Raw genomic sequence first — 57,671 nt, 5'->3', positions numbered from 1 at the left:
TAATGCATACAAGTGGGCTAAAGTTTGATAAGATTTCAATATGTTTCACCTTCAATTTAACTGTATAGTGGTATTGCATTCATTTTGGAAATAATCACGCTTAGTAATAAATATAATAAGCTGCCCAAACGGACAGCTTATTTGCATTAAAAACACTATACATGAACTTTTGCTTTTTTTCGACGCACAAGCCACCAAACTAAAGATAGCAGTACTAGGGGAAACGGAAATACCTGAATAAAGAAAAATACTTCCCAAAAATCGTGCATCGTACTACCAGGGGAATCTGTTGCCATCCCGCCAATAAAAAAAGACAATGGAATGACAAGTATATTTATACCTAAACTAATCATTAGGAATGATAGATTATTCTTCCAGATTACTGGTAATGCAGCCGCGATTAATAAAACCAATGCAGTACCCAGTATAAGAAACAGTGCTCCAAATAAAAATACAAAGTATAAAATAGCATTGATTAAAGGTTCCACAATAGCCCTCCTAAGGATTCATTCTATAGAAACACTCATGTTATTTAGAAAGTCAGGATGCTATACCTCTTAGTTGTCTTTCAATTTCTTCATCGCTATAGTCTTCATTTATCTGCTTAGAATACTTAATCTACTTGCTTATATTCTGGACTGCGTTAGGACATATGTTTCTATTGTACAACCAGCTAGCAAGAAACCCACACTTATCCCTGCTAATACGGTACCTTTAAAGGCTCTGTTCATATTCATTTGCCCCTTTTATCTTTTCGTATTTTTTCTCTATCCATAGACAGTCCATTATGAACGTTTTCATTATAAGTATTGTCTGCTGTTACTGTTTTACTTTCCTTACTATCTGTTTCGGCACTGCTTCTTCTCGTTTACCGTTTCAGTATTACGCTTCAATTCGCATTATCATCACATAAAAAGGACATACCTATTCATATATACCCCTTTATTATTTTATATTGAAATAAATAATGGTTCAAAGTTATTTTGTGAAAATCATACAAAAATTAATAATTCATCGATTACCCAACAATAGATAATATGGATAAAGAAAAAATACTAGAGAATATCACATTGTAGTAGTCTCTAGTATTTTTTCATAGTATTTTAGCGGCTATGCAATACGGAGGGAGAAAAAAGGACCTCTTACGGAAAGATAAGAGGTCATCAAGAAAATAAAAATGTTGTATTTGAAACACGCGAGTTTCTAATTCACATCATAACACAATATATCCATATATTCAATATATACATTTAAGATAAGGAATATTACATCATTAAAGATTACGGTGAACCAGGAGATAGTGCTGAAAATGAACCTACTTTGCGCAACATTTTCCCGAAAAAGCATGCGGATGTCGCACCTGCTAAGACATTTTGAATAATCTTTGCAGCTGCTACATCAACGGGTAATTTACTGTATTTCCAATCTAGAGAATCAATTGTCCAATCCCATACTTTTAAAACTAGTGCAATAGATCTTTTTAATTACATACTTAATTTATTTTTTAATGTCCAATATCTTTCTCCATTAGCTTCAAAAGAGAATTCTACCCATCCATTTGGATCTTCACGATAAATAAAGATGGTTGTTCCAGGGGTTACTGTACCAACTTTATTCTCCTCGACAGCTACATCTGGTCTACTTTTAATTTTTAAATTAAATGGATAAGGTACCTGGTAGTAAGCAGCTGATGATACAACATTTGAGCTTGAACCGTCTGCATACATTTTATATGGAATTTCATTCGATAACGCGTCGACATCTAATGTTTCAGGATTCTTTGGTAATTTTTTTGCATATGTATAGTCTTCTACATGAAACGGTTTAATACGTTCCATAATACCCGCAATTTTCTTAGCCCAGCCTTTATCTGATGCATATTTCACATTCATGCCAGTTAATGTTGGGCCGTTATAATACATACCACTTTCTTCTAAATATCTTTCTCGTACATAATTAGCGTTATAAGCAACGCTATCCCCGTAGCTTGGTAAATATTTTGCATATTTAAACGGATCTCCATCATATGCACGTAGACCGAATAGATTATGTTTTTGATATGCGATTTCTGATTTTCCGTATCCAGATTCTAAAATCGCATGCGCTGCTAAATAATGAGCACTCACGCCATATTGATTTTGCGCATTGATAAAATCTTGCCCATGTCCAACTAAAGGACTATCTGAGTGATATTTCGCAATAAACCTATCAATCTCTTGAGCTGTAATTTTCGAAGCCACTGTTAAATTTAAATCTTCATATGAGGTAGCAGTAATAACCTCTTTTTCATCGTTTAAATTTTGTTGTAACATATCTGTTTTTGCAGTAAGTTGAGCAGCTTCAGCACGTGTTATAAATCTATTTGGTTGCCAACCGTTCTCGGTACCATTAGAGATTTTTAAATCTATTAAAATATTGGCATATTTTTCTCCCCAATGCCCTTTTAAATCTTCAAATCTAACCTGATCATTATGATTTGGTGTGCTTTGTAGTTTATATGCATTTACTAGCATCGTAGCCATAGCAGCGCGAGTTACTTTTCCGGATGGATTGAAGATTCCATTACCTTCACCTTTAACAATCCCAGCTTTTTCAGCAGCAGCAATATAAGGAGTAGCCCAGTGGTTTTGTGAATCTGTAAAAGATGGTTTTGCATTAGGATCAATTTGTATACCTAAAACTTTTGTCATAATTTTTGTAGCCGAAGCTCTGTCTAATGAGTCATTTGAACCAAAAGTTCCATCTGGATAACCATTTAATACCTGTTTATCAACTAAATAATTAACGGATTTATCAGCCCATGTAGGAACATCAGGAAATTTATGAGTATCTGCTAAAATATTAGAAGAATAGGATAATATAGCTCCTGCAAGGATACCTGTTGCAATTAATTTGTGCTTCATTAAAATAAACACCTCTACCATTGTATTTATCAAATTGAAATTTTCTATTTTTATATTTACATGTTTGTAATAATAATAAAATCGTATTATCACGCATTCAATTTGATGTAACGAGTATAGTTACTTATATACACAAGTGTCAATGAATTTCTTTTACAAAAATGCATAATTTTTACATTATTTTGCAATTGAATTATGTATAAATTTTGTAAAGGACCTTTTGATAGATTTTACCTGAATAAATCTCTTTAGTTGTTAATTTGCCAATCTTTCTTGTTTACTATTAATCAATTAAAAAAAGAATTTTTTTGTTTAAGAGCTACTTTAAAATCTTAAGTTGATGGATGTGTGAACGTACCGCTACTAAAATTCTTGCTTTTAAATCATTATTACTGTATTATATTTACGTATCAATATAAGGATTATATTATATAAAAAGGAATGAAATCTATAAGTAAGATTTAAATCCTTTTCGAAATCAAAAAGACTTTGTCAAAATCTAATATAATTTATGCTTGTCTTTTTAATAGGTATCTAGTAAAAACATATTTTTTATCCATAGAATTCTGTTTTCAATGATAGGAATTAGTGTTCTAAACAAGAAACCGTACAAAGTGATCTGAAAAACCTGAGAGATATTGTATGTAGTTTGCTCATCTCCAGGTACTACAATAAAAGAGCCTTACCTTTCTAGGCAAGACTCTACTAGTTTAGTTGTATACTATTTACATGATAACTAAGAAACAGAAAACATATAACACCAAATAACAGCACCCTATTACTCCTCCTACAGCTAATACCTGTTTAACCCAACTCTTAAATTTTTGATTACTGTAAATCGCTTGCACTCTTTCCATATTTCCTCCTATTAAGCAGAACCCTTAAAGACTCTCACCTCGCTATAGTACCATTAAAAAATGAATAATAGAGATCTAATGTATAAATATGCAATATTGCATACGAAAATATATTGTTATAATTGTAAGCGCTTACTATAATAAGGTTATAAAGATTTATTACATCTTAATACGAAAAAGAGGAGAGAATAATATGGAAATCGCAATGGCAGTTTTAAAATTTATAGGTGGAGCAATCCCATTAATTCAAGAACTACTAAAAGCATTTATGTAAATTCAATATTTAGCAATTATTTATAAAAATTATCATACAAATGATCTGTATATAAAAAATGAATTGGTTTACAGATCATTTGCGTGATCAAGGTCCCTTTAACATGACTAAGGGGCCTTTTTAAAATTTTTAAATAATTAAGGTTACGTCACATCACGATCAAGTTAGCAAAATAAAATGAAACTTTAACTTGATGGTGATGGGGTAACAGTTGTGATTTAGAGATAAGATCAGATTATACAAAGTTTTGCACGTCAGCGATACTGAAAATAAACTTCGCCTTTAGTAGCAAGAATCCCCAATAAAGATAGTCAACTTGCCTATTTAGGAATAAGAGTGTCAATTTAAATGATGCATTCTGAAACACTACTCTTCTTCTAAAATAGCGTAATAATATTCATCCCACCATTCATTCCCATGTGGTATACACTTCCTGAAATAGCCTTCTCTTCTCATTCCAATCTTCTCCATTACTCGATATGATGGGGTATTTTGTGGCTGACATGTAGCTATAATCCTATGTAATTTCATTTCCTTAAAGCCATATTTCAATGTAGCTTGTGCTGCTTCAGAAGCATATCCTTTATTGAAATATTTAGGATTGAACACCCAACCAATCTCATATGTATGCTCACCAAAATATTTATGAAAAACTATATGACCAATCAGGATATCTTTATCAATTAATACTACAGGAAAGTTCTTAGCGTTTTCACCAATGTTTTCATTCACAAAGTTTCTTGTATTTTCTTCAGTAAAAACCCCTTCAGGTATGTATTTCATAACATTGATATCTGATGTATACTCATGAACAGCTTGCCAATCTTTGAACTCAAATTTCCGTATTAATAACCTTTCTGTTTTTATAAACATTTACTTTTCCCCCTCAAAAAATTACAACTATATTTGAAATCCACATTTACCCCTTAAAACAAAAAAAACTTGTAGGAATCTCTACAAGTTCTTTTTAGTTTAAGGCGAATATAAGGACCAAACAAACTATCTTACAAATTGACCGTAGAAACTTCAAGGGTAATGCTTTGACAAATATATTATATAACAAATATTAACATCTACAGAATTTATTTTTGAAAATTATGTGAATTAATAAATAAAATAGTTTTTTCTTAGATATTATTGTTAATAACTGGGTATCATTATATTTCATTCTGTAACTTATTTAGAAGAGCTATGTACATTTCGAAGAAGTTCTTCAATAAGTTTTGTTTTTTCATTTACCTTTGCGGCATATTTGAAATCACCATAACAATATGGATACCTAAAATTATTTTTATTTCCACCACAAGTGTACATTGCTGGATTTTGATCAACTTTCATCTTAGAAAATTTTTTGGCCGAATCCTCCGAGTGTTGTTTAACTTCTTGACTAGCAATAAAATCAATATACCCTGGCCCCATATTATAGCTTTGAATAATTGTATCCATGCTAACATCTTTTTCCGTTCCATACTTGTACATTTTAACAAAGTGCTTTACCCCTTGTTTAATGCTCAAGCTTGTCTCTTGAATTTCATTTGGCTTTAATCCAAGTGATTCGGATGACTGCATAGGGTCGTTTCCCTCACCTCTACTCTCTTGATACATAATTCCTAATAAAATTGGTGTTTTCTCTCCTAAATTATATTTTTCTAATTCTTTTTTTAAGGTAGACTCATATTGCAATACACGTTTTTCGGTGGCTAGCGCTTTATTTTGTTGAATATTGGTTTTATGATTAAAATATAGCATTCCAAGTATTATTCCTAAGCCTAAAATACTAATAAGGAACACTTTTATAATTTGTTTTTTACTTGTATCCTTCATATATTCCTCCTCGTATAAGAAATTCAATTTTTCAAAGGTAATTGGTTATTTACAAACTATGTAATGAACATCTATCTCCCACCCTTTTAGACTCATACATCAATACTTTAAGGTTTCAAGTTTAATATAAAAATTTAAAGATAAGGTAAAGATAAGATAAAGATAAGATAAAGGGCATTTTTTATACGTACTTTAAAAGATATTGGTACAAAGGGATATGTGGGGAAATTTGTTGATATAAAAGGAATTAGTAATAATGGAAAGGTTAACGTACAAATTATTAATTATGGAAATATCATTCCAGAAGATCTACCCTATCTTTTCAATATACTTCATATAAAAAATTACAACATAACATATAATAAAAAACGGCAAACCCTCGACGTAGGAGAATCCACCATCACAAATAAATGATTATTTCACACCTAGTTTTTCTTTTACTTTCTTAGGAAGCTTGTCTTCCTGCACTTCCTCCCAAGCTGTTACACCTTTTTTATCTAAATGATATACACGTAGGAATAGACCTACGCTACCTTCTTTCTTCACCTTCCCATAGAATTTGTTAACATTATCATCTTTCTCCTAACTAACATCTGTTACTTTTACTAATTTCATATGAGAAATCCCCTCCAAATGTACATACTAAGAATGAGATTTGATAGAAGATGCTTGTCTACATTTTGACTTTTCCAAAATACGAATAATATACCATTTGTTAATGGTCTGACTCGACTTTTCCTATTGAAACTGGAATATTTGGTCAAATATATTAAACACACAAATAACTTGATATCGTATCTCATGATTTTTAAGAATAATTCTGTTTTTCATTGTAGTAGTAAGGTTGTTTATCTCATATTGAATTACCTTTCATTTTTCTTACAAGCTCGCAATATTTTTGAAAATACAGTTTATAAAGCCGAGAATTATGATTTTTTCAGAGATAGCATTGAGGGGGGGTTCATATGCACTGTACTATACTCCCGTACAGGTTTCATTTACAATTCATTGTATTTTCTTTACCGTTCACCAAGTTAAAATGGAACAAATTTATTACTTAGAGTGTCTATTATGTGTATTCCTAAAAATATGAAAGGACTTATTATTCCCAAAAGTAAAGTGATGTAAAAAAAGTGTGTATTGAAATACTTCATTTAAACGTTACGAGTTTAATACTTTCACAGGTAAACTATTACGAGTGTAAGCAAAAAAGAAACACCCTAAACAGTAACCGTTCATTCATATAAACGCTTTGGTTCTGCTTATCCTGTTAAAATTCAACTTCAGAAGTATTGGTATCCAACACCCACTTTAATTAACATCGGTATTTAAAATACCAAAACAAAATCCATATATCGTTGAAAGAGGTTGAAAATTCATGTACGTTTTAAACAAGTTCTTTACCTACAAAAAGATTGTACCTGTCGTATTACTTTCATGTGTAACACTAATAGGGTGTTCTAATAGTAATACTCCATCTGAACTACCTAAGCAAACAAAACAAATAAAGCAAATTAAACAAGAAAATACACGTCATGATTCTTTTGCTAAGCTTGAAAAAGAATATAATGCTAAGCTTGGTATTTATGCTCTGGATACAGGTACAAATCAAACTGTTGCTTATCATCCAAATGATCGTTTTGCATTTGCCTCTACATCTAAATCATTAGCAGCGGGAGCTCTTTTACGTCAGAACTCAATAGAAGCTCTTGATGAAAGGATTACGTATACGCGTGAAGACCTTTCTAATTATAATCCAATTACAGAAAAGCATGTGGATACAGGAATGACGTTAAAAGAACTTGCAGATGCTTCTGTTCGATATAGTGACAGTACGGCACATAATTTAATTCTTAAAAAATTAGGTGGTCCATCCGCATTTGAAAAAATCTTGAGAGAAACGGGAGATACGGTTACTAAATCTGAACGATTTGAACCTGAATTAAATGAAGTACATCCTGGAGAAACGCGCGATACCAGTACACCAGAAGCGATCGCTAAGACACTTCAATCATTTACATTAGGATCTGCACTTCCAACAGAGAAACGTGAATTATTAGTAGATTGGATGAAGAGAAATACGACTGGTGATAAGTTGATTCGTGCGGGCGTACCAAAAGGATGGGAAGTAGCTGATAAAACAGGCGCAGGATCTTATGGAACAAGGAATGATATTGCGATTATTTGGCCACCAAATAAAAAGCCAATTGTTCTTGCCATCCTTTCTAATCATGATAAAGAAGATGCAGAATATGATGATAAGCTTATTGCTGACGCGACTAAAGTCGTATTAGATACTTTAAAAGTTACGAATAAAAACTAATAAATTAATAGTTTTCCGTGTTAGGGAGTATATTCTCTGATAAGAGTAACCATACATGAACGTCAAATGATGTTAGAAAACGAAAAAACACGCAGTTCCATTTGGAGTTGCGTGTTTTTATTTTGCTAATTTATTGGGGATAACCGCTTGTGTCATCCAGTGCTGATTGGATTGCACATGGTCTTTTCGAACAAATTTCCCTACGGATTTTGAAAAATCATTATAGTGAAACGCATCCATTAATCTAAGTACATACCCTTCCTGAATTCCTCCAAAGAGTGAAGTACCGTTGTAGCACGAACGAATTACCTTTTCATTATAGGGGCCACGATATAACACTGGAACGTGTGCAAGGCCTAACTTTTTACACCATGCAACTGTTGCATCCCACGATAAACATTCATTTTTCTCATTCCATATTGAAAAGACATAAAAATAGGAAGTCAGTGCTGTGTAGTGAATGCTATGACAAGCATATACATTTTCACCACATATACGCCAGCCTTCTGGAATTCTATACCCCATACTTCCTTGTAACGTTTTTACCCATGTTCTCGATGGGTGATGACCACTTGATAACGACCTTGCATGAATAGCATCTTTATAAAGGGATGTATTTTCACCATCTAACTTTTCTAGTACGATTACTTCTTGAGTTTCAAATCCGTCCATATTTTGTAGAACACAGTCATCACTTGTTACCCCTATCGACCAAGGAACGTGCAATGTTCGTGGATATTTACAAGCATTTTTTCCCTTCTCTACTTCACAAATGCATCTGCATCTCGGAAAAAATATACTTTCGTAAGCATCTCATCACCGCAGTAATGATAGATTTCACGTGCTGCCTCTTCCCCGCCATGTAACATCTTCATATGAAACTCTGTAATCATTAATACTTTCTCAATAAACTCCCATTCGAAACCAAGTTCCATTAAAAAGTGGCAAGCGATGTGAGTACTGACATATTCGTGACCATAATACGAATGGTACCCTTTGAGCTTTTTAAATACACGGCAAAACGGTTTACCTGTATCATGGAATGCTGCAGCACTTTGCAGAAGAAATAAATCTTCCCCTACATAATTCTCTGTTAAATGAGCGTATACCATATATGTGTGCTGACATAATGGTAAAGAATGATAGGGGTTTCCTTGATTATATTGAAACATATCAGAAAAGAACGGGATGTTCTTCATGACAAATTGAACACCACACCCATGCGTCTCCTCCTGTTTCACCATTACAGTTTACTCTAAGTCCCGCTTTACTTGTTCGTTTATGGTTTCTTGTAGTTCGAATAAGACGATGCACAATCCGCTCTGATTTTATGTAATCTATTAGCTTGAATCGTTACTTAAATATAAAGGGTGTCTCGGAAACCTATCCTTTTTTTCCTAAGGCAGTGTAAATCGTAACCTCTGAATAACTCATGAATATCTTTATACCAATTGTGATATCTACAATTTTCTCCCCAAGCAGCAATCAACATATTTTCCATTAAAGTTTTTTATTTCCAATATTTCATCTAACTTCGTACGATTAATTACTTCCTGTAGTAGTCTTTCTACTGTATCTATTTTTATCTCATTTGGTTTTCTCAATATTTTTCACTTCTATTTTTTGATTGTTATGACTGGCACCTGCTCGGTGTCGGAAACTTCACTGTAACCATAATAAAGTAGAAAAAACAATAAAATAATTGTCCAAATAAATATAAAAACTTTATAACTATACTTCATATGAAAAACCTCATTTTCCCTATATAAGTGAATGTACATACACCTTATAAATCCAATTACATAAATTATTGGATATTTTAGCAGTAGAGAATCATTAAGTATTAGAAATTGTTATTCATAAACATATCCAAGAAATCTTCTAAAAAATATCATCTAGGCATTTTAACATTTTATCAAAATGCACAGATAATATTTTTACGTTTAGCTAAGTAATGCTTTTTATGTAATAAATCCTTATCTCTATTTCACCTTAATGTTTATATGTACAAGAGTCTGTGTAGCAACTAGACTGTACTTTAAATATGTACTAAATTGTGTGTGGGAAAGGAAGCACATTTTATTTAAAGTTTTTACTTTAAACCCCTTAATTAGTTGGTAGTCTTCTTCATTCAGACAGAAAGGAAATTTAAAGTGTGCACTTATTTTCAACTCAGACTCTTTACTACACACACTCCTATACACATAAAACATCTATAAATTTCGTAACATTACAGAAACAACAAGAAACATTACCGAAACAATAATAACATTAAGTAATAGTTTTGTAACACAAATGTAACACAATGCATTTAATCGTACAATACTTTTTTAGCTAATTATCAACAAAGTTCTGTTTATATCGTTCAAATTTAATAATGTTCCCATAAAGTATTACATATTGCTTGTGAAATGATTTTTCAAAATATAACGAATCATACCATGACGGAGGAATATTAATTCAATTTAAAAATAAATGGATTGATATCTTTCTAGCTTTTGTATCCCAATCATGTTGTAGAGCGGATTATGGTTTTCCAATTAATGTAGGTGACCATGCACAAGCTAAGCCTTCTAAATAATTACTGTACCTAAAAAAAACAAGTAATTATACTTGTTTTTTTAGTTTACTTTCCAATATCGAAACAGTTTTATGTGATTTCTTTTCCTGTCTACATTGGATGCATATCTTACTAAAGATAGCTTCTATTTTTTTATGATTCTAGTGAAGTAATTAATTGCTGACGTTCTTTATCTCTATAAATTTTCATTTCATGTTTAAACTCGTAATTTCCTACTTCAAATCTAGCCCATTCCTTACTTGTCCAATATACTACATTTACATTTTCTCTTAAGATTGCAGAACACACATCCACTAATTCATCTTCGTAAAATGGAGCCTCTTTTGCTAATTCAAAAGCAAGCACTTTTGGATCCTTAGTTTTAATTTGAAGTTCCCTAGAGGTTTGCCCTAAATACTGCCATGGTGATGGTATTGATTGAACTTGGGCATTTCCCCTATCTTGAAACTGTGATGGAGAATCATTTGTTGAAGCAAATGTAGGTTTACTTACTCCTATTGCTGTTCCTAAAAAAATAGAACCAATAATAAGTTTTTTAATCATTTTTTCAGCTCCTTTAATAATTTTGGATATGCTTCATTTTTATACCACGTTCATGGTCATGTAAATGAAGAAAATTTGACATAATTATACATTTCCCTCGAAAAACGCATATTAATTACGCACCTTAAATTTACCCAAAACAAAATTATTGGTTTAACGAAACTTTTTTGTCATAAGTATACACTTTTTGTATAAAAATTAAGTTTTTAAAATATTTGCATACTTATTGATAAAGCTTCCTGCTATCCGTTATTCGAAGCCAGTTTATCTCCACCTACTCACTTCGCATTCCTTGAAGAAGGAATCCTCTTGACTAAAATGATAAAAAAAGTTGGGGATTCCCCCAACTTTTTAATACTTCTATTGTCTGATTAAACCTGTAGATGTAACCCGATATGTTCTTTTCTTTCCGATATATTCCTGTTTTCCATTCTCAAGGTTAGTTAAAGTCGCTCGTGTTTTTTCCTTCGCCACTTCCCCTTCTATATGAGTAAATTCTATATAATCTCCCTCTTTTACAGGTACTGTTTGGGTTTCAGCATTTTGTTGTCTATTTCCCATAATTTCCTTATTGTACATAACGCTACCAGATGAATTATGGACTTTAATACTTGCATATGTGCTATTGAAATAAGAATGCGGCACACCAGCTTCTAATTTGATTTTCAGCTCTTCTGCTGTTTTATTATAATCTACTTTTACAATTTCTCGATCACTATATCCTTTTAGGGACCATGCAAATTGGTTCCCTACTAAAATATCAGAATTTCCATTTGTAATTTCTACTTTTTTCTCTACAGTTCGATCAAATATGTCTGTTAATGTAATTTTAGCAAAAGCCGTTTGAGGCAATTGCATAGTTTGACTTACCTCAGTTTTGTAAGACTTAATATTATCGATTACTTTCAAAGGTTGTCCCATTAACTTTTCATTGTCATAGATTTCAATTTTCCCTTTAAACTGTGGAGTACTTTGTTCTTTCAATTTCCATGAAACATTTAATTTTCCATCTTCAAAGCGAGTATTTTGAATATCAAAATCTAAATTTCCCATTTCTGGTTGACTAGGCTGATTTATATTAAAGGTTTTTCCAGTACCAATAGTTGATTGAGTATTTCCTCCTGCCCTAACCCATAGATATTCTGAAGTTGCTCCTCCATCGTATTGATAGGACGTATCATGTTGCCCAGAGATACGCTGATTATTCCAAGAATTCCATTGTTTATCTGAAACTTTTCTGCTGTATCCATTTTTAAGACGTGCTTCTCTTACATCTTGTCCATTACCAGCCCAGTCCTCTTGAAACATCGATAAACCATAGTTAAATGCCACATTTGCAACTGGATGATCCATAATAGCAACTAACTTCCATTGATTTAATTTATTATCTTTTATCCACTGGCCAAACTTTGTATGGCCATCTTCTTGCCAAGAACGTAGAGTCATTCGATACCATTCACTATCTTTCCAATTATAAGTTGTTTGTACCTTTAGACCTGTTCCTTCTCCACCAAATCTACTGGCTTCTGAAGTCGGCGATAAATATTCAGCTTTTATTGCTTGGTTTGATGCTATTGGATCCCAAAGCGCAAAGTGAAGGGTACGTTTACCGAATTGATCAAAACCACTTTGTTGTTGGAAGCCCGCATAACCACCACCTTCTCCTCCCTGATTCCAGTTATGCACAGCCCAATATGTATAAGGTGCCGTTTGGACTGGTGACCAGTCTATGCTAATAATATCTGAAGCAGCAGTATTCTGTGGTGTTACATAAACTGATGGGGCATGAGATCGAGTTGCTGCCTCTGTACTAGAAATTGGTGCTCCATACATTGACAACATGGTACAAGCCGTTGAAACCATAACAATTTCTTTTATTTTTCCCCTTGTTTTTACTTTAAACATAACTTCCTATCTCCTTTTAAATTATTTTAGTTACATTGAATAATAACCCTATATATCCCTTTAAACAAATTACGTAATAAAGTAACATTAGCTTTAAAATCTAGATATATTTAATGTTTTTTTCACTGCTATTACTAATCAAATTATAGTATTTTGTATTAAAATCGTATGATTTAGGACTAAATATAAAGTGAAAATTTTATAAAATTTCATAAATATGTAGTTTTAGATATTTATGATGAAAGACCCATTAAATAACTTAATTGATTTTATGAAAGATTTCCTTACTTTATTGATTACACTATTAAACCTAAAATTGTTTACCAGAAAAATGTTATGTAAACTTTTAATTTGTCGATTAGAAAAAATAGTTTATCTATTTGCTGATATCTTATCATTAGTTAGAAAGAGCCTACTTAAAAACGTAGACTCCTTTAGGTATCCAAACGTTACATATATAACAAACATAAAAAAATAACATCGAATTCTTCTGTTAGTTTATTTAATATTTAATGACGTAGATAATGTATTCCAAGGTGCATTTGTAGATGTATTTTGATATTTAAATTGCCCATTTTGCTGTCCTGAAGCATCCCATTTATATTCCCATCCATCCACTGTTCTATCCCCATTTATATCAATCATCTTAGAATCTACTTTTTTAGTTTTTGACCACTCATTTGAGCAATTGGATTTCTACCATATCCCATTTCATTTGTATAAATGTATAAATAACTCCCTCCGTGATCTTTAGCTGTACTTAAATTATTAGGACCAATAAATTCAACCCCGCCTAATTGAGATTCAACTTTTACCACATTTAATGATGTTAATGGTGGTGCAGGTGCTGCGGATACATCAGTCGCTAAACCAACTGTTGCTCCCACTAATAATGATGAAACTCCTATAATCATTCTTTTTAGCATACTCTCATCCCCTTTCGATTTAATACAAATTGATTCTATCATAATAATTTCATACATTTCCTTCCCTTTAAAAGAGTTAACAAAAAGTACCTATTTACATATGAAATTGTGCATATTCATTGCTTTTTACCATTTATACTTATCATAAATCATACTAAAGCATAATTAGTTCTCTCCCCTAATTGACTTACTACATTTGGCCCCATCTCAAGGTGACTATTCTAAGAACTAAAAAATGGTACATAGTTCACTGGTTTAACAAACAAATAATAGAATTGCAAAGTCAACTTAATTTAAGTTGGCTTTTCCTCTAATATTATAAGCAAGATCCACCACTTGCATCAATTAACTCACCAGTTATCCAACGACTGTCTGATGATGAAAGAAAACCTACAATATCAGCTATATCATTAGGTTCTCCCCACCTATTAAAGGTCGATAAACCTGCAGCATATTTTTGTCCATCTTGATTGCCCAATGTCTCAGCATTCATTTCTGTGTTAATTATGCCTGGGAGAATTGCATTTACTGTAATACCACGAACACCAAGTTGTTGAGCTAAAGTATGAGTGAGTGTATTTATTGCCCCCTTAGATATACTGTAGGCAAAAACACTTGGGGAGGCTACCCTTGTGACAAAAGACGAAATATTTATAATCCGTCCCCCATCTTTTAAACGTGGCAAAGCCTTCTGAATAATGAAAAATGGAGCTTTCACATTAATATTCATAACCTCATCAAAAGACTCCTCTGTAGATTCCTCTAATGTTAAAACCTGCCCAATTCCAGCGTTGTTTACAAGGATATCAAATGTAGTATTACCTATATATTTTTGAAGAGATTGATCCATCATTGCATACAAGTTATTAATGCCATTAAAAGTACTTAAGTCTGCACGAATCGCAAATGCGGAACCGCCATCTTGTTTAATTTTATCCACTACACTTTCTGCTTCTTCATTTCTTTTACTATAGTGAACAACGACTAACGCACCAGCATGTGCCAAATGTAATGCAATACTTCGGCCTATTCCTCTACTAGCCCCTGTTACTAATGCAATTTTCCCCTTCAATTTATTCATCTCATCATCCCCTTGTTTAAAAAATTCTACTTAGTTATATCACAAGATACCCTTTGAAATGTTGCTCACTAATTTGATATCCATAAAACCAAAAGGCCCACTCATAATTATAAGAGTCGGCCTTTTCACTTCACATATTCATTTGCTTTACATACAGCCTCTCTAACTGTTGTGTACTTTGTACTAAGTATAATAAGGAATCTTGATGGTATTATAGGTAAAGCCAACTTAAACTAAAGTTAATTCATATACATTTTTCTTAGAGTCTCTGCCTTTAAACAGTTCGTTTAGGATTCTATGCATATATTCAATAAAATTTCAACAATGCCTGTATTTTTCATCTTTCATATTTTTCTTTGTTAGCTATGAGCATACTTATAAAACTCTAAAAACTATTTGATAATCTTTTAGAATCTAACTTTCTTTTAATACTATTTGCTATTTCTTCAATATTTTCATTTAGAAAGAAATGATTACCTTCAAAAGAATGACAAGTACACGTTTTACTTGTGTATCGTTCCCATTTTATTACTTGATCATATGTAGTAAATTCATCATTTTCCCCATTAAATATAAGAAAATCAATATCACATGGTTGTGTATTTTTGTCATGAATATACGTCTCAACGATTTTAAAATCTGCTCTTAGAATAGGGAGAAAAATCTCCATTAATTCTTCTGATTGCAGTACCCCAGATGGTGTACCTCCCATTGCAATAACTTCTCTTTTAAATTGCTCATTAGAAAGATTATGTCGGATATTTTTTATTTTACTATTTGGATGATTTCTACCGGACAAAACAAGAAATTCAGGCGATACGTTTTTAGAATCTTTTATTTTTCTGGCTACTTCATAGGCGATCAAACTTCCCATGCTATGCCCGAATAGAATGTAGGGCGAATCATCTATCTGCATAACTATTTTATTGTAGACATCATTTACTGCCTCTTCCATACTTTGGTACAAGTTTTCTTCAATTCTATATCCTCTGCCAGCTAACTCTATCGGGACTACCTCAATAGATGGATTAAAGTGATTTTTCCATTTTGCGTAACTAAACGCAGATCCCCCAGCATGTGGAAAGCAAAAAAGTTTAGTCTTCTGCATTAATTTTCTCCTTACTTTCAAATTTGTATATATTTTGGCAAATTGCATAAATGTCTTTAATTATTATCTCTTGCGGAAATTCATCCCTTGTTGCACAAGCAGATAACTTATAATTTGGATCAATGTTATATTGTTTAAAGTAAAAGTTTTTAGGTATATTCTTGTATGAAATTAAAGTTCGTGATTCTTTTTTTATAGAGAATGAATTTAATGGGGTATAAAGCCCTTTTCCAATCGTTTTTATATAACTTTCTTTTAATGTCCATAAATCATAAAAATAATTAATTTGTTCATCAGAATTTATATTAGATATATCATAAAATTCTTCCTCTGAAAAAAATTCATTTGCTAATTTAAGAGCCTCTATCTCTGAAATCTTTTCTATATCAATACCCACATTAAAATTAGCAGTAGTACAAACCACCCATTCTCCTGAATGTGACAGATTAAAATGAAAGTCAGAAAAGTTTTCAACAAAAGGTTTTCCATACTCATTATATATAAATCTAATTTCTTCATTATTAATTTTATACTTTTGGCAGATTAGAGATCGGATTAGTAAATCTCCTATCAGGGTCCTATTAATGTCGCATGAATTTAATAAACGCTTCATTCGTTCTTTCTTCTCATTTGAAACTAAGTTACTAAGTTGCTTAAACAAATGACTTTCAATATTCTTTGGTATTTTCACAGCTTGAATTTGTATGATAAATCACGTCCTTTTTTAAAGAATTACTTCATATATGAACGTTACGGAAATTCAAATTAACTTTATTAAATTGCATATACAATAGAAAAGGTGCATATTTACATATCAATGAAAATATGCACCTTTCCTCAGTAATATCATCAGGCATTCGCTTCTATTACAAAGATTTCTATGCCTCTACCAATTACTTTTTACATTATCCCCTTAAAAAGTAATGCTCTTAATATATTCATTATTCCCTACACTTGATATGCAGGTATTGGTCTCCCCTTTTCGTTCATTACGTTGCATCTTTTATACTCTCTACTTTTCCGTTAATAAAATGGATTTCTCTATTATTCCTTCAAATTCATTTAGTAGATACATAGCTATTTTTTCAACTGCAGGTGAATCCACTATTTCTTCATGTGATCCAGGGACTGAATACTTATTTACTCTACCTTTTAATAAAGGTCCCCATTCTGTAAACAACTCTTTTCCTTCCTCAGCACTAAAGTAGAGAACTTCTCCAGAGTATGGTATTAAATCATGCTCTGCCATTATATTCAGGCATTTCCTATGAGCATTGATAACTTGCTTCAAATTGATAAGATCTGCATCAGGCGGGAGTACTCCTTCCATAATTAATCGCTCTACAAGCATATCTTGTTTATGGATGAGGCCTTCTTCCTGCTCAGTAAAATCTCTAGGAATGAAATGCTCATATATATATGAGAGCATATCCTCCCTTGTTTTATGATCCTGCTCTGAAGGTACTTTTGTATCCATTAGTACCAACAACTCAACTTCCTCACCTTGACTCCTTAGTACAGTTGCGATTTCATAAGCAATCGCACCGCCTAAAGACCATCCTCCAAGACGATATGGACCTTCTGGCTGAACACGTTTTATTTCTTCGATGTAAAGTTGAATTACTTCCGGCAAAGTTAACTCGTCAATTTCTTTCTTTTCTATAAGAGGATTCTGTAAACCATAAAATGAACAATGGCTCTTAAGCAATCTTGCTAGTTGAATGTAACAGAATACATTCCCCATAAACGGATGAACGCAGAAGAAAGGTCTTTTTTCTGATTCTTGTAGTGAAACTAGCGCTGCTACTGATTTCGTCATATCATGCTTATCACGAATAAGGCATGCGATTCCTTCCACTGTTGGATTCTTAATCAATGTAGACACCTTAATCTCTTTTCCAAACTTCTCCCTAATTTTTGAAACTAATTTAATTACAAGGAGAGAGTGTCCTCCTCTATTAAAGAAATCATCATTTACATAGACATCTTCTATCTGTAACACATCCTGCCAGATTTTAATCAACTGATATTCAATTTCATCCCTTGGAATGATTGGTGTAGAGAAGTTATTTTCTCTATGAATAGTTAAATTGTTCAATGCCTTTCGATCAACTTTGCCATTCGTTGTAAGAGGAATCTCGTCTACCTTAATAAAGTGTGCGGGAACCATATAATTTGGTACTTGTGTCTTGAGATACTCACGCCACTCATGCATACTACCATCTCCAACTACATAAGCAACCAATCTCTGCTCTCCTAATTTATCCTCTGTTGCCAAAACTACTGCTTCTTTTACCAATGGATGCCTCTCTATACTCGCTTCAATCTCTTCAAGTTCAATACGAAAGCCCCTAATTTTCACTTGATTATCAATTCTTCTCAAGTAATCTAAATTACCATCAGGTAAATAACGAACCAAATCTCCCGTACGATATAAACGCTCTTCTTCATTAAATGGATGACAGATGAATCGCTCTGCTGTTAATTCTGGGCGATTCAAGTATTCTCTCGCTATACCTGCACCCCCAATATATAGCTCACCTGTTACACCAACTGGAACAGGTAACAAATTTTTATCCAATACATAAGTTTGAACGTTCGGCAATGGACGTCCAATTGTTACTCTCTTACTATCTTTTTTGATATGATAGCATGTTGCATCAACTGTACATTCTGTAGGACCGTATACGTTATAAAAATCAATCTTTTCAGTCTCTACTAGCTGTTCCCATAATGACGGCATGATTGCTTCACCACCGACCAATATCTTGCTTGGTACATGAACATCAGCACTTATTTCTAGCAATCCTCCATCTATTAGTAATTGAAGTAATGAAGGTGTCATATCAAACATTTCCAATTTATTCTCCCTAATATAGGACACAAATTGTTCTGGATTAGTGCGAACTTCACTTGGAATAATATATAAACTTGAACCATAAAGCAGCATTTGTAATTGCTGAATAGATACATCAAAGGCAATTGATGCATTCAAACCAACGCGCATATTACTAGGTATCTCATGTGAGAAAACTTCTTTTTGTAAACCATATGATAGGTTTATTACAGAATGGTGCTGTACTAAAGCTCCCTTTGGATTCCCTGTCGAACCAGAAGTGTAGATAACATACGCTAAGTTTTCCCCTGTTACCTCACATATTGGTGAAAGTTTGCTTTCTTGAGAAAGCATTGCTTGGTCCCTATCTAGGCAAACTGTCTTAATGTCTTTAGGAATCCAGCCTAGTAATACTTCATTTGTAACTAACACTTTAATTCCTGTGTCTTCTAAAATATATTGTAGGCGGCTTTCCGGATTCGATGGATCTAATGGAACATAGGCTGCTCCAGCCTTCCAAATTCCCATGAGACCAACAACCATCTCAACTGAACGCTCAAAGCAGAGGCCAACTAATGACTCTGTCCCAATTCCACATTTCTGTAAATGATGGGCTAATTGATTAGCTCTTTCATTCAGCTCTCGATATGTTAGTTGCTGTTTTTCATCTACCACTGCCAACGCGTCAGGCGTACGATTTACTTGCTCTTCGAATAGTTGATGAATTGCATTCTCACGTGGATAGGATATAGTATTATTATTCCATTCTTCCAATAGCTTTCTTTGTTCAGCTTCCGTAATATATACTAGCTCCGATAGATTTTGATCAAGTTTTTGAGCATTTGCATTAACACTTTGTGTAAATGACCCAGCATTCGTTCAATGGTTACTCTATTAAACTTACTACGGTCATACATTAACTTTAACGATAACTGGATTCCTGGAACTACAGCTAACCCTAATGGGTAGTGGGTTTGTTCTACCCCTTCCAATTCACCAATTTCCAGATTTTCTGAAGACTCCTCTTTCACTGGATAATTTTCAAACACATATAAACTATTGAACAGCGGTATTCCTCTAGGAACTTCACTCCACCCCTGAATCTCTGTCAAAGAAGCATACTCATATTGTCTTCTTTCTATCTCTTCCTCTTGTATCTTCTGCAACCAATCTATTAATTTTATATCATCCATCAATTGAATTCGCGTCGGTGACGTTGTAATGAAAGGACCTACGATGTTTTCAACATCAATAATCTCCGTAGAACGCCCTGAGCTTGTTACACCAAAAACAATGTCATTTTCTCCACTATATCGGCTCATGAGATATGCCCATGCACCTTGAATTACTGTACTCAAAGTAAGTTTATTGCGTTTCGCCCATCCTTGTAACGCTTGAGTCTGCTCTTCTGATAAATACGTAACCTTCTCTGTGTAACCTTTTTCTTCCTCTTTACTTTCTAAGCCCAGCAAAGTTGGCGCAGTAAAACCTTTTAGCTTCTCTCTCCAGAATTGTTCCGCCTGCTCCTTATCTTGCTCTCTTAACCATTGGATATATTTCTTATATGGTGAGGACTTAGGTAACTTCACAGCTTCTCCATTCATTCTCTTCTGATAGACTGTAAGTAATTCATTAAATACTAATGGTAAACTCCATCCATCCAGTAAAATATGGTGATGGGTCCAAACAATCCGATATTCTTCCTCACCTTCTTGAATGACTGTTACCCGCATCAATGGTGCTTCATCAAATTGGAAGGCTTGTTTTCGATCTAATGCCAAAAAGACTTTTCTTTTTTCCTCTATCTCTTCACTTGTCATTGTACGCCAGTCTTCTTTATTCACTTTAAATGGGATATTTTCATACACCACTTGTACAGGTTCTTCAATTTCGTCCCATACAAATCCTGTACGAAAAATTTCATGCCGCTGAATTACAGATTTCCACGCCTGCTCAAATGTAGGAATATTCATTTTTCCTCGAATCATAAAACTCAATTGCACTATATACGGCGCAACATGTTCATCCCCTTGGTCATGCAATGTGTGGAAAATCATACCTTCTTGCAAAGGTGATAGTGGATATAAATCAGTAATCTGATTGTTCTTTCCGCGATGCATTTTGTTTAGTACATTTGTCAAACCTTCTTGGCTAAGATTAGCCATTGCAAAATCCGAAATGGTCAGTGCAGATTCTCTATCTGAAAATTGAATCAATGTACTCAGTTGATATAGCATATTCTGTGCAATACTTTGAATCGTTGATTTGGCAAATTGTCCAACATTGTATACCCAAGTGAACTGAAGTTTTCCATCCGTTACAACCCCAATTACATCAATTACATGCGATCGCTTGGAACCGGCAGCATGATCTAAACGCTTAAATTCGTTCTCCGGAATAAACATTGCATCGCTAGAAAACATTTGGTCAAATTGTCCAAGATAGTTAAAACTAATAGACGGTGTATATTGGGAGCTTAATTGCTCACACATTGTTGCGTTCATGTAACGCAACACCCCATAATCAACACCCTTATTAGGAATTTTGCGAACTTGTTCTTTAACTGCTTTTAATGCTTCAATTGGCGTATTAGCACTAGTAATATTTAAATGAACTGGGTAAATACTTGTAAACCATCCCACAGTTCTCGATAAATCAACATCTTCAATAATCTCTTCTCGACCATGTCCCTCTAAATCTACGCTCAATATCGGCTGCCCCGTACATGCTGCCGTAGCTTGTACTAATGCTGCTAATAATACTTCATTGATTTGGACACGGTGAGTGCTTAAAGTCTCTTGCAATAACATACGGGTCTCATTCTCATTTAACACCACAGTAATTTCCTCAGTTACTGCGCTTACTGGATTACTTATAGTACCATCTACCGGCAATTTAACTACGTCTTGTTCAGCCTGCTCCTCCCAGTAATGTAGCACTTCTTTTGATAGGCCCGTTTCAGCGTAATGATGTAATTTCTCCGACCATTCTTTAAAAGATGTACTCTTCATAGGTAATTGAATTTTCTGCCCTTGGACTACTTGCGTATATGCTGTTTGCAAATCTTCCAATAAAATTCGCCAAGAAACACCATCCACGGCTAAATGATGAATTGTCCAAAATAATCGGCCAGCGTGCTCACCTTCATCAAAATACACCATTCTCATTAGCGGACCATCATATAAATTCAAACTTTCTTGTGCAACATTAATCTCTTTTTGAATAACCTGATGCCAATCAGCTTCCGGCACTTCGTCTAATGAAATGACAGTAAGCATCAATTGTTCTTCTATTCCTTCATTCCACTGTTTCCAAACCCCATTAGATAAACGTTCATATCTTAAACGCAGAGCATCATGATGAAGTAGAAGGTTACCTGCCGCCTTTTCCAGTGATCCTATGTCCAATTTCTCTTTCGTTCTAAAGAACATGGATTGATTCCAATGATGTGGGTTAGGATGATTTTGTGCAAAAAACCTTTGCTGAATAGGTGTAAGTATCGTCTCTCCAGTTATAATTCCCTGTTCAGCTTGTACACCTTGTTCTTCTTTGACTACTTGCGCCAACTCAGCAATCGTTTGGTGTTCAAATATTTGTTTTGGTGTCAATTGTAAACCAACTTGCTTCGCGCGCGAGACAATCTGAATGCTAAGAATTGAATCTCCACCAATTTCAAAGAAGTTATCATTCATACCAATACGTTTTGAACCTAGCACACGTTCCCAAATGATAGAAAGCTTATGTTCACGTTCATTTCTTGGGGCCACGTATCCTTCTTTTGTTCCTTGATAATCTGGTATAGGTAACGATTTCCGATCAACCTTTCCATTTATGGTTAGCGGTAATTCTTTCATTTCGACAAAGTAGGAAGGTATCATATGGATTGGCAGTTTTGTTTTAAGGTACTCTCGCCATTCTTCTAAACTGCCTTCGCCCACTACATAAGCTACCAGCCTCTTATCTCCCGACTGATTTTCCCTAACCATTACAACTGCCTCTTTTACTAAGTAATGCTCCTGTAAGGTCGACTCAATCTCTCCAAGTTCAATTCGAAATCCTCTAATCTTCACTTGATTATCCATTCTTCCTAAGTAGTCTATATTACCATCAGGAAGATATCTCACAAGATCACCTGTTCTATATAACCTCTCGCCTTCTTTGAATGGATGAGAAATAAATCGTTCGGATGTTAACTCTGGACGATTCAAGTACCCCCTTGCTAGACCTGCTCCTCCGATATAAAGTTCCCCCATCACACCAACTGGAACTGGCAACCTATTTCTATCTAATACATAAGTTTGGATGTTAGGCAATGGACGCCCAATTGTTACTCTCTTACTATCTTTTTTAATATGATAGCATGTTGCATCAACCGTACATTCTGTAGGACCATATACATTATAAAACTGTATTTTATCAGTCTCTACTAGCTGTTCCCATAATGACGGCATAATCGCTTCGCCGCCAACCAATACCTTACTTGGAACATGAACACCATCGTACGTTTCTAACAATCCGGCATCTATAAGTAATTGAAGCATTGAAGGCGTTATATCAAAGATTGCTAACTTGTTCTCCCTAATATAAGCTACAAACTGTTCCGGATCACTTCGTACTTCATTCGGAATAATATACAAACTTGAACCATAAAGCAGCATTTGTAATTGCTGAATAGATGCATCAAAGGCAATTGACGCATTTAAACCGACATGCATGTTAGATGGTATCTCATGTTCGAAAACCTCTTTTTGTAAACCATGCGACAAGTTTAGTACAGAATGATGCTGTATCAAGACACCCTTTGGATTCCCCGTCGATCCCGAAGTATAGATAACATACGCTAGGTTTTCTCCTGTTACTTCACATTTTGGTAAAAAAATGCTTTCTTTTGAAATCATTGCCTGATCCCTATCTAGACAAACTGCCTTGACTTCTTTGGGTATCCAACCTTCCAATGACTCATTCGTAACTAATACTTGAATTTCAGTGTCCTCCAAAATATATCGTAGGCGACTTTCTGGATATGATGGGTCCAATGGAACATATGCTGCTCCAGCCTTCCAGATCCCCATAATACTAACAATCATCTCAACTGAACGCTCAAAGCAAATTCCAACTAATGATTCAGTCCCAATCCCACATTGCTGAAGATAGTGGGCCAATTGATTAGCTTTTTCATTCAGCTCTCGATATGTTAACTGCTGTTTTTCATCTACCACTGCTACCGCATCAGGTGTACGATTTACTTGCTCTTCAAACAGCTGATGAATCGTACTTTCCTGTGGATATGCTACAGCACCATTATTCCACTCTTCCAACTGTTTTTGCTGTAATCCTGATAATATAGGCAACTTAGCTAATGATTTATCAGGATTCTCCACGATTACATTCAACCAGTTCCCAAAATGTTCAGCCATGGATTCAATAGTTAAGCTGTCAAATAAATCAGTTCTATAAACAAAAGTAAGTAATAAACCCTCTTCCACTTCTGCAGCAGTTAAACTTAAATCAAACTTAGCGATCGGAGCATTACTTTCCATTACTTCTATATTTCTTCCATGTAGTTCTGGTAGCTTCTGTCCCGTATTTTGCAAAGTAAACATGGTTTGGAAAATCGGAGAATGACTTGTATTTCGTTCAGGTTGGATAACCTCTACAATTTTCTCAAACGGAACATCTTGATACTCATACGCCTTCAATGCTTTTATCCGTACTTGAGATAACAACTCTTGAAATGCCGGTGCATTACTTAAATCAGCTCGATAAACCAAGGTGTTGACAAAGAAACCAATTAGCCCCTCAATTTCTCGATAATTTCGATTTGCAATTGGGCTGCCAACAATAATATCCGTTTGTCCCGTATAACGAGCAAGGAAACTTTGATACGATGCCAATAAGGTCATGAAAAGTGTGGCCCCTTCTTGACGACTTAGTTCATTTAATTTATCCAGTAATGAGCGTGACAACAAAACATTATGAGTTAATCCATGGTGGGTTTGCACTGGCGGACGCGGACGATCCATTGGCAACATTAAGACTGGTAACTCACCAGATAATTCTTCCTTCCAATATGCAAGTTGTTGATATAGTACTTCATCTTTCAACCAGTCTCTTTGCCACTGAGCAAAATCGGCATATTGAACTGGTAGTGGTTCCAGCTCTGCTTGTTTTTCACCAATCGCATTCTCATAAAATGCCATCCATTCTTGAAGCAAGATTTCCATCGACCACCCATCCGAGATAATATGATGCATATTACACAGAAGAATCCATTCTTCTTCTGAAATTCTTATGAGTTTCCCACGGAATAACGGCCCTTGTTCTAAATCAAATGGAGATTCGACTTCAGTTTGAATCCATTGCTCCAACTTTCTTTCTCGCTCCTCTAATGAAAGCTTAGTTAAGTCCATTTGTAGAAGCGGACGGAAAACGTACGGTTGAATCTGCTGCACAGGATGGCCATCCTCTTCATAAAATACAGTCCGCAAAGATTCATGACGCTCTATCAACTGATTCCATCCCAACTCCAATGCCTCAGGTAACCAATTCCCTGTAAGCCGGCATACCATCGGCATATTATAAAGTGCACTATTAGGTGCAAATTGATCAATAAACCATAAGCGCTGTTGGGCATAAGACAGTGGAATATTTCCCCCTCGTTCCATCGGCATCAATGGTGGAATTTCTCGTTTTTCACTCCCCTTACGTAACTGATCTATTCGTTTCGATAATGCCTCGACCGTTGAATATTCGAACAGTTCACGTACTGGCAATTTGATTTGAAAGACTTCCTGTAAGCGTGAGACCACTTGTGTAGCAAGTAGAGAGTGACCACCGAGCTCAAAGAAAGAATCCTGAACATCAATGTCTCTTATTCCTAGCACTTGACTCCACACTGAAGCAATAAGTTCTTCCAGCGGAGTTCTTGGGTATACAGTATTTTCAGCGAATTGTTCACTAAGTATAGGCAATGCCTTCAAATCAAGTTTTCCATTCGGTGTAAGTGGTAAAAATTCCATCTCAATAAAGTTTGTTGGAACCATGTAATTAGGTAAATGTGTTTGTAGATGTTCTCGCCATCCATGGACACTTCCTTTACCAACTACATAAGCTACTAATCTCTTATCACCTTGATTATCCTCTCGCACCAATACAACAGCTTCTTTCACAGAAGAATGCGCCTGCAAAACAGCTTCTATTTCTCCCAATTCAATCCGGAAACCACGAATTTTTACTTGGTCATCTATACGTCCATGGAACTGGAGATTACCATCAGAAAGATAACTTGCTTTGTCTCCTGTATAATAGAGACGTTCTCCTGACTTGAAAGGATGTGGAATAAATTTTTCCTTTGTAAGATCCGGACGATTAGCATATCCACGTGCAAGACTCTTCCCTCCGATATAGAGATCTCCAATTACACCAATTGGTACTAGCTGAAGATGAGAATCTAACACATAAACTTCTGTATTCGCAATCGGTCGACCAATCGATGGCGTACCTGTTGTCACTCCTACAGGTACATAACAATCTGTGGTAACAACGGTATTTTCCGATGGACCATACTGATTAATTACCGCAAAAGGAATATCGTTAGATGGATACTGCGTTAATTGATCCCCACCAGTAATGATAAAACGAAGATCCGTTTTATCTGGCCAAGATAATTTCAAGAGTCTTTCCAGAATAGGCGTAGGTGCAAAGCTAGCTGTTATTCGTGAATCAATGAGCCAGTCCCTTAGTGCTTCTGGATTAATTCTCAGTTCCTCTGTTGACAAGTAGAGTGCTGCGCCAGCAGTTAGATACGGCCAGATCTCCTGAACAGCCGAATCAAAAGCAACCCCTGCAATCTGAGTCGCACGATCCTCTGCTGAAATATGATAAACTTCCTGATGCCAAGAAACCATATTCATTAATGAGCGATATTCAACCATGACACCCTTCGGTTTTCCTGTAGAACCAGAGGTATAAACAATATAGGCTAAGTTCTCTGGATTTATTTGACGTGTAGGTGCGATTACGCTTTCCACCGTTAATTCTTCTAACCTCACCATTTCGACGTGTGCGAAATGTCCTTCTTGTCCTTCCGCCGTCACTACAAATTGAATTCCTGCATCTTCAATCATGTATTCTAACCTTGATTTTGGATACAACGGATCTAAAACGACATAAGCTCCACCAGCTTTTAAAATGCCTAGTAAACTTACCATCAGCTCAGCTGACCTCGGAAGATAAACCCCTACCACTGACTCTGGGGCTACTCCCTTTCGCTGTAAAACATTTGCCAACTGATTTGCTTGTGTATCCAATTCACCATAAGTCCACTGTTTTGTTTGATCAACTATCGCAATCGCATCAGGACGCCTTGCTACTTGCTCCTCAACTTTGTCGCAAATAAGACCCTGATGAGACATTTCCATTACAGTGTCATTCCATGTTTCTAATAACAAAGTACGCTCGGTTTCTGATAGCATGCTCAGGTCATGCAACGGATTTTGTGGGCGATGAGAAACTTCATGTAGCCATTTCTCAAAGTGTCCTGCCATCCGTTCAATAGTAGTAGCATTGAATAAATCCTTATTGTACTCAAAAGTAAAAAGTAATCCCTCTTCCGTCTCAACTGCCATTACACTTAAATCAAACTTTGCAATTGGACTATGGCTTTCTATCATTTCAATACTTCTACTCGATAACACCGGTAACTCTTGTTTCATATTTTGCAAGATGAACATAGTCTGGAAGATTGGCGAATGACTTGTACTTCGCTCCGGTTGCACAACTTCTACAATTTTTTCAAATGGAATATCTTGATATTCATACGCCTTCAATGCCTTTTGACGAACCTGATACAGTACATCTTGAAATGTCGGTCTACCACTCAAATTAGCTCGATAAACTAGCGTGTTAACGAAGAAACCAATTAGTCCTTCAATTTCTCTATAATTCCGATTCGCAATTGGGCTTCCGACCAGAATATCTTCTTGTCCCGTATAACGAGATAGAAAACTTTGATATGCAGCTAAAAGCGTCATGAAGAGCGTAGCCCCTTCTTTTCGACTAAGTTCATGCAATTTATCATGTAGCGTGCTTGGCAGAACCAGAGTGTATGTCGACCCGTGATGAGTTTGTATTGCGGGACGCGGGCGATCCACAGGAAGTTGGAGTACAGGAAGCTCCCCAGACAATTCTTCCCTCCAATATTGGAGTTGTTGATCAAGCACCTCCTCCTTTAGCCATCCTTTTTGCCACTGAGCAAAGTCGGCATATTGAACCGGTAATGGTTCAAGTTCCGCTACCTTTCCATTCGTTGCTTTCTCATAAAATGCCATCCATTCTTCAAGTAGGATTCCCATTGACCATCCATCTGAAATGATATGATGTAGAGTACAAAGGAGTATCCATTCTTCCTCTCCCACGTGCAAAATACTTGTCCTGATTAATGGACCCTCTGTTAAATCAAATGGCACTTCTGTTTCTTGTTGAATTAAACGTTTAACTTCTTCTTCTTGATCTTCAGAAGAAAGCATAGTTAAATCCGTTTTCGGAATTGATTGAAAAGCATACGGTTCAATTTGCTGTACGGGTTGACCATTCACTTCTTGAAAGACCGTCCGCAGTGATTCATGACGTTCTATTAGTTGATTCCATCCCGTTTCCAATGCTTCAAGTAGCCAATTCCCTGTAAGACGGCATACCATTGGCATATTGTAAAGGGCACTATTAGGTGTAAATTGATCAATAAACCATAAACGTTGTTGGGCATAAGATAGTGGAATAGCTTCTCCTCGTTTCATTGGTATTAGTGGCGGAATCTCTCGTTTTTTATCTCCTTTACGTAACTGTTCTAATCGCTTTGCCAGTGACTCCACCGTTGTATATTCAAATAGTTCACGTACTGGTAATTCGATTTGAAAAATTCCCTGTAAACGTGACACTACTTGAGTAGCTAGTAGTGAATGACCACCGATTTCAAAAAAGGAATCCTGAACACTAATATTTTTTATTCCTAACACTTGGCTCCAAACGGAAACGATGAGCTCCTCCACTGGTGTTCGTGATGAAGTAATATCTTCACTTATGAACTGTTCTTCTAATTCCAATAATGCTTTCCGATTCACTTTACCATTTGGAGTAAGTGGCATACCTTCAATTTGGAAAAAGTATGCCGGAACCATATAATGTGGTAATTGCTTCTTGAGATATTCACGCCACTCCCCAGTATCCCCTTCACCCACTACATAAGCTACTAACTGCTTATCTCCTGGTCGATCTTCCTTCACCAACACGACTGCCTCTTTTACAGATGAGTGATCATGTAAAGCTGCTTCTATTTCTCCCAATTCAATTCGGAATCCTCTAATTTTAACTTGGTTATCTATTCTTCCAATATATTCTAAGTTACGATCATTTATATATCTAACCAAGTCACCCGTTCGATATAATCGTTCCCCGTCCTTAAAGGGATGCGGAATAAAACGTTCAGTAGTTAAATCCGGTCGATTGAAGTAGCCACGTGCTAATCCTACTCCTCCAAGGTAAAGTTCCCCTGCCACACCAATCGGGACCACTTGTTGATATTGGTCTAACACATACAACTCTGTATTATCAATCGGACGACCAATCGGAATAAGCATTGGTTCTTTTTCTAAATCACAATCGTAATAAGTCACATCCACAGTTGCTTCAGTAGGACCATACAAGTTAATTAACTTTGTTTGCTGAGCATTGTAAAAGATCCCCTTAAACCGGCGAACCTGTTCAGTGTTTAACGCTTCTCCACTAGTAAAAACTTGAATTAAAGACGATACATCCCTTTTCGAATTATATAATTCCATATAATCTAAGAAAGTAGATAACATCGACGGAACAAAATGCATGGTGGACACACGGTATCGTTCAATATACTCCTCAATCACCGCAGGATCTTTCTCTCCTCCTGGTGGAAGTAAACAAACACGTGCTCCTACAAATGACCACCAAAATAATTCCCAGACAGAAACATCAAACGAAAACGGTGTCTTTTGTAGGATTGTATCCTCCTCAGACAATGGGTATTTTTTCTGCATCCACTGTAGGCGGTTGATAACGGAATGATGTTCAATCATTACCCCCTTTGGATTTCCTGTCGAACCCGAAGTGTATATAATATAGGCTAAGTTATTTGCTGTTACTCCACTTACCGGAGCTAAATTACTCTCTTTAGAAATCATCACTTGATCCCGGTCTAAACAAATTGCTTGAATATCTTTAGGTAACCAGTCCTGTAGTGCCTCTTTTGTTAACAGCACTTGAATTTGTGAATTCTCCAAAATATATCTCAGGCGGTTTTCAGGATAACTTGGGTCCAGTGGGACATAAGCCCCACCTGCCTTCAAAATCCCAAAGAGACCGATAATCATATCAGGAGAACGTTCAATACATATACCAACCAATGATTCAGGTCCGATACCTCGTTTTTGTAGAAAATGTGCCAATTGATTCGATTTTTCATTTAGTTCTTGATACGTTAGCTTTCCACCTTCATAAACTACCGCCACTGCGTCAGGTGTCCGTGCAACTTGCTGCTCAAATAGCTCATGAATCATACAATCATGACCATAAACTACGTCCGTATCATTCCATTCTTCTAGGAGTTGTTTTTGCTCAGTATCCGATAACATTGACAGCTTTGTATATGATTCATCTGGATGATACGTGATTTCGTTTAGCCAGTTCTCAAAATGTCCTGCCATACGTGCAATGGTACTACTATCAAATAAATCCGTGTTGTATTCAAATGAGACGAATAGACCTTCTTCCACTTCATAGGCAGTTAAGCTCAAATCAAATTTAGCAATAGACATATTACTTTCTACCATTTCAATACTTCTATCAGGCAAATCTAGTCGTTCTTGTTTTATATTCTGTAGCGTAAACATGGTCTGAAATATAGGGGAATGACTCATGCTTCGTTCAGGTTGCACAGCTTCTACCACTTTTTCAAATGGTATATCTTGATATTCGTAAGCTTTTAACGCCTTTTTCTTTGTTTGGTTCAAAATCTCCCGAAAAGTAGGGGTGCCACTCAAATCTGATCGATAAACCAACGTATTAACAAAGAAACCAATTAATCCTTCTACTCCCTTATGGTTCCGATTTGCAATCGGGCTACCAACTAGAATATCTTTTTGTCCCGTATAACGAGCGAGAAAGCTCTGGTATGCGGCCATTAAAGTCATAAATAAAGTGGACCCTTCTTGTCGACTTATATCCTTCAATTGACTGAGCAATTTATAAGGAAAAATCACGTGATGCGCAGCCCCAGAGTAAGTCTGCTTAACCGGTCGAGGTCGATCCACTGGCAGTTGTAAAATAGGAAGCTCACCAGACAATTCTTCCTGCCAATACGTAAGCTGACGATTTAGCACATCACCTTGCAACCACTCCTTTTGCCACTTCGCAAAGTCTGCATATTGAATAGATAATGAACTTAATTTAGCAGGATTTCCGCCTGTTTCTTCTTCATAGAAAGCAAGGCATTCATTCATGAATATACCAATGGACCAAGCATCAGAAATAATATGATGCATCGTACACAGTAATAACCATTCATCCTTCTCTAATTGAACAAGCTGATTACGAATTAAAGGACCATTCATTAAATCAAATGGTTCTTGCGCTTCTCTCGCAATTAAACTATCTACCTCTTTTTCTTTTACTTCTAGAGGAAGTTGAGAGTAATCCCTTACAGGTAATGCTCTAGGAAGGAATTCGACAATTTGTTGCACAGGCTGTTCTCCTATTTCTTTAAAAACAGTTCGTAATGATTCATGACGTTCAATGAGTCGATTGAATCCCTTCTCTAATGCTTCAGGTATCCAATTTCCTTTTAGATGCCATACTGTTGGAATATTATATAAAGAACTGTTTGGGTTAAATCTGTCCATAAACCACAAACGTTGTTGTGCATAAGACAACGGGAGTGCTTCTTTATTCTCCTTTTTTTGCATTTGCTTCTGAAGCCATGCTCTCTTCTCAGGAGAAAGTGAACTCAGCTTTGCAAGTAAATCACTTCTCATTTTTTTACCCCTTCCTCAATCAAATTACTCTCGAATATCCCATGTGCTTCTTCCTCTGATAGCTCTTCTAATTGCTTAAGCAGTTCTAATAATTCTTCATCATTACTCACTTCTGCTTCTTTTTGAATATAGTCTTGAAGACTTACATTCTCCTTACTATCATTCTGCATTTCTTGATTTTTGTTATAGAGCAATTGATCAATCTGTTCTGCCAATTGCTGCACCGTATGAAATATAAATAAATCATGCAATGGTATCTCGATTCCAAAAGCCTCTTTAAGATTGGAAACAGCTTGCGTAGCAAGTAATGAATGTCCACCAATTTCAAAAAACGAATCTTGAATTCCGATGTTTTCCATGCCTAAAACTTCATGCCATATCGAAACAATTGTTTTTTCCGTAGACGTACGAGGAGCAATATAACAACTTGCTATCTCCTGCTTCTCTGGTGCTGGTAAAGCCTTCCTATCAATTTTCCCATTAGGAGTAAGTGGAAATGCATTTAATCCAACAAAATAGGATGGAATCATATAGTTTGGTAGTTGTTCCTTGAGATAATCACGCCACTTTTGAGCATCCCCGTCTCCTACAACATAGGCAATCAAACGTGGATCGCCAGGATAATCTTCCCGCACCATCACAATAGCTTCGTTAACTAATGTATGCTTTTGTAATACCGCTTCGATTTCTCCTAGTTCAATCCGGAACCCACGAATTTTCACCTGATGATCAATTCGTCCAACATACTCCAAATTTCCATCCGGCAAATACCTTACTAGATCTCCAGTCCGGTATACTCGCTCGTCTTCTTTAAACGGATGCGTTATAAATCGATTTTTCGTTAAGTCAGGGCGTTTTAAATATCCACGTGCTAACCCTGATCCACCAATGTACAACTCACCAACTACACCAATTGGAACCATTTTTTGTTCAGCACTCAATACATATACTTCTGTATTGAAGATTGGTTTACCAATTGGTGGTACCCTATGCATGACACCCTTTTCTAATTCCATATACGTGGAATACGTAGTATCTTCAGACGGTCCATATAAGTTGAACACCTTCTCAATCGTACTTCTCTCGTATAAATCTTGAACAAGCGGATATGGTAACGGTTCTCCAGCCAAATTCATTACCTTTACTGAAGAAGGAATTGTTTTTGCTCGAACCAGTTCCTTTGCTGCCGATGGCACAGTATTAACCAAAGTCACACCTTTGGTAGACAACTTGTCTAGATGTAGAGCATTTTCAGCGACAATCACCTTACCACCCATCGTTAAGGGAACAAATACTTCAAAAACAGATAAATCAAAAGATAGTGAAGTTGAAGCTAATACTCCCGCTAATTCCTTTCGAGAATACGTATGATGCGCCCAATGAATCATTGTTACTGTATTCCTGTGCTCAATCATTACTCCCTTTGGATTTCCCGTGGAACCTGAAGTATAGATAATATAGGCTAAGTTATCACCCGTCACTTCACTCGTGCATACCGTAGTAACTTCTTGTTCTATTTCTACTCGATTACGATCAATACAAATAACGTTAACGAATGTAGGTATAACCATTTTTTGTTGTAACTTTTCCTGTGTCACCAGTACCTTTATTTGAGCATCTTCTAAAATGTACTGCAGTCGACTTTCCGGATACGCTGGATCAATTGGGACATATGCTCCTCCCGCCTTCATAATTCCTAAGAGACCGACAATCATCTCGGATGAACGTGTAACGCAAATCCCAACCAATGTTTCGCGTGTTACACCATTTTTTTGTAAATAATGTGCCAACTGATTCGAGCGTTCGTCCAACTCTCGATATGTTAGTTCTTCATCTTCGCACACTACTGCAATTGCTTCTGGTGTTTTTTCCACTTGTTCTTCAAACATTGTATGAATCGTACTATCTTCTATATCTATAACGGCTGATTCATTCCATTCCTCTAGTAGTTGCTTATATTCCACTTTCGATAACATATTCAATTCTGATAATAAACATTTTGGATAAGAGGCAATTTGATTTAACCAATGTTCAAAATGATTTACCATACGTTTAATGGTTGTATCATTAAACAAATCAGTATTATATTCAAAGGTTAGTGATAATCCTTCTTCCGTCTCAGAAGCAAATAAACTCAAATCAAATTTGGCAACAGAAACATAGCTTTCCATGAGTTCCATTTGTCTTTCGGATAGCTGAAGAAACTCTTGTTTCGTATTCTGTAAAGTAAACATAGTTTGGAATATTGGTGAATGACTTGTATTCCGTTCAGGTTTTACGGATTCTACCACTTTCTCAAATGGGATGTCCTGATACTCGTATGCTTTTAGTGCTTTTTTTCTTATCTGCGACAATAGTTCTTGGAACGTCGGATTTCCACTGAAATCAGCTCGATAAACTAACGTATTTGCAAAGAATCCTATTAATCCCTCAATCTCTTTCACATTTCGATTAGCGATGGGGCTTCCAACTATAATGTCGTCCTGTCCTGTATAACGAGAAAGGAAGCTTTGATACGCTGCCATCAAGGTCATAAATAAAGTGCATCCTTCTTGCAAACTTAAATCTTTGAGCTTTTCCTGTAAGGAATTCGCCACTATTAAGGACTGACTTGCACCACGATGGGTTTGAACTGCAGGTCGAGGACGATCCATCGGTAATTGTAAAACCGGTAGTTCCCCAGATAATTCTTCCTTCCAATATTGAAGATGCTGATTCAAACTCTCCTCTTTTTGCCATTCCTTCTGCCACATGACAAAATCTGCATATTGGATAGATAACTCCTTCAATTCCACTGTTTTTCCGGTTAGTGCTCCTTCATAAAAAGCCATCCATTCTTCAAGTAAGATTCCCATTGACCATCCATCTGAAATAATATGATGCATCGTACAAATGAGAACCCATTCTTCCCTGTCCACTTTCAATATTCGTGTTCGAATCAGAGGACCTTGTCCAAAATGAAATGGTTCCTCCGCCTCGTTTTGAATAAGGCGTTTCATTTCTCTTTCCCTATCTTCCAAAGAAAGATCTGTTAGATTCGTTTGAGGAATATGCCTGAACACATGAGATTGAACCTGTTGAAAAGGTTCACCCTCTTGTTCTAGAATTGTCGTCCTTAATGATTCATGACGCTCCAACAATTGATTCCATCCGACCTCCAATGCTTCAATTGACCATTTACCTGTTAAGCGACACGCTGCATGAATATTGTACATAGCACTATTTGGCATTAATTGATCAATAAACCATAGACGTTTCTGCGCATAGGAAAGTGGGATAACTTCTTCTCGTTTCATAGGTACAAGAGGAGCAACCTCTCGTTTTTTATCTTCTTTTCGTAACTGATCCACTCGTTTCGCCAATGCTTCCACTGTATCGTGCTTGAAAAGTTCACGTAATGGAATTTTAATTTGGAACATTTCTTGCAATCGAGAGACAATTTGAGTAGCAAGTAGTGAGTGCCCACCACGTTCAAAGAAGGAATCCTGAATGCCAATATTTTCTGTTCCTAACACTTGACTCCAAACCGAGGCAATAAGCTCTTCCGATGGCGTCCGAGGTAGCACATTTAAATCTTCAATAGCTTGCTCATCAGGTGCTGGCAAGGCCTTTCGGTCAATTTTCCCATTTGGAGTAAGCGGGAAGTGTTCTAACTCTATAAAGTGCGCTGGAATCATATGATTCGGTAATTGTTTTTGTAAATACTCTCTCCACTCCTCAGTATTTCCATCGCTTATTACATATGCAACCAATCGTTGATCACCTGGACGATCTTCTCTAACTAATACGACAGCCTCTTTAATAAACGAACATTTTTCTAAAGTCGCTTCAATTTCTCCTAATTCAATCCTAAAACCACGCATTTTGACTTGGTGGTCCATTCTACCTATAAATTCTAAATTTCCATCAGTTAAATATCTTACTGAATCTCCTGTACGATATAGTCGTTCCCCAAATCGATATGGATGCGAAACGAATTTTTCAGCAGTAAGATTGGGACGATTTAAGTATCCACGTGCTAAACCAGCACCACCAATATATAACTCACCCTCAATTCCTATTGATTGCAAGCGTTGATTTTGGTCTAATACATATAATTGCGTGTTCTGTATTGGCTGTCCAATAGAAACAAATTCTTGATTAGGCTGAATATCAAATGCATTCACATAAATAGTGGCTTCAGTTGGTCCATAAAAGTTGGTTAATTTCACTTGTTCACTATAATTCCATTTCTGTTGAAATCGTCTAACCAACCCTGAACTTAGTTCTTCTCCACCAGAAAATACATGGCGTACGGACGAACAATTCATGTTCAATTCAATATGATTGAAGTGGTCTAAGAAAACAGATAACATCGAAGGTACAAATTGAACTATAGTAACCTGATGTTGTTTAATCACTTCAGCTATAATAGAAGGATCTTTTTCTCCACCTGGAGGTAGGAAAGATACACTTGCACCAACGTGAATGCCCCAAAACAATTCCCAAACAGAGACATCAAATGAGAATGGCGTTTTCTGCAAGACCACATCCTTTTCAGAAAGCGGATATTTATGTTGCATCCATTCTAGATAATTAATTACTGAATGATGCTCAATCATTACTCCCTTTGGATTCCCTGTAGATCCTGAAGTATACATAACATACGCTAAATTTTCTCCTGTTACACCACTTATACATGGGGTTGATTCTTCTTTTTCAATTGCAGTGTAATCTTTATTCATACAAATCGTTTCTATATTTTCAGATACAAACAAATTTTTAGAATTCTCTTCCGTCACTAGTACTTCGATTCCAGCATCCTCTAATATATATCGAAGTCGACTCTCTGGATAAGTAGGGTCAAGTGGAACATACGCTGCTCCTGATTTTAGAATACCTAATAACGCTATCATCATTTGTAATGAACGTTCCATATATACCCCAACTAGAGACTCTGGGCCTACACCATGCTTTTGTAGATAATGAGCTAGCTGATTTGCACGCTTCTCCAACTCTTTATAGGTAATTTGTTCATTTTCGTAACTAGCCGCGATTGCTTCCGGTGTTTTTTTAACTTGCTCCTCAAACATCGTATGAATCATGCCTTCAGCCGAATAATTAAATTGAGTATGATTCCATTCCTCTAGTAACTGTATCTGTTCTTCTTCTGTTAAATGAGTAATTTCAAATAGTTTTGAATCTAGGCTCTTCGTCATCTGAATTAATATTTGCAATAAGTGATTCTGAATCAGATTTATTGTTTCTTCATTAAAATAGCTTCGATCATACATCAACTTTAAAGTAATTTTCTTACCGGGCATTACAATGAGTGTTAAAGGATAATTTGTTTGTTCCGTGCTTGTAACATCTAGTAATCTTAAATCATCATTTCTCTCACCTTGAATTGGATAATTTTCAAACACATACAAGGTATGGAATAAGGAGCTATTTCGCGGAACCTCACTCCAGCCTTGAATATCTATCAACGAATTATACTCATACTGTCTTCGTTCCATTTCTTTCATTTGTATTTTACGAAGCCAATCTACTACTGATGTATTATCCGTTAATCGAATTCTGGTAGGTAATGTGTTAATAAATAGCCCCACCATATTCTCTGCTCCCATTAAATCAGTAGGACGTCCAGCGCTAGTTACGCCAAATACGACGTCACTGTCACCGCTATACCTACTCATCAAATAAGCCCATGCACCTTGTACTAACGTATTCAACGTTAATCGACTATTTCGTACCCACTCTTGTAACTTCTCAGTAAGTTTCTCAGATACTTGATAAACACACTCTCCATAGCCCTTCTCTTGTCCTTGATCCTTTCTTTCCATTGCTAATGGCGTAGGTGCATAGAACCCTTTTAATTCTTCTTTCCAAAATTCCTCTGCTTGACTTTGATCTTGTTTATTTATCCACTGGATATATTTTTTATAAGGAAGAGATTTAGGAAGAGTCAATAATTCTCCCTTTATCATCTTGAGATAAACTTCCATCACTTCACTAAAGACCAATGACACACTCCATCCATCTAGCAAAATATGATGATGTGTCCAAATAATTCTCGTTTCCTCTTTTGCTTCTTTAATCGCAGTGACTCTCATCAATGGTGCTTCATCCAATAAAAATCCTTTTCTACGATCTACATTCAAAAACTGTTGTAATTTCTTCACCCTTTCCTCATGTGGATAGGTGCTCCAATCCTCTTGATGAATAGTAAAAGGAAGACGTTGGTAAACCGCTTGTAGTGGCTTTTCTACTTCCTCCCATACAAATACTGAACGTAAAACCTCATGTCGATTAATAACATATTCCCAAGCCTTTTCAAAAGTATCTACATCCAATTGCCCCCCGAGCAAGAAACCTACTTGTACAATATAGGAAAAAGAATGTTCATCATCTTGATCGTATAAAGTATGAAACAGTATTCCTTTTTGCAAAGGTGATAAACCATATATATCAATAACGTCTCCCATTTTTACACCCTCTTCTTTGTTAATTTAAGTAATACTTTGCTCAAGCTTTCTTCCGTAAGATCCTCTGCATCAGCAAAATCTGATACCGTAAAAGCAGACTCTGTTGTTGGTTTATTTATAAGTTGACGAAGATGCCTCAACATACCATCTGCTATCACTTGAATTTTTAATTTAGAAAACTGTTCCCTACTATACATCCAAATAAAATGTAACTTTTCATCTTTCACCATTCCGATAACATCAATTAGATGAGATGGTTTGGAATCTGGAGCATGATCTAAAAATGTAAATCCTGTCTCTTGCATAAACAAAGAGTCCCTTGAAAACACCTGATCAAATTGGCCCAAATAGTTAAAGCTTATTGAAGGCTTTTGCTGATAAAACGGAAGTAATCCTTTATTCAAGTAACGTAAAATACCATAGTCAACTCCGCGATTTGGGATTCGACGCAATTGCTCTTTGACTGCCTTTAACCCTTCAATAGGTGTCTGAGTTCCTTGAAAATTGAGATGAACGGGATAAATACTCGTGAACCAGCCCACTGTCCTTGATAAATCAATACCTTCAATCATCTCTTCTCTCCCGTGTCCTTCTAGATGAATAGAAACGGTTTGCTGATTTGTACAATCGACGATAGCTTGTCCTAATGCCGTTAATAGTACCTCATCAATCCTTGTCTTATGAGTGACTAGAACTTCGTGAAACAATGCTTGTGTTTCTTCTATTCCTAAAGTCCCCGTCACTTGATCAATCGATTCTTCTGTCGTTTCTTGTATTGGATAGTCCATTGGAATTTTCATCGTTTCTTTTTCTACTTGTTCATTCCAATAATCCTTTACTTCTTTTGAAATACCCGAATCACTGTATGTCTGAAGTCGTTCAGACCATTCTTTAAAAGATGTACTTTTCGCAGGTAAGCGAATTTCTTGACCTTGTTTCATCTGGTTATATACCACCTGTAAATCTTCCAATAGAATCCTCCATGACACTCCATCTACTACTAAATGATGTATCACCCAGAATATTCGATCATTTTCAGTCAAGTTATCTTCAAAGTACACTACTTTCATTAACGGACCAGTAATTAAATTGAAACTAGCTTGATGAATATTCATCTCTTCTTGTATTATTTTATTCCACTCTTTTTCATTAACTTGATTCCGTTTTACAACATGGAGTACTGACAGCTCATCAGTCCCTTCATTTCTCTGCCTCCACGTTCCGTTTGGTAACTGTTCGTACCGGAAACGTAAAGCATCATGATGTTTCAGTAAATTTAATATCGCTCCCTCTAGTAATTTCACATCCAATCTTTCTTTTACTCTTAAAAGCATTGATTGATTCCAATGCTCTGTATGTGGATGTTCTTGCTCGAAGAACCAGCGCTGAATTGGAGTAAGAGGCACATCACCTATCACAATTCCCTGCTCCGCTTGTACTCCCTGCGTTTCTATAGCCACTTGTGCCAGCTCAGCGATAGTTGGGCATTCAAACATTTGCTTTGGAGTAAGTTTTAACCCCACTTGACTTGCTTGAGATATGATTTGAATACTGAGAATCGAGTCGCCACCAATTTCAAAGAAATTATCATAGATTCCCACCTTTTTAACACCTAATACTCTCTTCCAAATGGTAGTTAGTATCTGTTCGTTACTATTCCGAGGGCCAACACATTCACTATTAATCTGCGTTTCCTCCGGCATAGGTAAGGCCTCACGATCAACTTTACCGTTAGCTGTAAGTGGAATAGCTTCCATCGCCACAAATCCCGAAGGAACCATATAACTTGGTAGTTTCGCTTTAAGATACTCTCTCCACGCATCTACATTTCCATCTCCTACAACATATGCTACTAATCGTTTATCGCCTGGCTGATCTTCTCTTACAATTACAACTACCTCTTTTACATATGCATATGTATGTAAAGTAGACTCAATTTCCCCAATCTCAATTCGGAAACCACGTATTTTAACCTGATGATCAATTCTTCCACGATAATCTAGATTCCCATCTGGCAAATACCTCGCTAAGTCTCCTGTCCGGTATAATCTTGCTTTCAGATCACTACTAAATGGATGAGATATAAAACGCTCTGCTGTTAATTCAGGTCTATTTAAATACCCACGTGCAAGCCCTGCCCCGCCAATATAAAGTTCACCATCAACACCTATAGGAACAGGTTGTTGATAAGCGTCTAGTATATACACTTCTAAATCGGGAATCCGCTTTCCAATATTACTTCTTGAAGCCTGCTGCACATCATCTAAAGTAATTGGATAATATGTAACATGAACTGTAGTTTCTGTAATTCCATACATATTAATTAACTGTGGGTTTTTCTCCCCATACCTTTGAAACCACGGTAACAAGCTAGTAGGTTCTAACGCTTCTCCGCCAAATATGACATAACGCAGCTGCAAATTTTTATTCTCATCTTCTTGTTCACACACTTGTATTAATTGTCGAAATGCGGAAGGTGTCTGATTTAGAACTGTGACTTCTTCCTCCACCAATAATTGATAAAAATCCTTAGGTGATCGACTAATCCAGTACGGAACAACAACTAATTTTCCACCATATAATAATGCTCCCCAAATTTCCCATACTGAGAAATCAAATGCATACGAATGAAAAAGCGTCCAAGTATCTTTTTCATTAAACTGATACCAACAATCCGTCGATTTAAATAACCGAATGACATTGTGATGCTCTATCATAACGCCCTTTGGATTTCCCGTTGATCCCGAAGTATAGATTACATATGCCAGATTTTGGGGACCGACACCAGAAACCGGCAAAGTCTTACTTTCTTTCCCAATCTCATCTTGATCACGATCCAGGCAAATCGACTCAACATTTTCTGGTAACCAGTTCAATTCTTTTAAACTTTCTTGCGTTACGAATAACTGAATGCTAGCATCTTCTAAAATATATTGAAGTCGTTGCTCTGGATATGTTGGATCAAGTGGGACATAAGCCCCACCAGCCTTCAAAATCCCTAAAATACCTACAATCATCTCGTGGGAACGTTCAACGCACAGTCCAACTAAAGTATCAGGTCCTACTCCTTTTTTCTGCAGATAATGAGCTAACTGGTTTGCACGTTCATTAAGTTCCTTATAAGTAATTTTTTCTTTTTCATACGTAACTGCAATAGCATTTGGATAAATCATCGCTTGCCGTTCGAACATTTCATGAATAGTTACTTGAGGTGGGACATCCAGTTTAGGATTGTTGAACTCAACTAAACTTTTTCTTTTATCCTCCTCAGAAATGATTTCTATTTCAGCCACCTTCTGCTTTGGGTTTTCAAAAATATTTTCCAGTATCACTAGCATAACGTTAAAGAATCGTTCTATCTCTTCCTTAGAAAATAGCTCCTCACGATAATCAATATGTACATGTAAAGAGTCTATATCAATTAGATTTTCAATATGCACTGCAAAATCTTGTACTTCTTCACGGTTTGGAATCCATAGTGAGTCACCACTTTCATCACGATCCCTATAATCAATCGTAGTTCCGAAAAGTCTCACATTACTGTTATTCTCTTTATTAATCTGCTTTAATAACAAATCAAATGGATATTTCTGGTGTCTTAATGATTTACTTTGTTTTCTGGACACCCTACTAATAAATGAAAGTACTTCTTCTTCTGGATCAATATCCATTCTTAAAGGAACTGTACTCACCATCATTCCAATCAATTTTCGTTCCATTTTAGTCATACGGTTGCCGTAAGCCATTCCTAAACCAATATCAAGCGATGAGGTCCACCGATACATGGACAACGAGAAAGCAGCAACAAAAAGGGTGTATAAACTAAATTTGTAATCTTCAGAAAATTTTTCTATCTTTCTCTTCAAATGCTCCGTTAATATAAACGTCTCACGTGATGCTTTGGTACTAACTTGGTACGTATTATAAGGCTTCAATCCAGTCACAGATGGCAGTGTTTTAAATTCCTCTAGCCAAAATTTTTGATCTTTTTGAAAGCGACTACTATTCAAGTATGTTTGTTCATTGGTCAGAAATTGAACATATGAATTTTTAATTTCGCCTTCCTCATTCTCGTTATGCATGTCATAATAATATTTTGCAATCTGCTCAGTAAATATTTGAATTGATAAACCATCCATAATAATATGATGAACATTTCCAAAGACTGCACATTCATTATCGTTTAATTTTATTAAAGCGAAATAGTATAAATTTGAATTAAATAATGTAAACGTTTCTTTTGTTTTCTGCTCAATCCATTCCTCAAGCAAATTTGTATTCTCCACATTACTGAAATCAAAAAACTCAAATTCTTGTTCTTCATGTTTAGTAAAATATTGTTTCGGTTCTTGATGCCCATTTTCTTTTAACCTAATGCACAGACCGTCATTTTCACTGATAACGCGATTCACAACTTGGTTTAAATTTGAATAGTTCATTTTTCGATGAAGTTTAAATAAAAATCTTAAATTACATATTCCTTTATCAGAATGAACAACTTCTGTATACCATATTCTTCGCTGCGGGTGGCTTAATGGATAACATTCCTCATTGGTCATAAAAATCTTCCCTTCAAAAATTATTTGCTCTTATAGGTTCGTGTTTATGTTTAGCCCATAAATATTTCTGCAGTGAAACTCCAATTACTCCAATAATAACAAGCCCAATCCCTCCATAAACATAGAGTTGAGTTACTCCAAATAAATGCACTAATGGGCCACTCATAGCAGGGGAAATAATTAAAACTGCGTTTGTTAAACTGCTTTGTATACCAAATACTCTTCCTACTTGATCTTGATCGGATTCTATTTGTAATATGACTTGATTAGATACAAGCATCAGCCCACTTCCAATACCAGCGATAAAACTAATTAAATAGGCTAAAACGAAGACCGTACCGGGCGTTATCAAACCAATCCCCCCAAAACCAATTCCCATTAAAACCATACCTCCACATACTACCCAGCCATATTGAAATTGTTTTAATTTCTGAGTTAGTAATGCACCAAGTATTCCGCCAAGACCAATAATAGAAATGATATATCCCATTTTACTTTTATCATGTGGGAATAAGCTCTTAAATAAAGTTGGGAATTGTGAGTCTACTAATTGTAATACTGCCATGGCTATTGTAACGAAAATCATGGTTGATAATATTATCCGATTAGATAACACATAACCCCACCCTTGTACCCAAGCGGTCCAAGTACTTTGTTTTTGCTTTTCAACAAATTCTTTCGATATAGTTTCTTTAAATTTTATTGTGGGTATGAGAACTAAGGTAGCTAATAAACAACTTATAGCTCTTATAATGAGGCAGAACTCTGGTTGAAACCAACTCAGCAACATGCCCCCTATAAGTGGGCCTACTATCTTTGTACCCTGCTCTACTATTCCGTTGATACTTACTGCTTTAGTAAGCAAGTCCGGGGATACAATCTGTCTTGTTAGTGTTTGCTGTGCAGGATAATAGAAAACAATAAAAATGGAACGAATCATTAATGCCACTAAGAGCCAGTGGATATCTTGTACAAATAAAAGAGCAATTGTTATTAAACCAACCATTAGATTACAGAACATCATAATTGGAATTTTTCTAAAACGATCTGCAATAACACCTGCCCATGAGCCAAAAATAATTCCAGGAAGTGCATATGCAACAGGAATCAATCCAATCATAGTAGGATCTACTTCCCATTCAAACCCAACTATAGTCATAATCGCTAACATATCAATAAAAACACCAAGCATAAGCAATGAATAGGCAGAGAAAACTTGTAAATAAACCCTATTTCCTAATAGGCCTTTTGAATCAGTAGTTTTCATAAAAGCAAGCTCCTTAGGTTACTAATATAAACGCTTTTGCGTATAAGGTACCTCTTTATTAAACTTAATTAATCATTATTGACATCTCACCTAGAATTTAACTTCGTCAAAACTCAAACCACTCTTGTTTTTCATATATTTAAAATAGTCAGACAAACGAAAGCGTACCTATTTCTTCATTTTTATATCAACTGTTACAAAATATATCTTTACCTTACACTAATAACAGCTAAACGTTTCCTTAATATAACCCTTTACAGTCGTTTGCACATTCAATTCACATCCTTTTTAAAGTTGGCTTTTTTCTATCTCAAATACTATCACACAAATATTTCACCTACTATATTCATAAAGTTGAAATATTTGAATCAGAAAATTCGGATAAAAAACTAAATCCACAAATCATACCAAACAATTATTTAGTTATATTGTCATTTTATAGATAGCTTTAGCCATAAGGATATCAAGAATTAAGTTTTTTAATTTTATTAACATAATAGTTTATAGAGACTATAAATCCTACTAAACAAAAAAATAAATATACAATAAAGTATATTTATTTTTTCTTATCCTACATATTTTCTATGCAAATTAATTCCAATAACTAAAGTTGATAATAAAAATATAATATTACCAATCACTAATGTACTCATAACAAGAATTGAATAATATAGTATTAATACTTCTGCACCTACTACCTATTTTATTTATTGGATATTTATACTTCAAAAAAAATTACACATCATTCACAATTAGGATACATACCCAAAATATCATTTGAACATGTTATTATATTTTAAGATAATATAAAATCAGTTTTTCTATAAGAGAACTTAATTTTTATGTAGTACGAAATTGTTAGTAATACAGTATATACTAATTTAGTTATAAAAACATTTAAAGACCACCTATTTCCATAAGTGATCTTTCTTTGTGATTCTGTATTTGTGCACTACTGTAGAAATATATCGTAGAAACGCTTTGTTTGCTAAATGTTTAGTTCTTTCCATTTACTAAAAAACATAGCTTCATACACTTAATATCATATTCGTTACATTGCAAACTATTATTTTGTCTTCTGTACAGGCAAACTACTAAAAATCAATTCAGCAACTTTTACATATCCTTTTGAGTTTGGATGAATTAAATCCTTAGACCAAAGCGTATTGTCATTAACTAAATGATGATTCCAAAAATCAACATGATGAAGCTTATACTCTCTGCTCAGTGAATGTATAACTTCATTTGCCTCTAATAATTGTTCTTTTATTTCTTGTTTTTTTCAGAAGCAAAAGGAAGCCTAACTGTAAAATCAGGAAGGTTTGCTATAATAATATCAGCCCCTGCTTTACTTAATGTATCTATCATAAATTCCATATCGTTCTTATATACATCATGATTCCAACGTCCTTTTAAAACATCGTTTGCCCCTGCAATGAGACTAACCAAATCTGGATTAAAAGTTAACGCCTTTTCCAATTGCTGCAAGCGAATTTCTTCAGTTACTAACCCACGCTTTGCAAAATTGGCATATTCTATATCTTTTTCACACAGTTGAACAAAATGATCTACCCAGCTTTTTAATGCAATTCCCTCAACTTCATCCCCTATCCCCTCTGTAAAACTATCACCAATTGCTACAAATCGCTTCCACATATGTATTCCCCCTTTATTTTTAAACATATCTATACTATACAATAGCTCACACCGTAATTGTTATTTCTAAGTGGTTTTCGATTTCAATTATATTCCACTTTACTATATTTACATTTAGAATCCAAAATTGACCGATTCCCAAGTATACTAAGGAATCGGTCATATTCGTATATTTACTAAAGAAATAAAATCCCTCTAGGACTTATACTTTTTTCAAAAAATTTGTTGTTCTTTGTTTTGCCCAGTTGATACATTTCTTTTCGATTACATGATACGAAACTATAGAAAAAAGTAGTGTCATTGCAATGCACAAAGTAAGAAGAAAAAATTACACCCTGACATTCCAAGCTATCCACATAAGAATCTATAGTGCTTTGAAACCTTTTGTTTCAAACTAATATTTAGTTGTATCCTATAAAATTAGCTTTTTACTATATCAATCGTACGATCCCACATACCACTAAAAAAAGATCCTGTTTTACGTATAAAACGTGTAAGCCAATTTGCTTGTTCCACATCAGATTTTGTTACAAGGTCTATTTGTAATGAATTACCTGATAAGAACCCAGGATCTGTATTATCTTTAGACGAGATAATCATTTTACTAATTGTTACACCTTTTTTAATAGGCGCTTCTTGTTCCGTATTCGATACTTTAAATTCTTTTTTATAAATGTCTTTATTGCCCTTCGGCATTGGAAGTGAAACAGCTTGCTTCGTTTGAACTACTACATCTTTGTCTTTTGCATTTGCCACTCGAACTGTTTCATGTCCTTTTATTACTGAATCTTTTCCGTAGACATTCTTCACTTCAAAATTCGCAAATCCATAATCGTATAATTTCTTTGTTTCATCAAAACGTGCCGTATGAGATTTTGCTTTTATCACTACAGAAATTAGGCGCATACCATTTCTTTCTACTGTACCAGTGAAACAATCTCCCGCTTCTGGAGTCGTTCCTGTTTTCAAACCATCTACACCTTCATATTGCTTAATTAAACCTTTTAACATCCAGTTAAAGTTCGCCATATCAATTGGATATTTACCACCCTCTTGGAATGTTTTTTTAGGAATTTTTGCTGTATTTAATATTTGGGGAAAATCTTGAATAAGACGTTGTGCTAAAATTGCACAATCCCTTGCAGACATTTTATTTTTCTCGTCTAGAGTTGTCCCTTCTAGGTGATATCCTTTTAAATCTTGATTTGTTAAGCCGGTAGAGTTTACAAACTTATAGTCTTTCATACCAAACTCTTTTGACTTATCGTTCATCATTTTTACAAAATTGACCTCTTTACCAGCAATCTGTTCAACTAAAGCAATTGTTGCACCATTTGCAGAGTAAATTGCCATTGCCTCATATAACTCTTTTACCGTATAAGAGCCACCATTTTCTAATGGAACATTTGATAGTGAACGATCTTGCGAAATCTTATGTGCATATTCAGAGATTTTAACTTTTTGATCCCATTTAAGTTTTCCTTTATCCACCGCTTCATGAACTAAGTATTCGCTCATCATTTTTGTCATACTAGCAATTGCCAATGATTCATCTGCATTTTTTTCATATAAAATTTTTCCAGAATTTGCTTCTATTAAAATTGCTGACCCTGCTTCAACGTCTATAGCAGGATCTGTTTCCGCTGCTGCTTTTCCAATTGTAACGACCATGCTACAAAATATTGTAAGCACTGTTACTATTGCAATAACTCTATTGCAAAACATACCTTTCACTTCTGTTACCTCCAATTTCTTTGTACTTAAAAAAAGCGTTATTCTAACATAATCCCGCAAAAAAATAGAAAGTGTTCTCAAATTGTATATACATATAAAACGTTAGAATCGCTTTCATATAGACCATCTCATCCGACATTTTCAGGTGCGCTAATACTTTGTATTCCCACACATATCCTTATTTTTAATCCCCTTATATTTTTCAAAATGATTCACACTTTCATATTTTTTTAGGATTACAGTTAATAGACAATCTAAATAATACATTTGTTCCACATTTACAAAAAATAAAAACTACACCCTATACTGGATGTAGTTTTTCTAACTGATTTATTTATTTTTCACTTCATTTTTATAAAAAGCAAATAATGGTTCGATGGATGGACTAGATAACAGCGGAATTGCCTTCTCAATCAATTTCCTATCCCAATCAAACCAACGCATTTCCATTAACATGTTTATTTCTGTATCAGTGAATCGTTTCTTTATTTCCTTAGCAGGATTTCCACCAACTATTGTATACGGCGGAACATCTTTACTTACGACTGATCCTGCAGCAACAATTGCACCTTCACCAATAGTAACGCCAGGCATTATTATAGCATTCATTCCAATCCAAGCATCACTTTTAATGACTGTATCTCCCTTAGGTTCATATGATTGTTTAATTTGCTCAGCGAATGGATATACTGTAATCCATTCTGAGTGATGATTATGATTACCACCCATTAAAATGACTACCCCGCTTGCTATGCAAACATAATTCCCAATAATGAGTTTGTCAAGGTGCCATCCCATCTGTTCAATTGGATTGAACAGTGCTTGGGACTTAGCATCTCCCCACAAATACCTTACACAGCCATCTTCAAAATTTTGATGACTATAATAGCCTGAATAATAGGAGTACTCTCCTACTTCAATGAGTGGATTTGTTACTATATCTTTTATATACTTTGTTTCTGACCAATGATTAAATAATGGATGCTTCATAACTTTATTCCTCGCTTCTAAGTATTATATATATTGCTATTTACTTAGAAGCTTACTACGACTGCTACATTTTTTAGCTTTCTCAAACGACGAATCATTATCTTCAAGCCTTTCTTTTATACTATAAAAAAGCATAACGCAATACATTACACTAGTCAAATTGTGTAATTTTGAACACATCTTAAACAGCGTAATACTGCAATAGGAACATGAAAACACTCTAACTTTGATACAAATAATATATTGATTACATTTAGTTCATATTTTGTAAAAAAATCTTAATTGCCATGACAAAGCAAACAATAACCACTATTGGTCGTATTAATGCCGTCCCTTTTGTAAGCACCATCTTCGCCCCAATATATGATCCTATTATTTGACCAAGCATCATAATCAATCCAATTGTCCAATCGATTTGGCCAAAAATAATAAAATACAACAAAGCAGCGAAATTACTTGTAAAGTTCAAAATCTTAGCATTTGCAGTCGCCCGTGTAGCACTATATCCACATAAGAGAATGAATGCTAAAGCAATTAAACTACCTGTTCCTGGGCCGAAGAAACCATCATAAAATCCCAGTAACGGAGCCACTGTTAACGCAAACAACAACATACTTATTTTTCTCGGTCGATCTTCGTTTGCTATATTTGGAGATAATAGAAAATAAATGCCAATAAAAACAAGTAAAAAAGGTAATATCATAATTAGATATTCTGCTCGTATCTGTAAAACAAGCCATCCACCGAAAACTGATCCAAAAAAGGTCATTAAGATGGACAAACGCATTTCTTTAAGATTAATTTCTTTCTTCTTAATAAAAAACACTGTTGCCATGAGAGTTCCGCTACTCCCTTGCAGTTTATTAGTTGCTATCGCTACAGAAGGAGACATACCTACTAATAACATTATCGGGATAGTTATCATACCACCGCCTCCAGCAATTGTATCTATCCATCCTGCTAATACAGCTACTAAAAATAGTAGTATGAGTAATTCAATAGTAAAATCCATACAAAGAATATGGGAAGACTTGAGCTATTATACCCCAAACCTCCCCATCGTCCCTCCTCTCTTTAAACTAGTTAATAATATCTGTAAAGTAACTTCCTTTCTGATCACGTAATCGGCTGGAAACGTACTGCCTGCAAACAATTCTTCTTCCGTATTTATTATTTCCAATCGGGATTTTATATTCTTCCTCAGATAATCTTTCCCTACCATGAGTTACATTTGTTTGTTTACCATAGTATGAATTTGGTATAAGTAATAAATCTTCAGATGTAAGTGGAACCTTATAAGTAGGCGTTGTTCGTAAGAGTTCTAAAAACATGTCAAATTTCAATTTTTCTTCTTCACTTTCTCCCACATAAATCAATCTATTTTCTGCTCCATTCAAACAAGTTGCAATAATATCACCATTATCATCTAAAAATATAATTTGGTTTATTTCCCCTACAAATCCCGATATTTCACCATCAGCCATTCCTGCGATATGAGCAATAGGCATTTTACTTATCGCCAATATGTCATCTTTACTGAAGTGATTTTCTTCAAGATGCTTTTGAAGTAATTTTGGCGTTCCAATATGAGTTTGAGTTTTTAAATTTAACACTCCTTTTAATAAAAGAGCATCAACTCTAGTAAATTTGCCACAAGTAATTTCAGACACTATTCGTTCCACGGATTTATTAAGTCTATTTGATACAATTTCTAAATTTGTATTGAATGTATTCAATCTCACTTCAATATCTGACTGGTCTTTCATATCTGTATACACTGTGGCATCGTTATGTTGATAAAAGTTCCCGCCACCGGTGCTTGCACCGACATTTCGCAAAACTTCATCGTTATTTAAAGGCGAAATGAGATGAAATCTATTTTTCCCAGCATGTTCGGATGGGTGAATTAAAGCATCATAATTAAAAAGTGTGGCAAAAAGCCATGTGACCCATTCTGCATAAAAATATTTTTTCATTCTATCGTGTTCGTCTTCACCATAATTAAAACCTCTGCGATTTTCCCCAGGTAATAGTGTTTCTATAGGGTCACATGGAGTATTTTTAATAAGAATAGGCGGTACGTTCCCGCCACAATTCGCTATTTTTATCATATGTAGTAGGTTTTTCACATCTGAATTCGGATTTTTCTTTGAATAGTCAATCAAACAATTAAGCCACTCTTTTGAAAAATATGCTGCTATTTCTTGATCACAAGTATAAGGATTATGAGTTTTTAATTCATTTTCTATCAGATTCTTCATTTTATCCTTCAATAGATTCGGAATAGTAATTTCTTCAATTTCTGTAATCTGCAGTATTCCTTTATTCATTATAAAACCTCCGTTGTTTTATTTTTTACACCCTATCTTCATTAAACAAACTATCCACTTCTTTTTTACTCCTTTACTTTTCGTCAGAGCTATTAGAATTACCGATTTACAAATAAAAAACATGGAGTATAAGAGATTTCTTCTTAGCTACATTTCCCCCACGAACCTCTATTGAATTGACAAATTTAATTTGAAAATCTGATTCATTTTCATACTTTACTTTCAAACTATGTTTATATGATTTTCAATTCAAGTAAGAGTATTTCATTTTCTAAAGTTTTCCTAATTTTAAAATCAGAATTTTCAATACAACTATGTTAACATTAAAAATATAACACGAAACCAAAAAATGTAAATGAATAGTTTTTTCTAAAAAATAGTCAGACTATTTACAAGGTAATTCGTATTCCATTGAACCAACTACGGCCCCTCAATTTTATTGATAACAATAAAAAAGCCCCCTAAATGAATAGAGGACTTTTTCCAAGTATATTCTATTTTAAAGTTCTTACTTACCTTTTACTTTAAAAGATATTGCTGTAACTTCTTTATTAACAGTTCCATCCCGTTTGGACTTACAATAATCTTCCCATTCGCTAACGAAATATTGCTGTCTGAAATATCTCCTGTAAGTGCACAAGCTCTTGGAGATTGATATTTTCGTAAAATAATCTGATCCTCTTCTATAAACATTTCAAGAGAATCTTTTTCTACAATTCCTAAACTCCGTCTTATTTCCATTGGAATAACAATACGCCCCATACTATCTGCTTTACGAGTAATTCCTCTTGATTTCATAAAATGCCACCCTTTATATTTATCTAATATTACGGTATTCATTTTAGCAATAAACAACAATTAGGAATAGTTCGTATTACAGTACTTTTTTTAGAAATAAATAACAATTAGGAATAGTTTATGTTAAAATTCTTTCTTGTTTATTCTTGATTTTTAATATATTTTTCCTTGATCATTTTTATATATTGTTTTCTTTCAGTTAGTTCAAATATAAATAATGCTTTTTTTATGTCTGTTAAACCAACTTCATTAGAGTGCTGAACTTTCAATAAAATTGCACCTTTTTCAAAAAACAATTCACCTAATAAGTATAAAGTATTCATATTTATGGCTAATTTTATGCCTATTTCACTATACTTTATTGCTTCTTCATATTGATTTGCAAGGTGTAAACATTTTGTTAACGTATGAATGAGTCTTAATTTGATTTCTTTTTCTCTAGGAAATTCTATCTTATTAAAATTAATTAAACTTTGTTTTAATATATTTATACTTTTCTCATACTCTTCATTTTCTGCATGTATTATAGCAATTGAATTCATTATGCTTATTTCTTTTTCTGATAAAAAGTTAGTACTACTTAAGGTTTGTTTTAGTGCTCTATTTAAAATGTCAAAAGCATTACTTGTTGCTCCATTTACATAATATATAGCAATCGCTTCATGCCATAATAGAAATTGTTTATCTTCTTTTGATTGGAAATTATCATCATTTTTCTCTTTTTTTACTATTTCGTAAAGCTCATTATATTGTTTTTGTTTTACACAATCTCTCATTACACATTTTACATTTTCAATATATTTTATTTTTTATTTTTGGTTAGTGCGAATATATAATTTGGATCAATACCAAGTCTTTCAGATAATTGATACAACAATATGCTAGATGGATAAATAATACCTTTTTCTATCTTACTAATTTGACTTTGTGAACATATTCCATGACATAATTCAGATTGTGACATGTTTTTTTCTTTCTAAGTTCTTTAATAATAATACCAAGATTGTAGAATTCCATCTTTCCTCCCTCAAATGTAACACTTTATGAGTATAAGAATATTTTCCAACTTTTAATGTAATGTAAAATTGATATAGTTACAATTACTAATTATATGGATTTATAGTTTCTTTTACAAACTTGTACCACAATACGAGAAATTATTAAAATATGGTTCACTAATAATCAATGTGCGTTTTATTCACCCCCACTGATTATTAGTCCATCCCAGGCAGGCGTTTACAGGGAGTCCGACTTCTTTGCCACATCTAGATTTTGAGGTGGGAGTCTTACTACCCGCAAATAGCCGGATTAAAATAAATATGATTTTTCACCTTTATTTCTTTTAATAGTTTCTTTTGATATTTATATAAATAATTTCGAAGGAGCGTATTTTATGAAAAGAATGTTGACCGAAAGAGAGTTAGAAGTGGCTATTTATGTAGCAAAAGGATATACGGATGCAGAAATTTCCAAAAAAATATATGTTACCCCTCGAAGAATTTCAACGATAATTAATCATATTAAAGAAAAATGGCATATTAATTCTAGAGTGGAATTAGGTATTTTAGTTTATCATTATGGTTTTATAGATGCACCCTTATTTTCAAATAAAAAAATTCAGCTATGTAAAAAGGTTGTACAATAGATAGCGGAATATAACGAGTTTAAATTGCAAATAAAAATAGAAGAGCAAACAAACTTTTATTATTTGGTTTACTCCATCACTTTTTAAATTTCAGACATTAATATAAAAAGGTTAGAGAATTAACTTACTCTAACCTTTTTATATACACTATTAGGTTTCAAACAGTAAAGATGCCCTAATGCTACCATTGATCCTGTTCCCTATTCAACCTTGTATAAACAAAAAAAATCAGACATTACCACTATTCAAAACCAGTTACAATTCTCTCTTTCATTTTCTGTATTACTTCACTGCTCAATACTTTTTGACCAGCAGGAAGTTTTAATATGGCAGCGGCACCTTTACTAAGGTATATTTCTTGATCATTATTTTGATTTACTACCAATATTCCTTGCCCTTCAAATTCGGAATAACTAATATCTTTTGTTTCATTTGTATTATTTTTTATTGCTTTATATAATCCATATAAATCTTTACTTCTATTTTCTCCGCCCGTTCGAATCGGTTCAGTATCATTCGCAACAATTAGTCCTTCTGGCTGCTCACCCTTCATAATAAACCACAGCTTTTCATTTGTTGGTAATAGTAAATTCTTAAATTCAGAGCTATTTAAAATTTGCTGTGCTGGAATTGTTTCATAGATTGGTAACGAAAATGGGGATGTTGTTATTTTTTCAAAACTTAAATTTTCAGAAGAACTTCCCTTACTATATTGATAATCTTTTAATGCGATCGATTGTACTGATTCACTTTTATTTTTTGATGCATAACTAATTTTACTAGCGAAAATAATAACGGTCATTAAGCACATGCACAGTATCACAAGCTTAAGTAGTTTTCCCATTTATGAACCCCCGCTTTTAATATTATTAGTTTGCATGGATATTATAAACAGTTTCACTCCACCAAAAATTATTATTGTTATGGAACGTACTGAAATTATGATTATAATGATCACCATACCAAGGGTCCATGTATGTTATATAATCTGTTCCATTTGTCCCTTTATAAAATCCATCAAGTACTAAAAAGTGTCCGATGTTAGCTCCATTTTGCCACATAATGAGTGCAATCATCGGCTGATTACTATTAATTTGACTTTTGAACCAATCATAAGATTTTGCTCCAGAACTTATAGCTGAGCTAACCCCATATCCGGATAATCCATATTGTATTTCACGTGAAGTTGCAGGATTATTATATGATCCACCCTTAACATACCTAACGTACTGATCTTGTGAAGGAGTTTTTCCAAAATAATTTAAAACTGAAACCGAAGTGCCTGCCCAACACCAATTTGACCTTTCTTGTAATATGTTAGGTACAGATAATTTACGATCTATTGATGTATTTGGAGGATTTCCATTAATATACGCTGACGTTACATATACTTTTTTTCCATCTTTTAAATAATAAAACCAACGATTATCTAAATTTCCTGTCCAGTAATCTTTAACCGCTTCACCATACTCCCATCCTTTAAAAGATACTGTTGTATTTCCGGGAATCACATCTACAATATTTGCATTTAAACTTTTTGCCTCTCTAACATTTACATTCAATGGAGCTGTTGTCCCTGAAAATTCAACTTCTTCTGCTATTATTTTCTGAACACCAATAAAACTAAATGTGAAAAACAATAAAAACATACAAACAATAAAATGCTTTCTTTCCTTCATTTCTCCACCCCTTCATCAGTACTAAAAAAACATCAACAATTCATCCTTATTAATTGTTCAAGCTTAATATTACATACTAACGAAAAATGACTTCTCATAAAGTGAATCTTTAATCAGTAGTGGTTTTATTCATCCCCCACTGATTATTAGTTAAACCAATCGGGCTGCCCGGCAAATAGCGGGATAAATTCCAATACAAAAAAGGAGCCTATAAATTTTTATAGACTCCTTTTTATTTCGTCGTTATTACTTAGCTAATTCTTTCGTACCCTTCATTACATCAATGAAGAATCCCCAGTTATTCACTACAGAAGAAATACTGATATGTTCATCTGGAGTGTGGACGTTGAAAATGTCTGGTCCGAATGAAATTGCATCTAATTCAGGCATCTTTTGAACGAATGCGCTACACTCAATCCCCGCATGTACAGCGAAGATTTCAATTTCTTTATTGTATTTTTCTTGATGTACTTTTTCAAATAAATTACGAATTTGTGAGTTTGGATTGTATGGCCATTCTGGATACTCTGACTCTATTTCAAATGTAGCACCAACTAATTCAGCAATATATTTGATTTCTTCTGCAACATGTTGTTTTAAACTACTTACAGAACTTCGCACTTCGTTACGTAATTTAATTTCATCTTGCAACGTTTCAATAACGCCTAAATTTGTTGAGCTTTCTACAAGACCTTTAATATCCATGCTCATACTTTGAATGCCATTCGGAATTAAGAATAATGATGAAATAAGCTGCTTTTGTGTCTCTTTAGCAAATACTTTTTCAACTTTTTCATCCAATTTTGTCAGTGTAACATGAACATCTGGATCAACAGCACGCATTTCTTCTTGTAATACACGTGTCCATGATTCTAGTTTTTCTTCTACTTGTCCTACATCTTCTGTACGAATTAAAATTGTAGCTACACTTTCACGCGGAATTGCATTCGTTTTTAATCCGCCGTGAACTTCACTTATGTAAAACTCCGTATGTACTGATAAATCACGTAATACTCGTCCTAATACTTTGTTCGCATTACCGCGTTGCTTATCAATTTCCATACCAGAATGGCCGCCTTTTAGACCACCAACATATAGACGGTATGCATCCATATTCGCTGGCGTTTCATCCCAAATTACGGGAATTGTTTCAACAGCTTTCGCACCACCTGCACTACTTACAAGTAATTTATGATCTTCTTCAGAATCAATATTTATAAATATCTTTCCTTCAAAATGATTTGGATCAATAGCAAAAGCCCCGCCCATTGTCGTTTCTTCTTCAGTAGTGATAACGACTTCAAGTGCTGGATGCGGAATTTCTTTTGAATCTAATAAAGCTAATGCATACGCAACTGCAATACCATTATCAGCACCTAGAGTTGTTTGATTTGCATATAACATGTCCCCAATGATTCGTAATTCAATTGGATCTTTTTCAAAATCATGTACTGTTGCTTGATTTTTTTCGCAAACCATATCCATATGACCTTGAATAATAATAGCTGGTACATTTTCATAACCAGCTGTTGCTTCTTTTTTAATAATAACATTTAATGCTTCATCTTGAATGACTTCCAAGTTACGCTCTTTTGCAAAGCCCACTAAATAATCACTAATTTCCTTTTCATTACCTGATCCTCTAGGAATCTTTGAAATTTCTGCAAAATGATAAAATACAGGGTGCTTTGTTAATTGTTCTAAAGTAGAATACATTTTTCAAGCTCCTCTCAAAATGAAAAAATAGTATGTAAGTCTTTTATCATTATACCATGATTCATTATTTTACCTTTCTTTTAACTTTTATTGTTCATTTTATGTACAACACTCTTACAATATTGTAAGGGCGTTGTAAGCTATATCGATTTTTCTCATTTAATAATAGTCGTATACTTTTTAAAGAAACACATTAAAGGAGATAAAGAAAATAGAAAAAGTTTTTAGCAATTATTACACTATGTTTATTATTTTTTAGTTTTACTATTGGCTGTGAGAGAGCGTCACTAAATAGAATTGGTAAGGATGTATATTACATGCAGATAAAAGGCGAAGGAACTATCGAAAAAGTAGATGGTAGAAACTTACGAAACTATACGCTGCCCGCATATGATGAAGATGGTGTCAAAAAACAAATTACATTTAGAAGTACAAAAAAAGAAAACAACCATAAATTAAATGAAGACGCGTTTTTACGCCTTTATGTAGATCAAGATGATAATAGCAAAAATGAAATATCATCAATTGAAGTAAAGTCCTATGAAGAGATTCAGAAAGCAGATTTACCTGAAAAAGTAAAAGATAAGTTTACTATTAAATAAAAAAACAAA

27 protein-coding genes and 9 pseudogenes (1 of these 36 only partly in view) are annotated in these 57,671 nt (G+C 34.6%); 6 read left to right on the top strand and 30 right to left on the bottom strand.

Features of this window, described 5'->3' with window-relative positions:
* Positions 1–39, bottom strand: the beginning of a protein-coding gene (locus HMPREF1014_RS12265; RefSeq protein WP_000844538.1) for a hypothetical protein. The gene continues 504 nt to the left of window position 1, outside the view; the window shows 39 of its 543 coding nt (coding positions 1–39); its start codon is at positions 37–39; its stop codon lies beyond the left edge, outside the window.
* A 116-nt stretch (positions 40–155) separates the two neighbouring features.
* Entirely contained in the window at positions 156–488 is a 333-nt protein-coding gene (locus tag HMPREF1014_RS31225) for a hypothetical protein (protein WP_000433520.1), read from the bottom strand.
* A gap of 778 nt (positions 489–1,266) precedes the next feature.
* On the opposite strand from HMPREF1014_RS31225, the pseudogene HMPREF1014_RS32590 reads away from it, so the two are divergent.
* Positions 1,267–1,359 (top strand): annotated as a pseudogene (locus HMPREF1014_RS32590) (peptidase M56); the annotation flags it as partial.
* Here the strand turns inward: HMPREF1014_RS32590 and HMPREF1014_RS29930 are convergent.
* Both HMPREF1014_RS29930 and HMPREF1014_RS12255 read right to left on the bottom strand, forming a co-directional pair.
* A pseudogene (locus HMPREF1014_RS29930) lies at positions 1,347–1,460 on the bottom strand (polysaccharide deacetylase); the annotation flags it as partial. The pseudogenes HMPREF1014_RS32590 and HMPREF1014_RS29930 sit on opposite strands and share 13 nt — an antisense overlap.
* Positions 1,461–1,484: 24 nt before the next feature.
* On the bottom strand, positions 1,485–2,903 hold the full coding sequence (locus tag HMPREF1014_RS12255) for an S-layer homology domain-containing protein (RefSeq protein ID WP_000680985.1): 1,419 nt from the start codon (positions 2,901–2,903) through the stop codon (positions 1,485–1,487).
* Positions 2,904–3,848: 945 nt separating this feature from the next.
* Between HMPREF1014_RS12255 and HMPREF1014_RS12250 the strand changes: the two genes are divergently transcribed.
* The gene (locus HMPREF1014_RS12250) at positions 3,849–4,034 is read left to right on the top strand and encodes a hypothetical protein (protein WP_002005090.1); all 186 of its coding nucleotides are present in this window, start codon (positions 3,849–3,851) and stop codon (positions 4,032–4,034) included.
* A gap of 366 nt (positions 4,035–4,400) precedes the next feature.
* Here the strand turns inward: HMPREF1014_RS12250 and HMPREF1014_RS12245 are convergent, their stop codons facing one another.
* The 3 genes and pseudogenes from HMPREF1014_RS12245 to HMPREF1014_RS32095 all read right to left on the bottom strand — a co-directional run.
* Positions 4,401–4,907 (bottom strand): GNAT family N-acetyltransferase, encoded by a 507-nt coding sequence (locus HMPREF1014_RS12245; protein WP_000470146.1) that lies wholly within the window; start codon positions 4,905–4,907, stop codon positions 4,401–4,403.
* Between the two features lie 303 nt (positions 4,908–5,210).
* Entirely contained in the window at positions 5,211–5,858 is a 648-nt protein-coding gene (locus HMPREF1014_RS12240) for a lysozyme family protein (protein WP_000655723.1), read from the bottom strand.
* Positions 5,859–6,272: 414 nt separating this feature from the next.
* A pseudogene (locus HMPREF1014_RS32095) lies at positions 6,273–6,377 on the bottom strand (YxeA family protein); the annotation flags it as partial.
* Positions 6,378–7,236: 859 nt separating this feature from the next.
* Between HMPREF1014_RS32095 and blaIII the strand changes: the two are divergent.
* A complete protein-coding gene (blaIII, locus tag HMPREF1014_RS12230; RefSeq protein ID WP_000289419.1) occupies positions 7,237–8,181 on the top strand; it encodes a class A beta-lactamase BlaIII in 945 nt (314 codons plus the stop codon).
* Positions 8,182–8,298: 117 nt separating this feature from the next.
* Here blaIII and HMPREF1014_RS12225 read toward each other — a convergent pair whose 3' ends face one another.
* The gene (locus tag HMPREF1014_RS12225) at positions 8,299–8,853 is read right to left on the bottom strand and encodes an RNA ligase family protein (RefSeq protein WP_000348598.1); all 555 of its coding nucleotides are present in this window, start codon (positions 8,851–8,853) and stop codon (positions 8,299–8,301) included.
* An 89-nt stretch (positions 8,854–8,942) separates the two neighbouring features.
* Entirely contained in the window at positions 8,943–9,380 is a 438-nt protein-coding gene (locus HMPREF1014_RS12220; protein WP_000790079.1) for an HD domain-containing protein, read from the bottom strand.
* A gap of 1,226 nt (positions 9,381–10,606) precedes the next feature.
* Here HMPREF1014_RS12220 and HMPREF1014_RS31220 point away from each other — a divergent pair.
* Positions 10,607–10,762, top strand: a pseudogene (locus HMPREF1014_RS31220) (DUF2278 family protein); the annotation flags it as partial.
* A gap of 132 nt (positions 10,763–10,894) precedes the next feature.
* On the opposite strand, the gene HMPREF1014_RS12215 reads toward HMPREF1014_RS31220, so the two are convergent.
* From HMPREF1014_RS12215 to HMPREF1014_RS12135, 18 genes and pseudogenes are all read right to left on the bottom strand, one after another.
* Positions 10,895–11,305 carry a hypothetical protein gene (locus tag HMPREF1014_RS12215; RefSeq protein WP_000592185.1) on the bottom strand — a complete coding sequence of 137 codons (411 nt, stop codon included), beginning with the start codon at positions 11,303–11,305 and terminating at the stop codon, positions 10,895–10,897.
* A 360-nt stretch (positions 11,306–11,665) separates the two neighbouring features.
* Complete coding sequence (locus tag HMPREF1014_RS12210) at positions 11,666–13,210, bottom strand: DUF3472 domain-containing protein (RefSeq protein WP_000477423.1); 1,545 nt, start codon at positions 13,208–13,210, stop codon at positions 11,666–11,668.
* A gap of 498 nt (positions 13,211–13,708) precedes the next feature.
* Positions 13,709–14,193: pseudogene (locus HMPREF1014_RS12205) on the bottom strand (DUF4879 domain-containing protein).
* Positions 14,194–14,452: 259 nt separating this feature from the next.
* Positions 14,453–15,217, bottom strand: a complete 765-nt coding sequence (locus HMPREF1014_RS12200; protein WP_001037510.1) for an SDR family oxidoreductase — start codon at positions 15,215–15,217, stop codon at positions 14,453–14,455.
* A 385-nt stretch (positions 15,218–15,602) separates the two neighbouring features.
* A complete protein-coding gene (locus HMPREF1014_RS12195; RefSeq protein WP_001172929.1) occupies positions 15,603–16,325 on the bottom strand; it encodes a thioesterase II family protein in 723 nt (240 codons plus the stop codon).
* A complete protein-coding gene (locus tag HMPREF1014_RS12190; RefSeq protein WP_000701205.1) occupies positions 16,312–17,016 on the bottom strand; it encodes a 4'-phosphopantetheinyl transferase family protein in 705 nt (234 codons plus the stop codon). Before HMPREF1014_RS12190 ends, HMPREF1014_RS12195 begins: the two co-directional genes overlap by 14 nt.
* 321 nt (positions 17,017–17,337) lie before the next feature.
* Positions 17,338–32,219: pseudogene (locus HMPREF1014_RS12185) on the bottom strand (non-ribosomal peptide synthetase).
* Positions 32,216–38,686, bottom strand: coding sequence for a non-ribosomal peptide synthetase (locus HMPREF1014_RS12180; RefSeq protein WP_000503041.1), 6,471 nt, complete (start codon positions 38,684–38,686; stop codon positions 32,216–32,218). The pseudogene HMPREF1014_RS12185 and the gene HMPREF1014_RS12180 overlap by 4 nt, the downstream one beginning before the upstream one ends.
* Before the next feature lie 2 nt (positions 38,687–38,688).
* The gene (locus HMPREF1014_RS12175) at positions 38,689–43,245 is read right to left on the bottom strand and encodes a non-ribosomal peptide synthetase (RefSeq protein WP_000180450.1); all 4,557 of its coding nucleotides are present in this window, start codon (positions 43,243–43,245) and stop codon (positions 38,689–38,691) included.
* A gap of 13 nt (positions 43,246–43,258) precedes the next feature.
* Positions 43,259–44,512 (bottom strand): MFS transporter, encoded by a 1,254-nt coding sequence (locus HMPREF1014_RS12170; RefSeq protein ID WP_000858613.1) that lies wholly within the window; start codon positions 44,510–44,512, stop codon positions 43,259–43,261.
* 1,066 nt (positions 44,513–45,578) lie between these two features.
* A pseudogene (locus HMPREF1014_RS12165) lies at positions 45,579–46,168 on the bottom strand (SGNH/GDSL hydrolase family protein).
* Between the two features lie 202 nt (positions 46,169–46,370).
* Positions 46,371–46,496: pseudogene (locus HMPREF1014_RS31215) on the bottom strand (acyltransferase family protein); the annotation flags it as partial.
* 92 nt (positions 46,497–46,588) lie between these two features.
* Positions 46,589–47,902: a D-alanyl-D-alanine carboxypeptidase family protein gene (locus HMPREF1014_RS12160; protein WP_000677705.1), complete on the bottom strand. Its 1,314-nt coding sequence runs from the start codon at positions 47,900–47,902 to the stop codon at positions 46,589–46,591.
* Between the two features lie 330 nt (positions 47,903–48,232).
* Positions 48,233–48,892 carry a CatB-related O-acetyltransferase gene (locus HMPREF1014_RS12155; protein WP_000682538.1) on the bottom strand — a complete coding sequence of 220 codons (660 nt, stop codon included), beginning with the start codon at positions 48,890–48,892 and terminating at the stop codon, positions 48,233–48,235.
* 253 nt (positions 48,893–49,145) lie between these two features.
* The gene (locus tag HMPREF1014_RS12150; RefSeq protein WP_000347986.1) at positions 49,146–49,904 is read right to left on the bottom strand and encodes a TSUP family transporter; all 759 of its coding nucleotides are present in this window, start codon (positions 49,902–49,904) and stop codon (positions 49,146–49,148) included.
* A gap of 67 nt (positions 49,905–49,971) precedes the next feature.
* Positions 49,972–51,222 (bottom strand): hypothetical protein, encoded by a 1,251-nt coding sequence (locus HMPREF1014_RS12145; protein ID WP_001032366.1) that lies wholly within the window; start codon positions 51,220–51,222, stop codon positions 49,972–49,974.
* Between the two features lie 519 nt (positions 51,223–51,741).
* On the bottom strand, positions 51,742–52,020 hold the full coding sequence (locus HMPREF1014_RS12140; RefSeq protein WP_000842216.1) for an AbrB/MazE/SpoVT family DNA-binding domain-containing protein: 279 nt from the start codon (positions 52,018–52,020) through the stop codon (positions 51,742–51,744).
* A 140-nt stretch (positions 52,021–52,160) separates the two neighbouring features.
* A pseudogene (locus HMPREF1014_RS12135) lies at positions 52,161–53,037 on the bottom strand (helix-turn-helix domain-containing protein).
* Between the two features lie 376 nt (positions 53,038–53,413).
* On the opposite strand from HMPREF1014_RS12135, the gene HMPREF1014_RS12130 reads away from it, so the two are divergent.
* On the top strand, positions 53,414–53,665 hold the full coding sequence (locus tag HMPREF1014_RS12130) for a response regulator transcription factor (protein ID WP_000827560.1): 252 nt from the start codon (positions 53,414–53,416) through the stop codon (positions 53,663–53,665).
* Between the two features lie 241 nt (positions 53,666–53,906).
* Here HMPREF1014_RS12130 and HMPREF1014_RS12125 read toward each other — a convergent pair whose 3' ends face one another.
* From HMPREF1014_RS12125 to pepD, 3 genes are all read right to left on the bottom strand, one after another.
* Positions 53,907–54,509 (bottom strand): hypothetical protein, encoded by a 603-nt coding sequence (locus HMPREF1014_RS12125; protein ID WP_000517262.1) that lies wholly within the window; start codon positions 54,507–54,509, stop codon positions 53,907–53,909.
* 25 nt (positions 54,510–54,534) lie between these two features.
* Positions 54,535–55,344 carry a C39 family peptidase gene (locus HMPREF1014_RS12120; RefSeq protein WP_000664547.1) on the bottom strand — a complete coding sequence of 270 codons (810 nt, stop codon included), beginning with the start codon at positions 55,342–55,344 and terminating at the stop codon, positions 54,535–54,537.
* A gap of 246 nt (positions 55,345–55,590) precedes the next feature.
* Positions 55,591–57,060: a beta-Ala-His dipeptidase gene (gene pepD, locus HMPREF1014_RS12115; protein WP_000287545.1), complete on the bottom strand. Its 1,470-nt coding sequence runs from the start codon at positions 57,058–57,060 to the stop codon at positions 55,591–55,593.
* Between the two features lie 230 nt (positions 57,061–57,290).
* On the opposite strand from pepD, the gene HMPREF1014_RS12110 reads away from it, so the two are divergent.
* Positions 57,291–57,662: a YxeA family protein gene (locus tag HMPREF1014_RS12110; RefSeq protein ID WP_043307204.1), complete on the top strand. Its 372-nt coding sequence runs from the start codon at positions 57,291–57,293 to the stop codon at positions 57,660–57,662.
* Positions 57,663–57,671: the final 9 nt, after the last annotated feature.

It is taken from the genome of Bacillus sp. 7_6_55CFAA_CT2 (genome assembly GCF_000238655.1).
Lineage (GTDB): Bacteria > Bacillota > Bacilli > Bacillales > Bacillaceae_G > Bacillus_A > Bacillus_A cereus.
The sequence above is the reverse complement of the archived record's forward strand: the minus strand, read 5'-3'. Positions and strand labels throughout refer to the sequence as shown.

What these genes read in the sequence shown, in the direction of transcription:
- HMPREF1014_RS12215 (WP_000592185.1), bottom strand. Translation starts at nt 11,305, where the DNA reads ATGATTAAAAAACTTATTATTGGTTCTATTTTTTTAGGAACAGCAATA.
- HMPREF1014_RS12130 (WP_000827560.1), top strand. Translation starts at nt 53,414, where the DNA reads ATGAAAAGAATGTTGACCGAAAGAGAGTTAGAAGTGGCTATTTATGTA.
- HMPREF1014_RS12250 (WP_002005090.1), top strand. Translation starts at nt 3,849, where the DNA reads ATGCAATATTGCATACGAAAATATATTGTTATAATTGTAAGCGCTTAC.
- HMPREF1014_RS12120 (WP_000664547.1), bottom strand. Translation starts at nt 55,344, where the DNA reads ATGAAGGAAAGAAAGCATTTTATTGTTTGTATGTTTTTATTGTTTTTC.
- HMPREF1014_RS12220 (WP_000790079.1), bottom strand. Translation starts at nt 9,380, where the DNA reads ATGAAGAACATCCCGTTCTTTTCTGATATGTTTCAATATAATCAAGGA.
- HMPREF1014_RS12195 (WP_001172929.1), bottom strand. Translation starts at nt 16,325, where the DNA reads ATGCAGAAGACTAAACTTTTTTGCTTTCCACATGCTGGGGGATCTGCG.
- HMPREF1014_RS12210 (WP_000477423.1), bottom strand. Translation starts at nt 13,210, where the DNA reads ATGTTTAAAGTAAAAACAAGGGGAAAAATAAAAGAAATTGTTATGGTT.
- HMPREF1014_RS12125 (WP_000517262.1), bottom strand. Translation starts at nt 54,509, where the DNA reads ATGGGAAAACTACTTAAGCTTGTGATACTGTGCATGTGCTTAATGACC.
- HMPREF1014_RS12170 (WP_000858613.1), bottom strand. Translation starts at nt 44,512, where the DNA reads ATGAAAACTACTGATTCAAAAGGCCTATTAGGAAATAGGGTTTATTTA.
- HMPREF1014_RS12240 (WP_000655723.1), bottom strand. Translation starts at nt 5,858, where the DNA reads ATGAAGGATACAAGTAAAAAACAAATTATAAAAGTGTTCCTTATTAGT.
- HMPREF1014_RS12155 (WP_000682538.1), bottom strand. Translation starts at nt 48,892, where the DNA reads ATGAAGCATCCATTATTTAATCATTGGTCAGAAACAAAGTATATAAAA.
- pepD (WP_000287545.1), bottom strand. Translation starts at nt 57,060, where the DNA reads ATGTATTCTACTTTAGAACAATTAACAAAGCACCCTGTATTTTATCAT.
- HMPREF1014_RS12225 (WP_000348598.1), bottom strand. Translation starts at nt 8,853, where the DNA reads ATGGACGGATTTGAAACTCAAGAAGTAATCGTACTAGAAAAGTTAGAT.
- HMPREF1014_RS12145 (WP_001032366.1), bottom strand. Translation starts at nt 51,222, where the DNA reads ATGAATAAAGGAATACTGCAGATTACAGAAATTGAAGAAATTACTATT.
- HMPREF1014_RS12255 (WP_000680985.1), bottom strand. Translation starts at nt 2,903, where the DNA reads ATGAAGCACAAATTAATTGCAACAGGTATCCTTGCAGGAGCTATATTA.
- HMPREF1014_RS12180 (WP_000503041.1), bottom strand. Translation starts at nt 38,686, where the DNA reads ATGGGAGACGTTATTGATATATATGGTTTATCACCTTTGCAAAAAGGA.
- HMPREF1014_RS12175 (WP_000180450.1), bottom strand. Translation starts at nt 43,245, where the DNA reads ATGACCAATGAGGAATGTTATCCATTAAGCCACCCGCAGCGAAGAATA.
- HMPREF1014_RS12140 (WP_000842216.1), bottom strand. Translation starts at nt 52,020, where the DNA reads ATGAAATCAAGAGGAATTACTCGTAAAGCAGATAGTATGGGGCGTATT.
- HMPREF1014_RS12150 (WP_000347986.1), bottom strand. Translation starts at nt 49,904, where the DNA reads ATGGATTTTACTATTGAATTACTCATACTACTATTTTTAGTAGCTGTA.
- blaIII (WP_000289419.1), top strand. Translation starts at nt 7,237, where the DNA reads ATGTACGTTTTAAACAAGTTCTTTACCTACAAAAAGATTGTACCTGTC.
- HMPREF1014_RS12245 (WP_000470146.1), bottom strand. Translation starts at nt 4,907, where the DNA reads ATGTTTATAAAAACAGAAAGGTTATTAATACGGAAATTTGAGTTCAAA.
- HMPREF1014_RS12200 (WP_001037510.1), bottom strand. Translation starts at nt 15,217, where the DNA reads ATGAATAAATTGAAGGGGAAAATTGCATTAGTAACAGGGGCTAGTAGA.